We start from the raw sequence: 56,637 nt of genomic DNA, 5'->3' as shown, positions 1-56,637 counted from the left end.
GCCAGTCCCCACACCAGGCCCAGCATCACCCACCCCCATGCACCGCTTTCCCGCAGGACAACCAGGCACATGGGGGTGTAGGTGCCTGCGATCAGAAAATAGATGGAGGAGTGATCGTATTTCCGCAGGGCAATGCGGCCCTGGACCGAGGTGTTTATGCTGTGATATAGGGTGCTGGCGGTATAGAGGCAGATCATGCTCAACCCATATACGGTGAAAGACAGAATGTGCCATATGCCGCTGCCCAAGGCCACGGCGCGGGCCAGCAGCAACAGCATGCCCAAGGCGGAAAAAATGGCGCCTATGCCGTGGGTGTAGGCCGACCAGGGGCGCAGGCCGTCATATGGGTCACGCTCCTTTTTGGCGGATGTCTTCCGGCGGAGCGTATGGGGGTGGTAGTACAGCTGCCGGTCCATCCGGGGCAGAGCTTGTTCATGGTTCATAAAGCGGTCCTCCGTGCGCGGTGAAGCGCGGTCCAAGTGGTGGCTTGAAGCTAATCATAGTATATCACAAAACATTATATATAATCAATATAATATTAAAAAATAATTTTTAATATTATATTTGGAAAACAACGGGGAGAGAATGGGACAAGAAAAGGGCGCATAGAGATGGAACAGGCACAAAGAGAGGAGGCGGCGGATATGGAACAGGCCGGAATGAGCAGGGTGCCTGTAGCGGCGGCACAGCCCTATCCACCGGTACGCGCGCAGGGGCGCAATCCGCAGTATGCGCGGGCCATACTGAGCAATTTGGGCGGAAACAACTCGGAAATGTCAGCGGTGGGCCAGTATGTGTATGCGCAGCTGGTGACGGAAGGCGTGCCGGAGGTGGCTGAGGCGCTGCGTCAGATCAGCATGGAAGAAATGCATCACTTAAAGATATTTGGGACGCTGGCCCAGCAGCTGGGGGCGGATCCGCGCTTGTGGAGCGTGTGGAAGGGACGCCATGTATGGTGGACGCCGGAGTGGCTGACTTATCAGCGGAGGCTGGGACCGCTGCTCTATGGCGCCATACAGACGGAGCAGGCTTCGATCCGGAAGTATCGGAGCCAATGCCTGTGGATCCGTGACAGCAATGTCGTGGAAAACCTGCAGCGTATTCTCCAGGACGAGGAATCCCATATTGAGATTTTGACTTGTCTGCGGGAAAAATATGCGCATGCCGGTCGATAAAATAAAAAAAGCGGACGGCCAAAAGGCCGTCCGCTGAAACGCTTTATTTGGCAAAGCCGGCAATACAGAACGCATTGGAGCCTCCGTGGGTGGTGATGACTCCGCCGGTGTGAATCCAGTGAATCATCTGAAAGCCAAGCTCCTGTGCCAGGGCATTGGCCTTTTGCTTGAGCTCTTCGGTGAAACCCGGTGTGTGCCCCATCCAGAGCTCCTCCCTCTCCAACGCGTTCTCCGCGACGAAATCGGAGATCAATCGGCACAGGACCTTACCCATCCTCCCGCGATACTTTTTGGTGGCCCGCAGATAGCCGTCTACCAGTTCGATCTTTGGATGAATGCCCAGCAGGTTGCCGCAGATTGCCGTGGCGTTGCTGACCCGTCCGCCCGCCCGAAGGTAATCCAGATTACTGGGGATAAAGCACATCCGGACCGTGCCACAGATCTGCCGTGCCGCTTCTTCTGCCTGGGCCAGCGTCCATTCCGGATGCTGCTCCAGCTGTTGGGCCAGACGGATCACCGCCGAGCACTGGCCGACAGTCACATGCTTGGTATCGATGCAGGAAACGTAATCCCGTCCTTCCGCGGCAATCTTCCCGCTCTGGAAGGAGCAGGTGGTGACAGCGGAATAGGCCATGTAAAGAATGTGACTTTCCGGGTGCTGGGCGTGAATCTGGTCATAGATCTTGGTGAAATCCTCCGGATTGCAGCCCATAGTCTTGGGCACCCGGCCTGTGCGCTCATAGTATTCACACACCTCGGTGGTGGGAAAGGAGCCGTCGTCCTTCACCACGTCTCCAAAACCGACGTGCATGGGAACTATGTAAATTTCATACCGTTCCGCCAGATCCTTGGGGATATCAGCGCCGGTTTCCACAAGAAGAATAAATTTTTTCATAATTCCACCTGAGCGTCAGCTCTTCTGTACAAATGTCTCGGTGACAGCCCCATTTGCTTGCGCGGGCAGTGCCGGAATGGAATAGACCAACAGCCCCGGACAAGGTGTCTGGGGCTGCTAAAGAACCGTATTAGGCCAGCTGGGCCTTCGCCATGTCGGTCAGAGCGGTGAAAGCAGCCTTATCGTTGACCGCCAGCTCAGCAAGCATCTTGCGGTTAATGGATACGCCGGCCTTCTTCAGACCGTTCATAAAGGTGGAGTAGTTCATGCCGTTCATCTTGCAGCCGGCGTTGATGCGGGAGATCCACAGCTGACGGAAATCGCGCTTCTTAAGGCGGCGGCCGGTGTAGGCGTAGGACAGGGACTTCATCACCTGCTCGTTGGCCATCTTGAAGTGCTTGCTCTTGGCGCCCCAGTAGCCCTTGGCCAGCTTGAGGACCTTATTTCTTCTCTTGCGCGTCATCATCGCGCCCTTAACTCTAGCCATTGTAAAAGCCTCCTATGTTCAGGTAAAAGTGATTCTTATTTGTAGAGGATCATGCGCTTGATGGCGGCTTCGTTGGTCTTGTCGGCGTAGGTGGTGCCGCGCAGGGCGCGCTTGAGCTTGGTGGTCTTGCCGTGGCCGTTGAGCAGGTGACGCTTCTTGGTCATGGCGCGCTTGACCTTGCCGCTCTTGGTCAGGCTGAATCTCTTCTTCGCACCGCTGTGCGTCTTCAGTTTAGGCATAATCGGTTTCTCCTTTACGAATTAATACAAGGGACCGGACCGCAGGCGGTCCTTACTTTTTGACTTCCTTTGCGACTTTGGGAGACAGGAAGATGGACATATGCCGTCCGTCCAGCTTGGGGTCCTTGTCCATGACGGCGACCTCGCCGCACTGCTCCGCGAACTTCAACAGCAGGCCGCGTCCGATGTCCGTATGCGCCATTTCGCGGCCGCGAAAACGGACAGTGACCTTGACCCGGTTGCCCTCGGCCAAGAACTTCTGGGCGTTGCGCAGCTTGACGTTGAAGTCGTTCACGTCAATGCCGGGGGACATGCGCACTTCCTTGATTTCCACCACATGCTGGTTTTTCCGCGCTTCCTTTTCCCGCTTGGTCTGCTCAAACTTGAACTTGCCGTAGTCCATAAGCTTGCACACGGGAGGATTCGCGGTGGGCGAAATCTTGACCAGATCCAGATTCTGCTCAACCGCGCGCTCCAGCGCGTCGCGCGCGGACATGATGCCCAGCTGTTCACCGGTTTCAGAGACCAGACGAACCTCTTTATCGCGGATTTCTTCATTGATCTGATGACCCTGTTTGCTGATACGAAAGCACCTCCAATTCAAAAACGTACAAAAAAGCGGCTACCAGTCAGGTACCCGCATCCCATGAATTGACAGCCCCGGATAGCCGGCGCGCCAAAAAACGAATCTTGACCTCTTCGCAGTGCGCTGAAGGTGAGGACGGGGGTACCGTTCCTGCTTTATTGTGCTGTGATAGTATACCAGACAGGGAGCGCCTTGTCAACAGGAATTTTTCGTTCTTGGCCGGCCGGCGCGGCGAATCCGGTTGACGGAATGAGGGGGAAGCAGGTATAATGAATTGGAAAATCCTGCGCGAAATGGATGAAAGAAAACGGAGGACGCAGAAATGAAGCGGATCATTGCACGGTTGGGGGCGCTGCTGTCGGCGGCCCTGCTGTTGGTCGGGGCGCTGCCGCCTGCAGCGCGCGCAGATACCCCTATGATGACCCCGGATTCCCTGACCATCCTGTTTACCCACGACACCCACGACCATTTTCTGCCCTCGCCCGCGGAGGGCGGAGGGGAGTACGGCGGCTATACCCGCCTGGCAACCCTGCTGAAACAGGAGCGGGCGGCGGCAGCGGCAGATACGGCCTACGGGGCGAACGGCCGGGCGGTGGTCACCCTGGATGGGGGAGATTTCTCCATGGGCTCCCTATTTCAGACCGTCTACGCGACCGAAGCCCCGGAGCTGCGCGCACTGGGGGCCATGGGATACGATGTGACCACCCTGGGCAACCATGAGTTTGACTACCGCGCCTCCGGCTTGGCGGACATGCTCAATGCCGCCGCGGCCAGCGGGGAAGTGCTGCCCGCCCTGGTGCAGGCCAACTATCAGCCCCCGCAGACCGACCAGCGCAGCTGGGACGCCTGGGAGAATTATGGCGTGACCGACTATGTGGTGCTGGAACGGCCCGGCTTCCGGGGAAAGGAGCAGGACGTCCTGCGCGTGGCGGTATTCGGCGTACTGGGGGTGGACGCCGACGAGTGCGCCCCCATGTCCGGCATGGAGTTTACCCCCATTGCCGAGGCGGCTAGGCGTGTGGTGGCGGAGATTCAGGAGCAGGCGGCGGCCGATTATATCATCTGTCTCTCCCACTCCGGCACTACGGACGGCAAGGGGGAGGACCATGAGCTGGCCAAAGCGGTGGACGGCATCGACGTGATTGTCTCCGGCCACACCCACTCCACCACGGAGGAGCCCATCCGCGTCAACGACACCCTCATCGTCTCCTGCGGGGAGTACACCCAGAACCTGGGGGTGCTCACCATTGGCCGTAGCGGGTCGGACGGGGCCGTGACCTGTGAGGAGTACCGCCTTGTACCGGTGGACGAGACGGTGCCGGACGACCCGGAGATGGCCGCCATGGCGGCGCGGTTCAAGAAGGAAGTGGACACGTCCTATCTGGCCGGCTACGGTCTGAGCTTCGACCAGGTGCTGGCGCAGAGCCCATTCGATTTTACGCCCATCGGCCAGTTTGCGCAGACCCAGGAGGAGGACCCTCTGGGCAGCCTGATCGCCGACAGCTATATTTACGCGGTGCAGCAGGCCGAAGGGGAGGACTATGTGCCGGTGGATTTCGCCGTGGTGGCCTCAGGCGTGATCCGGGCGTCCTTTGCCAAAGGGGACATTTCCACCTCGGACGCCTTCAACGTCTCCTCACTGGGGTCCGGCGGGGACGGCACGCCGGGCTACCCCCTGGTGTCGGTCTGGCTGACCGGAAGGGAGCTGAAGGACGCCTTTGAGGTGGACGCCTCTGTCACCCCGCTGATGCCCGCCGCCCAACTGTACCCGGCGGGCATGACCTGGAGCTACAACCCCAACCGGATGATTTTCAATAAGGTGACCAGCTGCGCTCAGGTGCTCCCGGACGGTTCTGTGCTCCCGCTGGAGGACGACAGGCTCTATCGGGTGGTGACCGGCCTTTACTCCGGGCAGATGCTGGGCGCGGTGAACGCCAAATCCTTCGGCATCCTCTCCATCACGCCCAAGGATGCCCAGGGCCTCGAGATTGACGACTACGAGGCGCACATCATACACAATGCCAATGGCAGCGAAGTCAAGGAGTGGTATGCTCTGGCCTCTTATCTTCAGTCCATGGGCACTGTGGACAGCCGATATGCCGCGTCGGAAGGGCGGAAGGTGTCCGCACCCTCCTGGAATCCGGTGGAGCTGCTGAAGCATCCCAATTGGATTACGCTGCTGGTGCTGCTCGTGGCTCTGGCGGTCATTGTCCTGGTGGTGTTCCTGGCGTATCGGATTGCCACCCGGGGCCGGCGGACGAGATACTGCGGGAAGCGCAGGGGTTCAGGCTACCGCCCCTACCGGGGCTGAGGCGCCGGGTGCGCAGCCGCGGAATACAGACAAGGAAACGGGGGATGCCGCAGCATCCCCCGTTTCCTTGTCAACCCTTCCCCTTTGGCTTGAAGATCAGGGCGACCAGGTATCCAAAGAAGATGGCGGCAGTGATGCCACCAGCGGCGGCGGTGACCCCGCCGGTGAGCGCACCCAGAGCCCCCTGTTCCTCCACGGCCTTGGACACGCCCTTGGCCAGCAGATAGCCGAAGCCGGTCAGGGGGACCGTGGCCCCGGCGCCGCCCCATTCCACAATATATTTGTAGAGGCCCAGCCCACCCAGAATCACCCCGGAGACCACATAGATGACCAGAATTTTCGCCGGGGTAAGCGAGGTTTTATCAATCAGAACCTGTCCGATGAGGCACAGAATACCGCCGCACAGGAAGGCTCTGGCATATTCCCAGAAAACGTCCATATCCGCTCCTCCTTATTTGTTCACAGAAATGCTGACCGCGTGGCAGATGCAGGGGATGCTCTCCCCCTGCTGGGACGAGGTGGGGGAGAGCAGAGCGCCGGTGCCGCAGAAGAGAATGTTCTTCCAGCGGCCGGCGCGCATGCCGTTGAGCAGATACCCGGTGAGCACCACGGCGGAGCAGCCGCAGCCGGAGCCGCCGCAGTGCACGTCTTGGGCCTCCAGGTCGTAGATCAGCATGCCGCAGTCGGCAAAATGGTTCAGCTCTATGCCGTCCTTCCGGAACAGGTCGGAGACGATCTCGTAGCCCAGTTTTCCCAGGTCGCCGGTGACGATCAGTTCATAGTCGGAGGGCCTGCGGCCTGTGTCCTGAAAATGGGCCTTGATGGTCTCGTAGGCGGCCGGGGCCATGGCGGCACCCATGTTGTTGGCGTCCTTGATGCCCTTGTCCACAATTTTGCCCGTGGTCACATGGGTTATATAGGGGCCGTCCCCCTCCCGAGCCAGGATCACACAGCCGGAGCCGGTCACGGTCCACTGGGCGGTGGGGGTGCGCTGAGAGCCGTATTCCAGAGGGGTGCGGTACTGCCGCTCGGCGGAGCAGAAGTGGGAAGAGGTCATGGCGGCCGCCCACTCGCCGAAGCCGCCGTCCAGCATCATGGCGGCCAGGGAGAGGGATTCCGCCATGGTGGAGCACGCCCCGTACAGACCATAAAAGGGGATGTCCTGCCCGCGGACGGCAAAGCCCGTGCCGATGCACTGGTTTAAAAGGTCTCCGGCAAAGATATAGTCCATGGCGGAGGCGGGCTGCTTGGCCTTGTCCAGGGCGGAGGAGAGAGCCAGCTTCTGCATGGCGCTCTCCGCCTTCTCCCAGCTCTTTTCTCCAAAGGTATCATCCTGTTCGATCAGGTCAAAGCTGGAGGCGAGGGGACCGTCCCCCTCCTTTTTGCCAACCACGTTGGCATGGCCGGCGATAGAGGGCGGCGTAGCAAGGGCCACCGTCTGCCGCCCCAATTTTTTTGTGGTCATAGGGATTACCTCTCTTTGCGAAAAGAATCGGCCTTAGTATTCACCAAAAGAGAGGAAATATCCGCTTACATTTTGGAACGAATGTACTGGTCAAGCGGCCGAAAAAGAGGTATAATATCTCTTACTCATTTTTTGACGAGAGAGGGAGGATGAACCCCTTGAAAGAACCCATGCGTACCCTGGCCTATGTCTGTCCCGCCTGCCGCCAGCCCGTGATCGTGGAGCGCAGCGCCTTTCAGCTCGCCGCTTCGGCCAGCCGACTGCCCTGCCCCTGCGGGAAATCTGCTCTGCGGGTGGAGCCGGACGGGACCCACGCCCGGCTGTGCGTGCCCTGCCTGGCCTGCGGCCGGGATCACACTGTGGCCTGCTCGGCCCGCGCCCTGCTGGAGGAAAAGGTGCTGGCGTTTTCCTGCGCAGCCACGGGGCTGGACTGCTGCTACGTGGGCGAGGAGGGGCCTGTCTTTGCCGCCATGAAGCGGCTGGAGGGGGCGACGGATAAGCTGGGGCCGAAGGACGGCGAGCGGGGGGCCTTTCTGGACGAGCTGGTGATGCATGAGGTGCTCTCCGAGCTCAAGGAGATTGCCCAGCGGGACGGGATCTCCTGCACCTGCGGCTCTCACCGGTGGAAGCTGCAGGTAAATTACAGCTCCGTCGACCTGTTCTGCGCCGATTGCGGCGCGGCGATGCGCATTCCGGCGGCCACGGCGGACGATATTGACGACATCTGCTGCAAGACCAGGCTGCTCATCCGCGGCGGAGAGGGGCGCTGAGTATGGATGTGTTTTACGAGGCATCGTATCGGGTAAGCGCGGGGGCGGCGGGGCTCTACTACCAGTGCCGGCCCTCAGGCGTGCTGGAAATGCTGCAGGAGGCGGCCACACAGGCGGCCTGCGAGATCCATATTTCCGGCCCGGAGATAATGGAGCGCTGCCACGCCATCTGGATGGTGGCCCGCATGTGGTACCGTCTGGAGCGGCCGCTGATGTGGGACGAGCAGGTTACCGTGCGCACTTGGCACCGGGCGGACCGGGGCGCAGCCCTCTACCGGGATTTTGACCTGCTGGTGGACGGCGTTGCAGTGGGCGAGGCGGTGAGCACCTGGGTGCTGGCCGACGTGGAGAGCCGCCGCCTGCTGCGCATGTCCAGGCTGGCGGGGATAGAGGACACCTGGGGAGGAACCCTGTGTAAGGAAAAGACCCTCTCCAAGCTCCGGATGCCGGAGGAGATGGCGCTGGTGGAGCGCCGCCGCTTCCATTACAGCGACACGGACAGCAATGGGCATGTCAACAATGTGCGCTACGCCGACGCCATTGCCGACGCGGCCCGGCTGGAGGAGCGCCTGAAGGGACATTTTGTCTCGGAGCTCCAGGTGGGTTACCTGAAGGAGTGCCGCGCGGGGGAGGTGCTGGACCTATCCGCCGCCTGGCAGGGGGAGCGCTGCTTTGTCCATGGAGCGGACTGCGGCGGTGTAGGCCGCTTTGATGGAATGCTCGCTCTCTCTCCGCTAGAAAAGTGTTGATAATTGGGCGTATATCTTGTAGAATAAGGAAAACTCGAGGGGACTGTCCCCCAGAAAGACAAAAGGAGATATCGTATGGTCAATACCGACGTACGCCAGAAGTTCCTGAAACAGGGCCTGACCTTTGACGACGTGCTGCTGATCCCGGCGGAGAGCGACGTGCTTCCGGCGGACGTGGATCTGCACACCCGGCTGACAAAAAAGATCACCCTGAACATTCCGGTCATGAGCTCCGCCATGGATACGGTTACCGAGTCCCGCATGGCCATCGCCATTGCCCGTGAGGGCGGGATCGGCGTCATCCACAAGAACATGTCCATCGGCCAGCAGGCGGAGCAGGTGGACATGGTCAAGCGCAGTGAGAACGGCGTGATCACCAATCCCTTTTTCCTGGCCCCGGGCCATACCCTGGCCGAGGCGGACGAGCTGATGGCCAAGTACCGCATCTCCGGCGTGCCCATCTGTGACAACGGAAAGCTCATCGGCATCATTACCAACCGGGACATGAAGTTTGAAACCGATATGAGCAAGCTGATTGACAATGTGATGACCAAGGAGAATCTGGTCACCGCGCCGGAGGGGACCACACTGGAGCAGGCCAAGGAAATCCTGCGCTGCCATAAGGTGGAGAAGCTGCCCATTGTGGATGACCAGTTCCGCCTGAAGGGTCTGATCACCATCAAGGACATTGAAAAGGCCACCGTCTACCCCAACTCCGCCCGGGATGAGAAGGGCAGGCTGCTGGTGGGCGCTGCCATCGGGGCCACCTCAGATGTGCTGGACCGGGTCTCCGCGCTGGTGGAATCCGGGGTCGACGTGCTGGTGCTGGACTCCGCCCACGGCCACAGCCATAACGTGATCGACTGTGTCAAGCGTATCAAGGCGCTCTACCCCGACGTGCAGCTGATCGCCGGAAACGTGGCCACGGCCGAGGGCACTCGAGCGCTCATCGAGGCGGGGGCCGACTGTGTGAAAGTGGGCATCGGCCCCGGCTCCATCTGCACCACCCGAGTGGTGGCCGGCATTGGCGTGCCCCAGATTACCGCTGTATACGACGCAGCTCGGGTGGCAGCCGAATACGGCGTGCCGGTGATCTCCGACGGCGGCATCAAATTCTCCGGCGATATTCCCAAGGCCCTGGCCGCGGGGGCCAGCGTGGTCATGCTGGGCTCCCTGCTGGCCGGCTGTGAGGAGTCGCCCGGTGATACCGAGGTCTACCAGGGCCGCCAGTTCAAGGTCTACCGGGGCATGGGCTCCCTGGGCGCCATGTCCAAGGGCTCCCGGGACCGGTATTTTCAGGACAACAACAAAAAGCTGGTGCCCGAGGGCGTGGAGGGCCGTGTGCCCTACAAGGGGCCCACGGGAGACACGATCTATCAGCTGATGGGCGGCCTGCGCTCCGGCATGGGCTATACTGGCTGCCGCAGCATTGAGGAGTTGCATGCAAAGGCCCAGTTTATGCAGATTACCTCCGCCGGCCTGAAGGAGAGCCATCCCCACGACATCTATATCACCAAAGAAGCGCCCAACTATACCCTGAATCCGCAGTAAGCGAAAGCGGAATGCTGACCGCGCCGGAGAACCGGCGCGGTCTTTTCTTGCAGTGGAAAACATGCTATAATAAAACAAAACTGTTGGAAGGGGGGAGCGCAATGCTGAAGCTGCTGCTGGGCCGGGCCGGTACGGGGAAGACCACCGCGCTGCTGCGCGCTGTGGCGGAGAGCGGCGGGGCGCGGCCCCAGCTGCTCATCGTGCCGGAGCAGCACTCCCACGACGCGGAGCGCCGTCTGTGCCGTTTGGGGGGCGATTCAGTCTCCCTGTACGCCGAAGTGCTCTCCTTTACCCGGCTGGCCAGCCGGGTGTTCGCCGTCTCCGGGGGGCTGGCGGCCCCCACGCTTGATCCTGGGGGGCGCCTGCTGCTGCTGACCGCGGCGCGAAAGGCCGTGGCCCCTAAGCTGAAGGTCTACCAGCGGCCCTCCCGCAAGCCCGCCTTTCTCTCCGGCCTGGCGGCCACGGTGGACGAGCTGAAGAGCTGCGGCATCACCCCGGAGCACCTGTGGACCGCCGGGGAGGCGTCCGGAGGAGCGGAGGGGGACAAGCTGACGGACCTGTCCCTGATCTACGGTGCCTATGAGGCCCTGACCGCCCGCCAGGGGGCCGACCCCCGGGACAGGCTCACCCGCCTGGCCGCCGCCCTGGAAGAGACCCGCTGGGCCGCCGGGCAGGACATTTACATCGACGGCTTCACCGATTTCACTCCCCAGGAGCGGGAGGTCATCCGCCGCCTGCTCGCCCAGGCCCACAGCGTCACCGTGGCCCTCACCTGCGACCGGCTGGAGGAGGACGAGGGGGGCGCGGGCGTCTTTTCTCCCGCCCGCCGCACCGCGCGGCAGCTGATCCGCCTGGCCCGGGAGGAGGGGGTTCCCCAGGAAATTCAGGTGCGCACGCAGCAGGCTGCCCGTAAGGCGGAATCCCTTGCCTATCTGGAAGCCCACCTCTTTGACCAGCGCCCCGCCCCCTGGACTGGGGAGGCGCGGGAGCTGACCCTGTTTACCGCCCATACTCCCTATTCCGAGGTGGAGTGGGCGGCGGCGGAAATGGTCCGCCTGGCCCGGGAGGAGGGGGTGCGCTTCCGGGATATGGCCGTGTGCGCCCGGAGCATGGAGGACTACGGCGCCCTGATTGAGACCGTGTTCGCCCGCTACGGGGTGCCGGTCTTTCTCAGCCGCATGAGCGACATTCTCCAAAAGCCCGTGCTGGCCCTCATCACCGCCGCTCTGGAGACAGTGGCGGGCAATTACCAGTATGACGACCTGTTCCGCTGCCTCAAGACCGGCCTGACCGGGATCTCCCAGGAGGAGTGCGACCTGCTGGAGAATTACGCCCTGAAATGGGACCTGAAGGGGAGCCGCTGGACCCAGAAGGGACCGTGGACCATGCACCCCAGGGGGTACGGACTGCCTTTCACGGACGGCGACCGCGCTCTGCTGGAGCGGCTGGACGGCGTCCGCCGCCGGGCGGTGGCCCCCCTGGAGGCCCTGCGGAAAAATCGGGACCGCACCGGGCGCGGACAGGCGGTTGCCCTTTACAGTTTTTTGGAAACCATCGGCCTTGCCCAGCGCCTGAGCGAGCGCACCCAGGCCCTGTTGGAGCGGGGCCAGGCCGCCCTGGCGGAGGAATACGCCCAGCTCTGGGATATTCTCTGCAACGCTCTGGAGCAGTGCGCGGCCATTCTGGGGGACACGCCCATGGAGCTGGACGAGTTTGCCGGGCTCTTCTCCCTGGTGCTCTCCCAGTACGACGTGGGCTCCATTCCCGTCTCCCTGGACCGGGCCACCGCCGGGGAGATGCCCCGTCTGGCCCACAAAGGGTGTAAAGTGCTTTTCCTGCTGGGCGCGGATGACGGGGCCATCCCCCAGGCCGCCCCCTCGCCGGGACTTCTGAACGACGACGACCGCAGCCTGTTGGCCTCCTACGGGTTGGAGCCCGCCCCACGTTTGTCGGATAAGCTCTACCGGGAGATGACCATTGTTTACGAGACCTGCGCCCTGCCCCGGGCGCGTCTCTATGTCAGCTATGCCGCTGCCGGGGCGGAGGGGGAGGAGCGCCGCCCCTCCTTCCTCTGGCACAAGTTGCGCGCGCTGTTCCCCAGGGCGGGCCGGGTGCAGGAGGACGCGCTGGACGGCTCCTTCCGCCTGGCAGCCCCCCGGCCCGCGCTGGAGCTGGCAGGCCGTTTTCCCGGGGTGGGGGAGGCCCTCTCCGAACTGCCCGGGTACGCCCCCCTGGTGGAGCGGATGCGCCGGGCCGCCCGCATGGAGCGGGGCCGGCTCAGCCGTCCGGCGGTGGACGAGCTGTACGGCAGCCGTGTGCCTATGTCCGCCTCCCGTATGGATCGCTACAAGTCCTGCCACTTCTCCTATTTCATGCAGTACGGCCTGAGGGCAGAGCCCCGCAGGCCCGCCGGCTTCCAGGCCCCGGAGTACGGCACCTTTGTCCACTACGTGCTGGAGCATGTGCTGCGGGGCGCAAAGGAGCGGGGCGGAGTCAAAGCCCTGGAGGAGGGGGAGCTGCATGCCCTGGCGAAGCAGGCGGTGGACCGCTATGTGGCCGAGGAGCTGGGCGGTCTGGAGCACGAGACGCCCCGCTTCCAGTATCTCTTCCGCCGGCTTTTGAAGTCGGTCTACCTGGTGGTGGACAACGTGGCCGAGGAGCTGGCCGCCTCGGAGTTTCAGCCCATCTCCTTCGAGCTGGGCTTCGGCGCCAGAGGCGACCTGCCCCCGGTGGAGCTGAACGTGGACGGGGTGACCGTCAGCATTTCCGGCTTTGTGGACCGGGTGGACGGCTGGGAGAAGGACGGGCGGCTCTACCTCCGGGTGGTGGACTACAAGACCGGCCGCAAGAGCTTCGACCTGACTGACATCTGGAACGGCATGGGTCTGCAGATGCTCCTCTACCTCTTCACCCTGGAGGGGGAGGGGAAAGCCCTTTACGGAAGGGAGATCGTGCCCGCGGGGGTGCTCTACCTGCCCGCACGGGACGCAGTGGTGGCGGGCAGCCGCTCCATGACCGAGGCCGAGCGGCAGAAGAAGGTGGACGCCCAGCTCAGGCGCAAGGGCCTGGTACTGGATGATCCGGAGGTGCTGGAGGCCATGGAGCGCCCGGGGGAGGAGGGCGTGCGCTTCCTGCCCGTGCGGGTGAACCGCGCCGGGGCCGTCACCGGGGAAGCCCTGGTGTCCGCCGAGCGGCTGGGGAAGCTGCAAAGGCATATTTCCCGGGTGCTAAGGGACATCGCCGGGGAGCTGGCGGCGGGGAACATCGCCGCCGACCCCTTCTGGCGTGGGCCGGAGCACAACGCCTGCCAGTGGTGCGAGTACGCCGAGGCCTGCCACTTTGAGGAGGGCCGGGGCGGGGATCGGCGGCGCTACCTGCCCCCGGTCAAGGGCGAGGCGTTTTGGCAGGCGGTTGAAAAAGAAGCTGATGGGTGAACTGGGCCCCCAGCCGCAGGCCGGCGCAGAAGGCCCCATCATATTCCAGCATGGACAGCTTGTTCAGCTCGGACCAGAACGCCTCCAGATCGGAAAAGGAAAGAGCCGTCTCCAGGCGGCTCATGTGGGGCTCAAGCGACCGGAGGGAGATTGTCCGATGAGTGTTAGAGAGAAGTGAGAAAGCGAGGTGAGCGCGCATGCCGTTTCCATTGACCTGTGAGCAGCAGGCCGCGGTGGACAGCCGGGGCGGCGGGCTGCTGGTGTCCGCGGCTGCGGGCTCGGGCAAGACCCGGGTGCTGGTGGAGCGGCTTCTGGCCCGGGTGGAGGGCGAGGGGATCGACATTGACCGCTTCCTGGTCATCACCTACACCAAGGCCGCCGCCGCCGAGCTGCGGGGCCGCATTGTGGAGGAGCTCTCCGCCCGGCTGGCGGAGCACCCCGGGGACGGGCATCTGCGCCGCCAGACCACCCTGGTCTACAAGGCGCAGATCTCCACCATACACTCCTTCTGCGCCCAGCTGCTGCGGGAGTGCGGCCACCTGCTGGACGTGAACCCAGATTTCCGCCTGTGCGACGAGGGGGAGGCGGGGGTGCTCATGCTCCGCGCCCTCAACGACGTAATGGATGCCCGCTATGAGGGCCTGGCCCCGGAGAGCGACTTTGCCCAGCTGGTGGACGCCATGTCCGCCGGGCGGGACGATTCCCGGCTGATGCAGATCGTGCTGGACGTCCGGGGGAGGGTGCAGGCCCACCCGGACCCGGCGGCCTGGCTGGACGGGCAGGAGCGGGTCTTTGACCTGGAGGGCGTGGAGGACGCGGGGGAAACCCCCTGGGGCCGCCTGCTGCTGGAGGACGCCCGACGCCAGGGGGAGTACTGGCTGGGCCGCATGGCCCGCGCTCTGGAGCTGTGTGCCCTGGACGGGGCGGTGGACGCCAATTACGGCGGCACCATTTCCGCCACCATCGACGGCCTGCGGGCCTTTCTGGCCGGGACAAGAACCGGCTGGGACGAGGCGGCGGCCGCCCTGCCCATCCCCTTCCCCCGGGCGGGGAGCAAAAAGGGGACCCAGGCCCCGGAGCTGGCCGAGCAGGTGAAGGCCATCCGGGCCGCCTGCAAAAAGCGCATGGACAAGCTGGCCGAGTGGTTTACCGATTCCAGCGCCGACCTGCTGGCTGACCTGCGGGCGGTGCACCCGGCGGTGCGGGGGCTTTTTGCCCTGGTGAAGGACTTTGAGGCGGCCTATGCCGCGGAAAAGGAGCGCCGGGGCCTGCTGGACTTTGCCGACCTGGAGCATCTGGCGGTGAAGCTGTTGACGGGTCCGGACGGGGCTCCCACTCCCCTGGCCGACCAGTGGGGGGCGCGCTACGAGGAGATCATGGTGGACGAGTATCAGGACACCAACCAGGTGCAGAACGCCATCTTCTCCGCCCTCTCCCGGGGCGGACGCAACCTGTTCCTGGTGGGGGACGTGAAGCAGTCCATCTACCGCTTCCGCCTGGCCGACCCCACCATTTTCCTTACGAAATACCGCGCCTTCAAGCCCTCCGCCGAGGCGGCGGAGGGGGAGGAGCGGCGGGTGGTCCTCTCCCGGAACTTTCGCTCCCGGCCGGAGGTGCTGGCGGGGGTCAACTACCTGTTCTACAACATAATGTCAACGGAATTCGGCGAAATGGACTACACCCCGGAGGAGGCCCTCTACCCCGGCGCGCCCGTTCCGGAGGACGGGCGCTGCGCGGTGGAGCTGGATGCCCTGGACTGCTCCGCCGGGGAGGACGGGGAGAGCGAGGACGGCACGGGCAAGCCCGCCCGGGACCTTCTGGAGGCCCGCTTTGCCGCCCGCCGCATCCGGACCCTGTTGGACGATGGCTTCTCCGTCTCGGACGGGGCGGGGGGGCGGCGGCCCGCCCGGGCGGCCGACGTGGTGATCCTGCTGCGTTCCCCGGGCACGGTGCTCCACCACTACGCCCGCGCCCTGGGGGAGCTGGATCTTCCCTGGGAGGCGGACGGCGGCGGGGACTTCTTTGCCGCCACCGAGGTGAACGTGGCCCTCTCCTTGCTAGAGGTGGCGGACAACCCCCGGCAGGACGTGCCCCTCATCTCGGTGCTGCGCTCCCCGGTGTACGGCTTTTCCGCCGACCGGCTGGCCCAGATCCGCGCCGGTTCCCCGGGGACGGACTTCTACGACGCGCTGTGTGCCGACCCGGGGGAGGACAGCCGGGCCTTCCTGGCCGAGCTGGCCGAGCTGCGCTTTGAGGCGGGGGACCGGGGCAGCCATGAGCTGATCTGGCGCATCTACGACCGCACCAACCTGCTGGGGATCTTTGGTGCCATGGACGAGGGGGAGGCCCGCCAGTCCAACCTGCTGGCTCTGGCGGAGCTGGCACGCCGCTTTGAGGGGGCGGGGCACAAGGGGCTCTTCGGCTTTCTGTCCTACCTGACCCGCCTGCGGGCCAACGGGGCCAACCTGGCCCTGCCCGCCCCCGGCCGGGAGGGGGGCGGTGTGCGCATTATGAGCATCCACCGCTCCAAGGGCCTGGAATTTCCGGTGGTCCTGCTGTGCGGCCTGGCCCGCAGGCTCAACCGGGAGGATATGAACCGGCCCATCCTCTTCCACCCCCAGCTGGGGGTGGGGCCCAAGCGGCTGGACGCGGAGCGGGGGGTGGAATACCCCACCCTGGCCCGGCGGGCGGTGGCCCGCCAGCTGGAGCGGGAGATGATGGCAGAGGAGCTGCGGCTGTTGTATGTGGCCATGACCCGGGCCAAGGAGAAGCTGATTCTGTCCTGCGCCCTCACCCGGGGTGGGGAGGACCTGGCCAAGCTGGCCCCGGACGCGTCCTGCCCGGTGGACCCCCAGGTGCTGCTGGGCTGTCAGAGCGTGGGGCAGTGGGTGCTGCTGCCCGCTATTTGCCGCCCGGAGGCGCAGGCCCTCCGCTCCGCGGCCGGGGCGGAGGTGGAGCAGAACGGAACGGACCTAGGCCCGGCGTGGGACGTGCGATTTGTGGACGCGGCCCCCTTTGCACGGCCGCCGGAGCGGCGGGAGCGGACAATGGGAGAGACGGCCCGGCGGCCGGAGGAGACGGCCGGCCTAGCCGGGCGGCTGGGGTGGCGCTATCCTCACCAGGGGGACGTGGACCTGCCCTCCAAGCTCACCGCCACTCAGCTCAAGGGCCGCGCCTTGGACGGTGAGGTGGAGGAGGAGAGCGTCCGTCCGCCGCGGCCCATGACTTTCCGCCGGCCCCGCTTTGCCGCCGAGGAATTGGGCCTTACCCCCGCGGAGCGGGGCACGGCTCTGCACCTGGTGATGCAGTACATCGACTTTGCACGCACAGACAGCGTGGAGCAGATCTCTGGGGAGATCGCCCGCCTGGTGGAGGGGCAGTTCATTACCCCCCAGCAGGGGGCGGCGGTTCGCCCGGAGCGGATCGCCGCCTTCTTTGCATCGTCCTTGGGGCGGGAGTTGAAGGGAGCACCTACCCTGCGGCGGGAGTTCAAATTTTCCCTGCTGGTCCGCGCGGCGGACTATGACCCCCGGGCCGGAGAGGGGGAGCAGGTGCTGCTGCAGGGGGTGGTGGACTGCTATTTTGAGACTCCGGAGGGCCTTGCGGTGGTGGACTTCAAGACCGACCGGGTGACGGAGCGCACTGTTCAGGCCCGGGCGGAGGCCTACCGCCCCCAGCTGGAGGCGTACAGCCGCGCCCTGGAGGCCATGACCGGCCGGCCGGTCATACGCCGGGCGCTCTGGTTCTTTGCCCTGGATCGGGCGGTGGAGCAGTAGGAAAGAAAAAGAAAAAAAGACTTGCATTTTCCCCTGGGACGTGCTATCATATCATAGCGTTTATAAGGCGTGGAGGTTTGCTGCGCCGCCTTACCCAGAACGAGAAAGAGGTGAACACACATGAAGGAAGGCATCCATCCCAACTACGAACAGACGACCATCAAATGTGCCTGTGGTAACGTGATCGAAACCGGGTCTACCAAGAAGGACATTCGCGTCGAAGTCTGCTCCAAGTGTCACCCCTTCTTCACCGGGAAGCAGAAGATGGTGGATACTGGCGGACGTGTCAGCCGCTTCAACAAGAAGTTCGGCCTGGACCAGAAGTAAGTTGGTATTGAGAGAGCCTGTACCGGTTTTGGTACGGGCTCTTTTTCTCATTCGCGGCATATACTAGACGAAGAACAGAAAGGGAGGACGCTCTATGCTGACCAAAATCGACCCGAAAACCATCCAGGACAACGTTTTTTCCACCATCGGCAGCGACTGGCTGCTCATCACCGCGGGCACAAAGGAGCGCTGCAACACCATGACCGCCAGCTGGGGCGGGCTGGGCGTGCTGTGGGGTAGAAATGTGGCTACCGTCTATATCCGCCCCCAGCGCTATACCTATGAATTTGTGGAGCAGAGCGACTGCTTTACCATCAGCGTGTTTGACGAGTCCTGGCGGGACGCCCTCAACCTGTGCGGCACCAAGAGCGGCAGGGACGTGGACAAGATTAAGGAGTGCGGTTTTACTGTGGTTGAGGGCGAAGGCGGCGCGCCCTATTTTGAGCAGGCCCGCCTGGTGCTGGTGTGCCGCAAGCTCTACTGGCAGGATATGGACCCGGACCACTTCCTGGATCTGGAGATCGACAGCCGCTTTTACGCCCAGAAGGATTACCACCGCGTCTATGTGGGCGAGATTGTGGAGGCCTATAAGAGAGGATAGTCTATGACAGATACCCATACGAAAGAAAACATCAACCGGGCGGTGCTGGTGGGTCTGAACGCCCACAGCCTCCCCCGGGAGGACTGCGCTACGGACAGCTCCATGGAGGAGCTGGAGGCCCTGCTGGAGACCGCCGGCGGGGTATGCGTGGGCAGCGTGCTCCAGAACAAGGATACCCCGGACCCGCGTACCTTCATCGGCGAGGGCAAGACCGCTGAGGTCAAGGAGCTGGTTCAGAACGCTGGGGCGGATATGGTAATCTTCGACAATGCCCTCTCCCCCTCCCAGCAGCGGGCCCTGACCGAGGACCTGGGCGTGCCGGTCATCGACCGCTCCGCCCTGATCCTGGACATCTTTGCCCAGCGGGCTCAGACCAAGGAGGGCCGCCTCCAGGTGGAGCTGGCCCAATACCAGTACCTGCTGCCCCGGCTGATCGGCATGTGGAAGCACCTGGAGCGGCAGGAGGGCGCCATCGGCACCCGCGGCCCGGGCGAGACCCAGCTGGAGAGCGACCGGCGGCACATCCGCCGCAAGATCTCCAAGCTTCAGGAGGAGCTGGAGCAGGTACGCCGGGTGCGGGCCACCCAGCGCCTGCGCCGGGAGAAGAACGAGGTGCCAGTGGTGGCCATTGTGGGCTATACCAACGCGGGCAAATCCACCCTGCTCAACCGGCTCACGGGCGCGGACATCCCGGCAAACAACCGCCTGTTCGACACCCTGGACACCACCACCCGCACCCTGGAGATCTCTGACACCTGCACGGTACTCCTCTCCGATACGGTGGGCTTTATCCGCAAGCTGCCCCACCACTTGGTGGAGGCCTTCAAGGCCACCTTGGAGGAGCTGGAGTACGCCGATTTGCTGCTCCACGTCATTGACGCTTCCAACCTGGAGTGGCGGAGCCAGGTGGAAATTGTGGAGCAGCTCATTCAGGAGCTGGGGGCGGGGAAAACGCCCCGCATCGACGTGTTCAACAAGTGCGACCTGTACACCGGCGACATTGTGCCCCACGGGCCGGAGATCGTCTCCGTCTCTGCACGGACCGGCCAGGGAATGGACGCCCTGCTGTCCATGATCGGGGACCGGCTGGACGCCGGTGCCCACCGGGTGGTGCTGCGCCTGCCCTACGACCAGGGGGGGCTGCTGGATCTGCTCCACCGCCAGGCCAAGGTGGAGCAGGTGGAATATGGGGAGGCCATTGAGGTCACGGCGGTCTGTACCCCGGTCCAGCTGGGGCGGCTGAAGGAGTATATCGTCTCCGGCTGGACGCCCCCGAAGCACCCCTGGGAGGACTGAGATGGAGTTTGAACTCAGACCCTGGCGGGCGGAGGATGCCGAAGGCCTGGAGCAGTACGCAGACAATGAACACATCGCCCGGAACCTTCGGGATATTTTTCCCTCTCCCTATGGACGGAAGGACGCGCAGGCGTATGTGGAGAGCTGCCTCCGGGGAGACGAGCGCCGCCAGCTCTGCCGGGCGATTGTGGTGGACGGCCGCGCGGTGGGGAGCGTCGGAGTGTTCCGGGGCGGAGATGTATACCGCTGCAGCGGGGAGCTGGGCTACTGGCTGGCGGAGGAGCATTGGGGTCGGGGTATTATGACCGCCGCTGTGGGCCGGCTGTGCCGGGAGGCCTTTCAGCGCTGGGACATTGCGCGTATTTTTGCCGAGCCCTTCGCCTGGAACACCGGCTCCCGCCGGGTGCTGGAGAAGGCGGGCTTCACGCTGGAGGGCGTGATGCGTCAGGGCGCATACAAGAATGGAGCGCTCTGCGACTACTGCATGTACGCCCTGCTGCGGAAGGAGTGTGTGGGATGAGCGAATATTACGTTCCTACCGGCCCGGCCCAGGCCGAGCTGGTGGAGAAGCGCTCCCGTTTTATCGGCCAGGTGTTTGCGGCGGAGGACGAGGCCCAGGCGCGGGCCTGTATCGAGGCGGTGAAAAAGAAGCACTACGACGCCCGCCACAACTGCTGGTGCTATCGCCTGCACGGCGGTGCGGAGCGCTATTCTGACGATGGGGAGCCCCAGGGCACTGCGGGTCAACCCATGCTCAGCGTGTTCCAGCGGGAGGGAGTGGAGAACGTGTGCTGCGTGGTGACCCGTTACTTCGGCGGGGTGCTGCTGGGGGCCGGCGGCTTGGTTCGGGCCTACACCCAGGCCGCCAAGGACGCGCTGGACGCGGCGGGAATCTCCGTGGTGCGCCCCTGGCTCCAGACAGCGATCCCCTGCCCCTATTCGTTCTTTGAGCGGGTCCGGCTGGAGGTGGAGGCCTGCGGCGGCGTGCTGGGGGAGACGGAGTACGCCGACCAGGTCACCGTGCATGCACTTCTTCCAACTGACAGGGTGGAACACTTTACAGTAAAAATCACAGAATTGACCGCCGGAGGCGTGGTCCCCCTTGTGGAAGAAGAGGTATTCCGGGCGGCCCCCCTGAAATAAATATGAACAAACCGTTAATCTTCGGAAAAGAAGAAGGGTTTTCGTCAAAAAAGGTGTATATAGTAAATAAGAAGCAAATGGGAGGTGGAACTCCTTGTCAGAGACGATTCGGGAGGAACAGGAGATGCTGGAGCTGCGGAACCTGTCCCCCTTTGCCTGCCCGGCGGCGCGCTCCCAAGGGCGCAGGGTACCGCTGGAGGATTGCCCCACCCGTACGTGCTTCCAGCGGGATATTGACCGGATTGTCCACTCCAAGGCCTTCCGGCGGCTCAAGCACAAGACCCAGGTCTTTCTGGAGCCGGAGGGGGACCACTACCGCACCCGCATGACCCATACCATCGAGGTGGCCCGGATTGCCCGCACTATCGCCCGGAGCCTCCGGCTCAATGAGGATCTGACCGAGGCCGCAGCCTATGGCCACGATTTGGGCCACACTCCCTTCGGCCACGCTGGGGAGCGGGTGCTGGACGAGATCATGCCCGGCGGCTTCCGCCACAATGAGCAGTCTCTTCGGGTGGTGGACTGCCTGGAACAGGACGGCGAGGGGCTCAATCTGACCTATGAGGTGCGCCGGGGCATCCTCTGCCACACCGGACCGGATCAGGCGGAGACGCTGGAGGGACGTATTCTTCGCCTGGCGGATAAGATTGCCTACATCAACCATGACATTGACGACGCCATCCGGGGCAAAATCATTTACCCTATGGACATTCCCCTGAGCGTGTCCCAGGTGTTGGGCTTTACCCATTCCGAGCGAATCAACACCTTGACGGTAGATATCATCCGCTCCAGCGCCGGGAAAAACGAGATCCTTCAGTCCCCCGCGTGTGCCCGGGCCATGCATGAGCTGCGGGAGTTCATGTTTGAATTTGTCTACCGCAACCCGGTGGCCAAGGGGGAGGAGGGCAAGGCACAGGATATGCTCCGGCGGCTGTTTGAGTATTATGCGGCCGACCCGGACAAGCTTCCTCCGGAATTTCAGACCATCCGGATCCGGGAGGGTGTGGAGCGCGCCGTCTGCGACTACATCTCCGGCATGACGGACAAATATGCGGTGGAGCAGTTCGGCGAAGCCTTCATCCCCAAGGCGTGGGGCGTAAAATAGCCGTATAGTTCCGTAAAATTACGGCAAGGATAAGAAAAAAGCGGGAAAGGGGGACAATTATGGCCATTCCGGAACTATTCATTGACGAATTGGTGGCCCGCAGTGAGATTTCCGACGTGGTGTCCTCCTATGTGTCCCTCAAGCGGAAGGGGGGCAATTTGTGGGGACTCTGCCCGTTCCACAACGAAAAGACCCCTTCCTTTTCCGTCTCGCCGGAGAGGCAGATTTACCACTGCTTCGGCTGCGGCAAGGGGGGCGGGGTGATCTCCTTTATTATGGAGATGGAAAACCTCTCTTTCCCGGACGCGGTGCGGCTGCTGGCCAAGCGGGCCGGAATGGAGGTCCCAGAGGGGGACACGGACGATCAGGCGCGGAAAAAGAAGGCCCGGGCCCTGGCGGCCAACCGGGACGCCGCCCGTTTCTACCATGAATACCTGAAGAGTCCCGGCGGCGCGCGGGTGCGGGAATACATCGCCCAGCGGCAGCTGACTCCCCGCACGGCCACCCGGTTCGGCCTGGGGGCCGCCCCGGACCAGTGGGATGGCCTGACCAAGGCACTCACCGCCAAGGGGTACAGTAAAATGGAGCTCATCGACGCCGGACTTACCGTAGCGGGGAAGAATGGGGGCGTGTACGATAAATTCCGCGCCCGGCTCATGCTTCCGGTGATTGATGTGCGGGGGGACGTGGTGGGCTTTACCAGCCGCATCCTCCCCGGCGAGGAGGGGGCCAAGTACCTCAACACGCCGGAGACCGCGCTCTTTAAAAAGGGGCGGCTCATCTACGCCCTCAATTTTGCCAAGAACACCAAGCGCCCCAATTTGGTGCTGGTGGAGGGCAATATTGATGTGATCACCCTGCACCAGGCCGGGTTTGATAATGTGGTGGCCACCATGGGCACCGCGCTTACGGAGGAGCACGCCCGCATCCTGGCCCGCTACACCAAGGAGCTGGTGCTCTGCTATGACAATGACCCGGCGGGAAAAAAATCCACCGACCGGGTGCTCAATATTCTGAAAAACGCCGACCTGAACGTGCGGGTGCTCCAGCTGCCCAACGCCTATGACGGCGAGGGGAAGCCCGTCAAGCAGGATCCGGACGATTTTGTCAAAAAATTCGGCCCTGCCGTCTTTGAGAAATGCCTCAACAGCAGCGCGGGCAAGAACGACTACCGGCTGGAGGTCCTGATCGGGAATCACAACCTGGACGAGGAGGAGGGTCGCATGGCCTTCCTAAAAGAGGCAGTGGAAGCGGTGGCCGCCCTGCCAAGCCCAATCGAGCGGGAGATCTATGGCAACAAGGCCGCGGCGGCGGCCGGGATCTCCGGCGCGGCCTTCGCGCAGGAAGTGGAGCGCTGGCGGAAAAACCGGACCTGGCAGGCGAAAAAGAAACAGCAGCGCCGGGATCTGACGCCGGCGGTGCAGCTTCAGCCAAAGGAACGGGAGCTGCGCTACACCAATATCCGCTCCGCCCGGGCGGAGGAAGGGGTGCTCCGCCTGCTGCTTTTGGAGCCCGCGCTGTTTCCGGAGACGGAGCGGCTGGATGAGGGGCAGTTCTCCTCGCCGGTGCTGGGAAAGATTTTTTCCCTGCTGCGGCAGCGGCACAGGGAGGGGCGCAGCACGCAGCTGGCCGCTCTGGCCGGCGTGCTGACCGGCGCGGAGATGAGCCATCTTGCCTCTGTGCTGGACCAGCCGGAGGACTTGTCCAACGGCCGGAAGGCCATGAAGGACTACATAGAGACCATTGAGACCGAGGCCCTCAAGCGGGTGGGACCTGAAGGAACGGACCCGCTGCTGGCGGCGCGTGAGAAATACAGAGAGAAGAAAAGCTATGGAGGATGACCACACATGAGTGAAAAGATGACCGCCGAGAAGAGGGAGTTTATCCTGACTCTGGAGGATCAGAAAAAAAACCAGATCACCAATGAAGAGAAGATGGAACAGGGCAAGATCGAGATCATGAAGGTGGTCGAAGGCGTCCAGGGTGCGGAAAAACTGTCCGAGCTGATCGAGCGGGGCAAGAAAAAAGGCAAGTTATCCTCCAGTGAGCTGATGGACGTACTGGAGAACCTGGACTTGGAAAGCGAGCAGATGGACAAAATCTACGATACCCTGGAGAACCTGGGGATTGATACCGTGGGAGAGGACTATCTGCCCGAGCTGCCCGACGACGCGGTCCCGCCTGTGGAGGAGATCGAGGAGATCCCGGAAGAGGAGATTGTGGACCCCAACACCCTGGTGGACTCCTTCGGTATCGACGACCCGGTGCGCATGTATCTGAAGGAGATCGGCAAGGTCAACCTGCTCACCCCGGAGGAGGAGATCGAGCTGGCCCAGGACATGGGCGCGGGAGACGCCGCCAAGGAGCAGCTGGAAGAGGCCGAACGCGCCCGAAAGGCGGGGGAGCCTGCCGTTCTCTCCGCCGAGGACGAGAAGGAGCTCAAGCGCCTGGTGGCCAAGGGAGAAGCGGCCAAGCAGCGCCTGGCCGAGGCCAACCTGCGCCTGGTGGTGTCTATTGCCAAGCGGTATGTGGGCCGCGGGATGCTGTTCCTGGACCTGATCCAGGAGGGCAACCTGGGGCTGATCAAGGCCGTGGAAAAATTCGACTACACCAAGGGCTATAAATTTTCCACCTACGCCACCTGGTGGATCCGCCAGGCCATCACCCGGGCCATCGCCGACCAGGCCCGCACCATCCGCATCCCGGTGCATATGGTGGAGACGATCAACAAGGTCATCCGGGTCTCCCGTCAGCTGCTCCAGGAGCTGGGCCATGACCCCTCGCCTGAGGAGATCGCGGAGGAGATGTCCATGCCCGTGGACAAGGTGCGGGAGATTTTGAAAATCGCCCAGGAGCCGGTCAGCTTGGAGACCCCCATCGGCGAGGAGGAGGACTCCCACCTGGGGGATTTCATCCCGGACGAGGACGCCTCCGAGCCCTCCGAGGCCGCCAGCTTTGCCCTTTTGAAGGAACAGCTGGTGGATGTGCTGGGCACCCTCACCCCCCGGGAGGAGAAGGTGCTCAAGCTGCGCTTCGGCATTGAGGACGGCCGCACCCGCACACTGGAAGAGGTGGGCAAGGAGTTCAACGTCACCCGTGAGCGCATCCGCCAGATCGAGGCCAAGGCCCTGCGGAAACTAAGGCATCCCTCCAGGAGCAAAAAACTCAAAGACTTCCTGAACTAAAGCAGCGGCAGCCGGCTGCCGCTCATAGGGGCGCAGTTTCCAGGGGGTGCCCTCTTGCGCCCCAAAGCGCAAAACGTTTTATTAAAAAAACAAAACAGGCAAGGCGCTGCTTTTGGCAGCGCCTTGTCTGTTTTCATGGTGACTCAGGGGCTGACCACCCAGTCGTCCGGCGCGTGGACCGGTTGCCCCGCCTCGGGGTAGTACATGCGGCAGTCCAGGCCGAGCAGCTGGAGGCATTCCCGGATCAGAAGCAGGTTCTCCCCCTCCTGAAGCGGCGGAATCGACAGGGTAATGGGCTCGTCGTCCAGCCGCGCGGCGGTCTCATTGGGGGTGAGACACAGGGTATGATCCAGGTAGCGGATCACAAAGCGCTCATCCTCCTGTTCCAGTGAAGCGCCCAGTCGGCGGAAGGCGTCCTGAGCGGAGAAATAGAAATGTTCGCCGCGCTCCACAAAGGGGGTCAGGAAGGGCCGCAGAGTCTCCGAAATTTCAGCGGGGACGGCGCGGTCCGGCTCCAGGAAGGAGTACTCCATGCCGTTGAGCAGCACGCCTGCCACCTCCTGTGGGTCCAACAGGGTGCGGAAGGTCGCCCAATAGCGGTAGCGGATGGAGCCGTCCTCGGTTGGAATATGGGAGCTGTTCAGCCAGAGGGGAGCGCCGTTCCACTGGGAGAGGGTTTTCAGGGAGCCGTCCACCATCCGGAAGCAGAACTCCACGATGCGGTCGCCACGGACAGGCGCGGCAAATTCCACCTCCAGCTCGATCCCGGTGGGGTTGAGGGTGCAGGAGCGGATGACATGTTCCCGGCCGTCGTCCAAGGGGACGGCCGACTGCACGGAGCGGCCCACCAGGGCGGTCTCCAGAGGCAGGGTGAGACCACTGCCCTCCGGCGCGCCCACCAGGGACAGCCGGAGGGTGTTGGGCGCGCCCACGCCCTCTAGGCGCAGACTGAAGCGGCGCACGGACGCCTCGGCCTGTTCGCTGGTAAAGGAGAAGGAGATGGTGGAGGAGTCGGTCTGCTCCGCCTCCAGGTGAAGAATGGAAAGGGGCATAAAGCGCGTTTCCATCAGGGCCGCTTGGGCCTCCTCGTTCAGCGCCTCAATGGACAGGCCCAGGACGGTGCTGTGGGAATCGGAGAGCACACTGTCCACATGGACGCGGTAGGAGTCGTTCTCCAGCGTTTCATCCACAGCCTGGACCGCAGACTCCAGGGGCGCGGTGTCTCCGTCAAAATACTCCAACGCGGTGTGATAGTGGTAGACCACCGCCAGGGCGGTCCCGGCCAGGGCGGCCAATACGGCGGCCAGCACCAGGGCCATGCGGAATTTTTTCCTCATAGGGGTTCTCCTTTCTGAGGGGACGGCCTCCAGGGCGGCATGGACCCGCTGACGGATGTGGTCCGGGTCCACCGCCGGGCAGGGGCCGGCGGTGGGGTAGATCTCCGCCCAGAGTTGTTCCAGATGCTGTTTCATGCTTCTTCCCCTCCTTCGGTCAACTGCTGTTTCAAGCGCTTGCGGCCCCGGTGGAGCCTGGTCTTAGCCGTGGCTTGGTTTAGCCCCAGCGCCCGGGCCACATCCTTGAGCCGTTCCCCCTCATAGTAGTGTCGGAGAAAGAGGGTGCGGTCGGGTTCCTCCAGGGATTCCACTGCGGCGAGCAGCCGGGCGGCCCGCTCCCGTTGTAGGGACTGCTCCTCGGGGCCGGGGCGGGTGTCTACGTCGGCTTCGCACAGGGGGAGGGTGGGGGAGCACGCCCGCAGGCGGTCAATGGCCCGGTTTTTGGCCACCGCTCCCAGCCAGGTGCGCACCCGGGACGGTTCGACCTCCGCCGCGTGCCGCCACAGGGCCAGAAACACGTCGGCTACCACCTCCTCCAAATCCTCCCGGGTGGCGGGGGAGGCGGCCAGTACCCGCCAGGCCACGGCGCTGACATAGGGGGTAAAGCGTGTCACGGCCTGGTCCAGGGCCGCCCGGCTCCCCTTTGCCAGCCGCCGGGCCAGCGCCTCGTCCGTCATACCTGCCGCCTCCTTTCAGAACTAGTTCTTTCTGGTAATACGGAAGCTGGGAAAAAAGGTTTCAGCGGAAAAAGAAAAAGCCGTCCGCCCCCTTGGGCGGACGGTCTCTTACAGCAAACCGACCAGATCACGCAGGAAGCCCTGCACCTCCTGTTCACTGGTGGCGAAGCTAGCGACGAACCGGATGACATGCTCGTCCGCCCCCTCGCCGGGGCACCAGTCCTCGAACTGGACCAGCCCGCGCAGCCGTTCCCGCAGCGCGCCGGAGACCACCGGGAAAATCTGGTTGGTAGAGGACTCCACATACAGAGGAATCCCCAGTGCTCGCAGGCCGTCCTGGAGCCGGGCGGCCATCTCATTGGCGTGGCTGGCCATGTCGAAGTACAGCCCGTCCCGGAACAGCTCCTCAAACTGCACCCCCAGCAGCCAGCCCTTGGCCAGCACACCGCCCCGTTGCTTTTTCAGGGTGAAGAAGTGGGGCTGAAGCGCGGGATTGCACAGCACCAGCGCCTCGCCCATCAGCGCGCCGTTCTTGGTGCCGCCGATGTAAAATGCGTCGGTGAGCCGGGCCAGGTCAGGCAGGGTCACGTCGTTGGCCGGGGAGGCCAAGGCGCATCCCAACCGCGCGCCATCCAGAAAGAGGAGCAGCCCCAGCTCCCTGCAGCAGGCGGAGATGGCCTCCAGCTCAGCCAGAGTGTAGAGGGTGCCGTTTTCCGTGGCGTCGGTGATGTATACCAGCCCGGGGTTGACCACGTGGGGGTTGTCCAGGGCCTGCACCGCCTGCCGGATGCCTGCCGGGGTCAGCTTGCCCTCCAGCCCGCCGGGGACTGTGATGAGCTTGTGCCCGGTGGCCTCCACCGCGCCGGATTCATGGCCGTTGATGTGCCCGGTGTCCGCACAGATGACCCCTTCCCAGGGGCGGAGGAAGGCGCAGATGGCAATGAAATTGGTCTGGGTCCCGCCGATGAGGAACTGCACGTCAGCCTGGGGGGCCTGGCACAGGTCCCGGATTAGCTGAGCGGCCCGGGCGCAGTGGGGGTCCTCGCCGTAGCCGATGTTGCCCTCCAGATTGGTGGCCGCCAGGGCCTCCAGCACCCTGGGATGGGCCCCCTGGGAGTAGTCGTTGCGGAAGTTGTACATCATAACCTCTCCTTTTCGAAAAGACGGGGCGGGCAGAGCCCGCCCCGTCTGGGAATCACTTTACTTTAAAGCTGTCCTTCAGGCCAACGGAGCGGTTGAACACCAGATGCTCCGGGCCGGAGTCCTTATTGTCCACGCAGAAATAGCCCTGCCGCAGGAACTGGAAGGAGGCGGGGGCCTCCGCACCGGCCAGGCCGGCCTCCACCTTGGCGTGGGGGAGCACCTCCAGGGAGCTGGGGTTGAGGCAGTCCAGGAAGTTCTTGTCCCCGGCGTCCGGCTCTGCGTCGGTAAACAGGTTGTCATACAGCCGCACCTCCGCGTCCACGGCGGTGTCGGCGTCCACCCAGTGGATGGTGGCCCCCTTTACCTTGCGGCCGTCGGCAGGGTCGCCCCCCCGGCTCTCCGGGTCATAGGTGGCGAAGATCTCGGTCACATTGCCGTTTTCGTCCTTCTCACAGCCGGTACAGGTGATGAGATAGGCCCCCTTCAAGCGGCACTCAGGGCCGCCGGGATAGAGCCGCTTGTACTTGGGTACGGGGATCTCCAGGAAGTCCTCCGCCTCCACCCACAGGTGGCGGGAGAAGGAGACCTGCCGGGTGCCGTCCTCGGGCCGGTTGGGGTTGTTCTCCACGGTGACGGTCTCGCTCTGCCCCTCGGGGTAGTTAGTGATGGTCAGTCGCACCGGGCGGAGCACCGCCATGACCCGCTGGGCGGTCTCGTTCAGGTCCTCCCGCAGGCAGTGCTCCAGGAAGGCGAACTCCACAGTGGAGGCCGCCTTGCTCACGCCGTTGCGCTCGGAGAAATTGCGGATGGCCCGGGGGGTATAGCCCCGCCGGCGCAGGCCGCAGAGGGTGGGCATGCGGGGGTCGTCCCAGCCGGACACCCGGCCCTCCTCCACCAGCTGGCGCAGCTTGCGCTTGCTCATGACGGTGTAGTTGATACCCAGACGGGCGAACTCGATCTGCCGGGGCCTGGCGGGGACGGGGCAGTTGGCGATGACCCAGTCGTAGAGGGGGCGGTGATCTTCAAACTCCAGGGAGCAGAGGGAGTGGGTAATCCCCTCCAGCGCGTCCTCCAGGGGGTGGGCGAAGTCGTACATGGGGTAGATGCACCACTTGTCCCCCTGGCGGTGGTGGTGCATGTGGTTGATGCGGTAAATCACCGGGTCGCGCATATTGAAGTTGCCGCTGGCCAGGTCGATTTTGGCCCGCAGGGTGTACTTGCCGTTGGGAAATTCGCCGGCCCGCATCCGGGAGAAGAGGTCCAGGGATTCCTCCACCGGGCGGTCCCGCCACGGGGAGCGAGCGGGGGTGTTTACGTCGCCCCGGTATTCCTTAAACTCCTCAGGGGTCAGCTCGCATACGTAGGCCAGCCCCTTGCGGATCAGCTCCACCGCATACTCGTACATCTTTTCAAAGTAGTCGGAGGCGAAGAAAAAGCGGTCCCCCCAGTCGTAGCCCAGCCAGTGGATGTCCTCCTGGATGGCCTCCACGTACTCCACGTCCTCCTTGGTGGGGTTGGTGTCGTCCATGCGCAGGTTACAGAGCCCGCCGTACTTCTCGGCGGTGCCGAAGTCCACGAAGATCGCCTTGGCGTGGCCGATGTGCAGGTAGCCGTTGGGCTCGGGCGGGAAGCGGGTGTGGACGGTCATGCCTTGGAACTGACCACCCTGGGCGATGTCCTCGTCGATGAAATCATGGATGAAGTTTTGCGTCATAGTGGGGTTCAGCTCTTCTGACATGCTGTTTCACTCCTTCGTATTGATACAATTTGCTATTTTACCCTGAACGCGTTGAAAAAGCAAGAGGGAGCGGAAATTTGAGGAAAAAACAACGGGAAGCCGGGGGGATAGCCCCTCGGGGGGCAGAGGGCTTTGCGCTCCTGCGTAGGGATCGGCTCCCGCTGAGGCGGCCGTGACGGTTCCTTTGGCAGCCCAGCATCCTTCCATGGCAGTGAATCGGCCTAGAAAACCCCATTGGAGCATGCCCCGCATGATGGCCCCCTGCGGGAGTGCCTCCGAAAAAAATAAAAAAGTCCTTGACAAATTCTAATATTATAATATAATAATATTAGAAAAAACAAATGTGGGTGAAGGCATGAACGACACAAACGTCTCCTATGAGGAGAAGGCGGCTCTGCTCAAGGCGCTGGCCCATCCCCTTCGGCTGCGGATTGTGCGGGGACTGCTGAAATGCGGATGCCGGAACGTGGGCTGTATGGAGGCCAACACCGGACAGTCGCAGTCCAGTATCTCCCAGCATCTGATGCGTCTGAAGGCGGCTGGCATTGTCAAATGCGCCCGCTCGGGCAATGAGGTCTATTATGAGATCGCAGACCCGGAGATCGCCGCCGTGGTGGCTGCGCTCTTCGGGGACGGGGAGGGGGAGTACCAGTGTACGACATCGCGGTAATCGGCGGCGGCCCGGCGGGGCTGTCGGCGGCGGTGCAGGTTCGGGCCAGAAACAGGAGCGTGCTGGTGGTCAGCGGGGACGACCGGGACAATCCGGTCTACCGCTCTCAACATATTGCCAACTACCTGGGGCTGCCCGATCAGAGGGGGCCGGAGCTGCTGGCCCGCTTCCAGGCCCACGCGGACGCCATGGGGGTCCGGCGGCGGCCGGGCCAGGTACTGAGCGTCATGCCCATGGGCGGCTGGTTTTATCTGAGTATCGGCAGCGATGTGGAACAGGCCCGGGCGTTGGTGCTGGCTACCGGCGTGGTGCGGGCCAACAAACTCCCCGGGGAGGCGGAGCACCTGGGCGCGGGGGTGAGCTATTGCGCCACCTGCGACGGGATGCTCTACCGGGGCAAGCCGGTGGTTGTGGTGGGCAAGACCCATGAGGCCCCAGGTGAGGCCAACTGGTTGAAGGAGATCGGTTGTCAGGTTACCTACGTGAGTGAGAAGGAGCCCCAGGGCCTGAACCAGGCCATCCCGTTTGTAAAATCGGCCCGGCCGGAGATCCTGGGGGAGCAGGGGGTGACCGCTCTGCGGGCGGGAGATCGGGAGATCCCCTGTCAGGGGGTGTTCATCCTGCGGCCCTCTCTGGCGCCGGCGGACCTGCTTCCCGGCCTGAAGCTGGAGGGGGGTTATCTGGCGGTGGACCGAAGTATGGCCACCAGCGTACCCGGCGTATTCGCCGCAGGGGACTGTACCGGGTTGCCCCTTCAGATTTCCAAAGCGGTAGGCGAGGGCCAGGTGGCCGGCCACCGGGCGGCGGAATATGTGGATAAATTAGAGAAAGCGAACTAAACTAAAGAAAACAGAAAGGAAGTATTTTTATGGCAACCATTCATCTGACCAAGGACGGATTTGACAAGGCGGTCTCTCAGGGACTGGCTATGGTGGACTTCTGGGCTTCCTGGTGTGGCCCGTGCAAGATGCTCGCCCCGGTGATTGAGGACCTGGCCGGCCGCTACGAGGGCAAGGCCCTGGTGGGCAAGGTCAATGTGGACGACGAGCCAGAGCTGGCCGCCCGCTTCGGCGTTATGAGCATCCCCACGGTGGTGTTCCTCAAGGACGGCGTGGAGATCGACCGCAAGGTGGGCGTTATGCCCGCAGACAGCTTTACCGCTGTGCTGGACGCAAATCTGTAAGGGAAAAACAGAGAGCCGGACCTCAATCAGAGGCCCGGCTCTCATTTTACCCGGAGGCTCAGAAAATACCCAGCAGCCGGCTGATCTGCGCCGCCGTTTTGCGCTCCAGAGGGGTGTAGGCCACACCGCCGTATTCATAGAACTGCCCGCCGGCGGCAGTGTATTTCAGGGAGGTGATGGATTCGCCATTGGCCAGCTCCAGGGTGAGATAACGCCCCAGCCGCACCGCCTCCAGAAGGCCGCCGCCGTCCGGATTGTCGCCCTCGCCCCGGTCGATCTGCGCCCAGCGGTCCCCGCCCAGGCAGGTCATGGAGCAAAGCGTCTCATACAGCAGGGCCATGCCCTCCGGGTCGGTCAGAACGCGGGTGCCGATTTCCGCCTGGAGCGCCTTACCCGCGTCGGTGTTGTCCATGTCGGCGGGGGAAATGGTGATGGAACAAATATCGGCGGCAGAGGTGACCCCGTATACCTGCTCCAGCACCAGGGAGTAAGGGTAGGGAGAGAAGTCCAGGGTATCCGGGTCAAACCAACCCAGGGTTCCCCAGAGGGACGTGCCGGAAGAAATGTCCGCTCTGACGGCGGCCGCCTCCTCCGCTTCCCATACCAGGAAGGAGGCGAATTCCCATAGAGTGTAGCCCTCCGCCTCCTCCCGGATCAGATATTGCAGGTTCTCCGTACCGGCCGGACGGTACCATCCCTCCAGACCCTCATAGGGGTCGCCCAGGGAAAGGATCCGGTCCGGGCGGGGCACCTGGTGGTACTCGGCCACGCGGCCCCCCAGGGGGAGCATGGCAAAGCGCAGCGCCTGCTCCTGATAAGTGTCCGAGCCCAGCGGGGGCGCGGGGGTGATGACCACGGCGGGCAGGAGCCCGACGGAGCCCGTCTCTACCGGGGCGGAGCCTATCGCGGTTTGGGCGGGGGAAACTCCGCTCCCTTCCGGCAGTTGCCCCGCGCCGAGGCCCAGCCCGACGGCCAGCCCCAGACAGGCGGCCAGGGCGGCCAACCTCCGCCAATGTCTCCTGGACGGTGCGGCAGGGGGCTCCAGGGCCTCTGCCAGCATTTTCTCCGGCAGCTGGTCCAGCAGTCGAAGCAGTTTTTCTTCCTTTGTCATAGGATGCCCTCCTGTTCCAAGTAGTGCCTGAGTCTGGTACGCAGGCGATTGAGGGTGGTGGACACGGTGGAGGCCTTCATGCTGAAAGCCTCCGCCAGGGTGGACACCGGCTCGGCGTAGAAATACCGCCGCAGGAAAAGGGTGCGGCTCCGGCGGTCCAGCCTGGCCAAAAAGGCCTCGATGGCCCGGGCCACGCTGTCGTCGGCCAGCTCCTCCGTGTCCCAGCGGGCGGGGAGACACTCGCTCAGCTCGCAGAGCAAGAAAGCCGACTCTCCGCCCCGCTTCTGCCGCCGGCAGCCGGCCAGACGGTCCAGGGCCAGATTGCGGGTGATCCGGCAGAGGTAGGCGGGCAAACGCTCCGGCCGGGCCGGGGGAATGGCGTTCCATACCCGCAGCCACACGTCGTTGACGCACTCCTCCGCGTCCCGCCGGTCGCCCAGGATGCGCAGGGCCAGCCCGCCGCAGAGGGACCCGTAGGACCTGGCCAGCCCGGTCAGCGCCTGCTGGTCCCGCTGGAACAGCAGGCGGATGATCTCGCTGTCTTCCATCCGCTTCACCTCCGTCTCTGATTTGAGCGCTCACCTGTATAGACGGTGTTTTCCGGCCTGAGAGCACAGCAGGACAGAAATTTTCATAAAAAAGCCCGCCTTCCGGAGGGAAGACGGGCTGAAAGCCGTTGTATATGTTACTTTGTGCCGAAGATCCGGTCGCCCGCATCGCCCAGGCCGGGGACGATGTAGCCGTGGTCATTAAGCTTCTCATCCAGGGCGGCACAGTAGATATCCACGTCGGGGTGGTCGTGCTGCACCCGCTGGATGCCCTCGGGGGCGGCGATGATGTTCATCAGCTTGACATGCTTGACCTCATAGTTCTTGATGAACTGGATGGCCGCGGAGGCGGAGCCGCCGGTGGCCAGCATGGGATCCAGGATAATCACATCCCGCTCGGCGATGTCGGTGGGCATCTTGCAGTAGTATTCCACCGGCTCCAGGGTGTCCGGGTCGCGGTAGAGGCCGATATGCCCCACCTTGGCAGAGGGGATCAGGGTGAGAATGCCGTCCACCATGCCCAGACCAGCCCGCAGCACGGGGACAATGGCCAGCTTCTTGCCGGCAATGGTCTTAAATTTGGCGGTGGTGATTGGGGTCTTGATCTCCACCTCCTGCAGGGGCAGGTCCCGGGTGGCCTCATAGCACATCAGGGTGGCGATTTCAGAGACCACCTCGCGGAATTCCTTGACGCCGGTGCGCTCGTCCCGGAGGATGGACAGCTTGTGCTGGAGCAGCGGGTGGTCCAAAATGTGTACCTTTTCCATATTCATGGCTTCATTCCCCTTTGTTTATTCTTTGGTGTTGGCGTTCAGCTTGGCAAGACGCTCTCGTTCCGCCTGGGAGAGACGGTGGTAGACCGGGGCCAGTTTCGCCGCGCTGGTCAGCTCGCCCCTCCGGGCCAGCTCCAGCGCGCACCGGGCAACGCCCCACGCACTCTGAAACAGCAGGTGGGGCGGCGCGAGACAGACGTCCAGTCCCTGTGCTCTGAAGGTAGTATAGCACAAATGCGCGCCGTCTCCAACCAAAATTTGCGGCTTTCCGCTCTTTTTTAACTCCTCCCCCAACTCCTCCAGGCCCACCGCCCGGTCGGGGCACAGCCGCTCCAGCCCCGCGCCTGTCCCGCGGAAGAGGGCGTTATACACTTGGCTGCGCCGGGCGTCCATAACGGCGCACAGCGCCCCGCCGGTGTGGGCCAGGCCCCAGGCCATGGACTCCAGGGTGGAGCAGGCGGCACAGGGCTTGTCTCCCGGCCAGGCCAGGCCCTTGGCGGTGGACACCCCGATGCGCAGACCGGTAAAGGAGCCTGGCCCAGCGGCCACGGCGATCAGGTCCACATTGGTCAGCGCTTCGCCGCAGTTGGCCAGCAGGGCCTCCACCATGGGCATCAGGGTGCGGGAGTGGGTGAGCCCGTTGTTCTGAAAGGATTGGGCCACCAGCCGCTCGTCCTCGCACAGGGCCGCCGAGCAGGCGGCGGCGGAGGATTCCAGAGCCAGAATCTTCATTCAAACCCCTCCCCGGCAATGGAAATGCGCCGCTGATTGTCTGCCTCACCCCGGCGGATGTCCACCCGGATACAGCCGGCGTCCAGCGCGCTTTCGATATTTTCGCTCCACTCCACAGCGCACACACCCCCCCGGGCGAGATAGTCCTCCCAGCCGATATCGAACAGCTCGTCGGCCGAGCCCAGTCGGTACATGTCGAAGTGGAACAGGGGCAGGCGCCCCCCCTCGTATTCATTGACAATGGTGAACGTGGGGCTGGTTACCCGCTCCCGGATGCCCAAGCCCCGGGCCAGACCCCGGACAAAAGCGGTTTTGCCTGCCCCCAGGTCCCCGGTGAAGGCCACCACGGTGCCCGGTTCCAGCCGCTCCGCCAGCGCCGCGCCCGTGTCCTCTGTCTCCCGGGGGGAATTGGTCACATATTCCATGAGACACCTCAAATGTGAAAATTACCATAAGATTATAGCACAACCGTTTACCAAAGGCAAAAAAGATGGTAAACTAAATTGGATTTTCCATGTAAAAGACGAAAGGGGGGTGGGGACGCTGTCCTGGCTTTCTGATTCCATTCGCGAATTTTTCCATAAAGGGGATCTGCTGCTGCTCTCCCTATGCCTCATTGCCAGCGGGTACGGCCTGGTGCTCATATATAGCGCCACCCGCTACCTGGAGACCAACCGCTATGTGCTCATCCAGGCGGCCGCCATCTGCCTGGGTGTGCTCATCTATATTCTTCTCTCCTCGGTGGATATTGAGCTGTTTACCGAAAAATCGTGGAAACTGCTGCTGCTGTTCAACATCGGGTTCAACCTGTTAGTGCGGACTCCATTGGGTGTGGAGCGGGGTGGAAACCGCAGCTGGGTGCATTTTCCGGGATTTCCGGTCAATCTCCAGCCCGCGGAGATCGCGAAGCTTTCCTTTGTACTGCTGCTGGCCTGGCAGATGAACCGGCTCCAGGAAAAGGGGTTGAGCAGACCAACATCCGTCATCCAGATTGCAGGTCACACGCTATTCATGTTCGGGCTGATCTCCGTGGCGTCTGGTGACTTTGGCATGGGCCTGACCTATCTGCTCATCTTTGTCATCATGGCCTGGGCGGGAGGGGTGAAGAAGCGATGGTTTCTCTTGGCCGCCGTGGTGTGCGCGGTGGGGGTGTTCTTGATCTGGCCCCGCATCAGCGATCAGTATTTCGCCCGGAGAATCAGTGTGGTCATCGACCACATCCTGGGCAATCAAGAGACGATCTATGAACAGACCCAGGTGATTGGCTGGCAGCAGAGCCGCAGCATCATGGCCATCGGCAGCGGCGGCCTCACCGGGCTGGGCTACCTCAAGGGAATTCAGACACAGAGTAAATCGGAATCGGCCCTCAATGCCCGTCATACGGATGAGATTTTCGCTGTGTGTGGGGAGGAGTTGGGACTGGTGGGCTGCCTGCTGCTGCTGTTGATCCTGGCGTGCATCATCCTGCGCTGCGTTTGGGTGGCCCACCGGGCCTGTTCCGCCCAGTCCGCGCTGATTGCCCTGGGCTACGCAGGCATGCTGCTGGTACAAGTGGGCATCAATGTGGGCATGTGCCTGTATGTCTTCCCACTGGTGGGCCTGACCCTGCCCTTTTTCAGCTATGGCGGGTCGTCCATTGTCACCATGTTTGCCGCCATGGGGATTGTCTCCGGTATCAAAATGCGCTCGCTCCCCAGCTGGCTGCGGGACCGGAGCAAGCTATAGCGCGGCAGCACAGAGAAAGACGGGCCGGGTCTGAACAGACCCGGCCCGACGCTGCAGCGCAGAAGGACTGAAAAAGTCCTGGAAAAGAACTGCCTTTCCCTGCATATTCCTCCTGCCTTGGTAAAGAATAAGGGCGAACCATTCTTTGATTTAGGTTAGGAGGTCATTCTCTTGAAACACTGTTCCTTCCTGCGCCGTGCCCTCCCCGTGGCGGTTTTGGCCGCTGTGCTCTGTACTGCGGGGATGCCCGCGTCCGCGCTGCTGTCCGGCGGACAAAACGCTGCCCCGGCCGTATCCGCCTTTTCCAAAAACGGTCCCATCACCCAGGAGATCGCCTTTACACGGGCGGATTTCCGGGTGGAGGGGGACGCCGCCCTGGAGTCTGTGATTGTGGACCGGCTGCCGGACGCCGGGGCCGGCGTGCTCACTCTGGGCGGACAATTGCTGGGGGAGGGCGATGTGGTAAGCATGGCTGCCGTGGACGGACTGCGCTTTGCGCCTGCCGCCGTTCCCACCAGCTCCACCACGGACTTTGTATTTACCCCTGTATTTTCAGACGGAGCGACCGGGGAGCCGGTGACCGTGGGGCTCTATCTCCTGGCTGGCGAGAACTCCACACCTGTGGCGGAAAATCTGAATATGAGCACGTATAAAAATGTGGCGATTACCGGGCAATTTGCCGCAGTGGACCCGGAGGGCGACCTGCTCACCTTCCAGCTGGTGGAGAAGCCTGCCCGCGGCTCCATTACTATGCCGGAGGACGGCGGAAATACCTTTGTTTACACCCCCTATGAGAACAAGACCGGCAAGGATTCCTTCACCTATGTGGCGGTGGATACGGCGGGCAATGCCTCGGATCCCGCCACCGTAAAGATCAAAATTGAAAAGGCCAAAACTACTATTTCTTATGTGGATATGACCGGCGACCCGGCCCAAAAGGCGGCCATCCGCATGGCGGAGGAGGGAATCCTGGTGGGGGAGTGCATGGGCGGCTCCTATTTCTTCCGCCCGGAGGAACCGGTCAGCCGTGGTGAATTTGTGGCCATGGCTATGCAGGCGGTGGGGATGAGCACCCTGGAGGGGGTAGAGCGCACCGGCTTTGCCGATGACCTGGAGATTCCCACCTGGGCCAAGCCCTACGCCTCTTCCGCTCTGAAGGCCGGACTGGTTCAGGGAGCTGTGACCTCCGACGGCCAGGTGGTTTTCCGCAGTACGGACGCAATTACCCGTGCGGAAGCGGCCGTTCTGATGGATCGCGCCCTTCAGGTAACGGACGCGGTGACGACCGCGCAGTTTGCGGACAGCGCCGCCGCCCCCGCCTGGGCCCTGCAGTCGGCGGCGAATCTGAACAGCTGCGGCGTCCTGCCCGCGGACAGCACCGGTGCACTGGGTCTGGAAAATACCCTTACTCGCGCCGATGCGGCCGAGCTGCTCTGCGGAGCCCTGGATCTGCTGGAGACCCGCGAGGACAGCGGATGGTTCCGCTGGTAAGAGAAGTGAAAAACAGGCCGGAAGCAATTTGCTTCCGGCCTGTTTTTGTCAGTGGAGCAGATCGATTTTCGTTTGGTAAACCTGCCGCAGCATGACAGCCGTAAGAAGGGCAGTGGCGCCTTCGGCAATGAGAAAGGTGAGCCAGACCAGGGTGTCCGCCGCTGCGGTGCGGGCGAATAACCAGGCTACGGGTAGGACAAAGATCAGCTGCCGGCACAGGGAGAGCACCAGTGAGCGCAGCCCGCAGCCAAGGGCCTGGAGAACGCCCTGGGCGGCGATGTTGATTCCGGCGAAGAGAAAGCTCAGAGAGGCCAGTCGGGTGGCCAGAGTGCACAGCTGCATGGTGTACCCGGACAGGGCAAACGCGGAAGAGAGGGGAGAGGCCAGCAGCTCCAGACCGATCAATCCGGCCAGCATAATGACCAGGGTATATCGCATCCCGTATCGGATGCCCGCGCGGATCCGGTCCCGGCTTCCCATGCCGTAGGCGAAGGAGACGATAGGGGTGATGGCGTCCCGCAGCCCAAAGGCGGCAAAGAGAATGAACTGCTGGATTTTGTAATAGAGTCCGTAGGCCGTTACCGCATTGGGGGACATGCCCATCAGAATCAGATTCAGCCCGTAGGTCATCACGGACATCAGGGCCTGGGCGATGATCGCCGGCACGCCGATTTGATAGATTCCGGAGATGAGGCGGCCGTCTGGCTTGAGGTCGGCCGGCCGTATCGTCACCTCAAGGTTATATCGGAGATGGAAGAAAAAGGCCAGAAGGGCGGAGACAATCTGCCCCAGCACAGTGGCCCAGGCGGCGCCCCGGATGCCCATTTCTGGCACGCCCAGCCAGCCGTAGATGAGGATGGGATCAAAAATGATATTTACCAGTGCCCCGGAAATCTGGGCAATGGTGGACAGCTGGGAGCGCCCGGTAGCCTGCAGCAATTTCTCAAACACCGCAAAGGACACCATGCCCATAGAGGCAACGCAGCAGATCTGCAGATATTCCAGCCCCATCTGCAGCACCACGGGGTCCTCTGTCTGCGTGGCAATATACCCGCGTACGCCGAAAAGCCCGAAGAGAGGAAAAGCCGCATAGAGAATGCCACCTAAAAAGAAGGTGTTTCCGGCAATTCTGCCTGCCTTCTCCCGGTCGCCCTGCCCAAGGCTGCGGGCCAGCAGAGCATTGGTGCCCACGCCGGTTCCAATGCCCACGGCAACTATCAGCATCTGAACCGGAAAGGCCAGCGTCAGGGCGGTTAGGGCTTTTTCACCCAGACCTGTGACCTGGGCGGTGTCGGCAATGCCGCTGACAAAATAGCTGTCCACAATATTGTACAGCGCCTGCATTACCATGGATAAGATCATCGGTATGCCCATCTTCAGCATCAGCCGGTTGACCGGCAGGACTGCCATGGGATTGTTCGCTTTTTCGTCCATAACTGCCTCCTGAAACATAAAAAATGCGTAAATCCATTCCTGGATTTACGCATTTCTGCTACTCGGTGCCTTTATTCTATCGGATCTCCAGCCCTGACGTCAAGCTGCGGATTGCACAATTTTGCCAGCCGAAGGAGGCGCGGGTTTCCGTCGCTTTTATAACAGCGCAGGGGATTTCTCACCATCCTCTGGCTCTGCCGGCCGGGGAAGGGCGGTCATGGTGCCCACACAGCGGTTGATGGGGATCCCCATGGCGTGGAACTTCTCCTCATAATCGGTCATTACGCCGCAGACGCCGCCAGCGTGGAGATCCCGCGTAACCTGGGAGAGGGTAAACCCGGCTTTGGGGAATTGGAACAGGGACCACTCAAACAGGTTGCGGTTGTCCGTTTTAAAGTGAATTTCGCCCGCCGGCCGCAATACCTGCCGATAGCGCAGTAAAAAGTCCGGGTGCGTCAGTCTCCGCTTGGCGTGACGATTGGAGGGCCAGGGATCGCTGAAGTTGAGATAAATGAAATCCACCTCACCAGGAGCAAAATAGTCGGGCAGGCGCGCCGCGTCTGCATCAATGAAAAACACGTTGTTCAGCCCCATGTCACGGGCACGTTCCATGGCGATAATCATGGCGTCGGGTACCCGTTCTATGGCGATAAAGAGCGCCTGGGGGTTCTGTGCCGCAGTCTCCGCCGTAAAACGGCCTTTGCCGCAGCCAATCTCCAGCCGCAGCTCCTCCGCATGAGGCATTAACATCCGCCAGCTTCCGCGCTGTGCCTCCGGATTAGATACCAGAAACTGAGCGCACCGGTCCATCCGCGGGATTAGATTGGGCTTCTTTCTCATTCTCATGATATGGTTCACCTCGTAAAAAGTATCATATCATAAAGAATCAAACACTTGCAATCCCAACACAGATATATTATAATAAAAAACCAGACCGAAATTTTACCTCTTGGATTGGTATAGTTGGCAATGTGCCTTTTTTGGGAGCGTGAGGCCGGAGTTCGAGCCGCACTTTCCTAAAATCCCGGAAAGCTCTGGGACGCTAAGGCTGACGGAGTTTTGCCCCTCGCCGGAAACTGGTCAAAAACCGGCGCTGACCCCATATTTGACCACAGTTGGAAAATTTCATAACCGGGTGTAGCGCAGTTGGTAGCGCGCCTGCTTTGGGAGCAGGATGCCGCAGGTTCGAATCCTGTCACTCGGACCAAATTTCTTGGGAAAACCGCCGTTTTCGGCGGTTTTTCTGCATTAAAAGTTCAAGTTTCACTTTTGCGTTGACCACATAAATTTCTGAAAAACGTGGGGCAAAGAGCGAAAATAGCAGCACGGCGGCAATCTAATTTTGCCGCTGTTTTCTCATTTGACCCACAACCTGACCCACACAGGCAAAACTGAAGGCAACCAGATGGAAATTTCGGGGCAAAAAACACCTCTTTGAGCAGAAAATAAGTTTGACCACTTGTGTGCGTATCACGAGGCTACAGGTTCGGATTGAAATAGGCGTCGAAATCAGATATAATTTGTCTGCAGGCTCTATGTCTGCAAAGAGCGTGTGGCAAGATTTTGTACTTGTGTTTCGCAAGTGTTGACTAAACTGGGTGGCGCTTTAGCGTATTGCCCTTCCCTGCCATGATGTTACTCGTGTTAGCTCATGTCGACTTGTCCTTTCGCACAATGAGTTGCCACACGCTCTCCCTCTGGAGAGGTGCCTATGAAAAAATTCTGTGATATTCAATCGAGAAATGAGTTAGCGGACTATTTGAGCGTTCCTCGCAACAAGCTAACTCACATTCTTTATGTAAAAAAGCCGGATAGTTATTACACCACTTTTGAGATTCCGAAGCGCAATGGTGAAACTCGAACCATCTGCGCTCCTTCCGGTGATCTGAAGACTCTGCAGGAAAAACTCTCAAACATGTTGTGGCTCTACCAGAAAAGCATCTGGGAAGAGAAGGGCATCAAACCCAACATTTCTCATGCATTTGAGAAAGGGAAAAGCATTATTACCAATGCAAAAATTCATCGCAACAAGCGTTTCGTCCTAAACTTGGACTTGGAAAACTTTTTTGATCGTTTCCACTTTGGACGCGTTCAAGGCTATTTTGAAAAGAATAACAACTTTAAACTACCACATGATGTCGCTGTTGTTCTCGCACAATTGACCTGCTATCAAGGCCGTTTACCACAGGGTGCTCCCAGCTCTCCAATCATCACAAATCTGATCTGCCAGCCTCTTGACACCTATCTTTTAAAGATAGCCAAGAAATATAAGTTGGATTACACCAGATATGCTGACGATTTGACTTTCTCTACCAACGATAGGCATTTTGTTGAAAATCAGGAGAACTTCTTGGCAGAAGCCAATGCTGCAATAAAAAGGGCGAGTTTCTCTATCAATGAGAAAAAAACCAGACTTCAGTTTAAGGACTCACGCCAAGAGGTCACGGGTCTGATTGTAAACAAAAAGCTAAATGTTAATCACGCCTATGTGCGTAAAACAAGGGCGATGGCTCACCAACTCTACTCTACGGGTGAATACCTTATTGATGGTGAGCCAGGAACGATTAAGCAACTCGAAGGGCGTTTTTCTTTTATTGATCAGCTGGATCGTTATAACAATGTTCTTGATCCACAGGAAATTAAGCACGACGCTTTTCATCTCAATGGTCGTGAAAGACAGTATCAGGCATTTATTTTTTATAAATACCTTTTTGCCCACAACGCACCCGTCATTGTAACAGAAGGCAAAACTGATATTCGGTATATAAAGGCTGCTTTGAAGAGCCTTTACGCCAAATATCCTCGGCTTATACAGAAAGATGCTGAAGGCAATTTCATCTATAAGTTCTCGTTCTTCAGGCGAACAAAAAGGTGGAAGTATCTCTTCGGAATCAGTCTGGATGGCGCCGATGCTATGAAAATCCTATATCGTTATCATGTTGGCAACGGCAAAAAAATCCCCGCCTATCTTGGCTATTTCCGCCAGTTGAGTGGCGGCGAACAGCATAAACCTGTCATACTTCTGTATGACAACGAGCCCAACAGCGACAGACCACTAAAAAAGTTTTTGGGCGAGGATGTGCATCCCACCGCAGATCAGAAAGCCGCACTCAAAGAGAATCTGCATATGAGGCTGATTCCAGACAGCAAGTTGTTTGTGGTCACGCCCCCTCTTGTTGGGGATAAAGAAGAGTGCGAAATTGAAGATTTGTTTGCTGACGAATTGCTAAAGCTCAGTTTAGAAGGAAAAACTTTCTGTCGCAAAGATAAATTCGACAACAGTAAATACTTTGAAAAAGAAATCTTCTCCCAGTATGTTTATGAAAACTATCAGAAGATTGACTTCTCGGGGTTTATTCCACTACTTGATGTCATTGATTCGATAATTGCACAAACAGAATCCGCTGAGTAAGAAAATGCGCCGGCAGAGTTTTCCCTCTGCCGGCGTATTCTTATCCTACCATCTCAAACGGGATGACCTTACACCCGCTCTCAGGCGGTTCAGGCGGCGTAGGTGCTGTTTCAGGCAGTGCCGTGTCCATGAAGCTGCCCATCTTGTCTGCGGCCTGGAGCTGCATATGGTTTGTGACATGGGTGTACGTATCCAGCGTGAAACCGGCGCTATAGTGACCCAGCATACTGGACACCGTTTTCACATCAGCACCGGTCTGCAGAGCCAGGGTCGCGAACGTATGTCGCAAGTCATGGAAACGTACCCTTTCGTCGATGCCGGCCGCTCTCAAGATTTTCTTGTGCAGGCGTCCCACCGCATCGGGACTCCACATTTCTCCCGTGTGCGGTGACGGGAACAGGTACTTGCTGTCGGGATGATTCTTCCTGTCCTCCACCAGAAGGTCAACCGCCTGCTGCGGGATGACCACGGTGCGGATGGAGTTCTGCGTCTTGGGCGGAGCAACGATAATCTCACCCTTCACACGCCCCACTGATTTGCTCACGCTGATGGTACGCTGCTCCACATCCAAGTCTGTCCACAGCAGAGCCAGAAGTTCTCCTCTGCGCAAGCCGCTTGTCAGCTCCAGATAGAACATCGGCAGGACACCAAAGTCCTGGGCGCAGCGGAGATAGTCTCCGATCTGGTCGGGCGGAATGATGGTCATCTCCTTTTTGTCCTTCTTGGGGATGCGGACATTATCGCAGGGGTTATGATTGATGATCCGCTCTGCCACCGCCTGCTGAAGTGCCTGCCGCAGGAGCATGTGGATGCCTCTCACCGTTCTGTTAGCCAGACTCAGGTCGGTTTCCGTTGCCGTCTTCGGAATGCGTCCCCGCTCCTTGGAGCGGTTATAGAACTGCTGGATCTGGATGGACGTGAGCTGTTTCAGCTTCACTTTACCAATGCCGGGTTCGATATGATTGCGGATGTAGCTTTCATAGTTGCTTGCTGTCGCAGGCCGGAGATGGGGTTTGGAGTAGGTTTCATACCACAGCCACATCCATTCTCCCATCGTGTAATCGCCCTTGAAGTTGATGACCGGTCCTCGGTTTTCATGGATGGCCTCCTGCAGTCGTTTTCTCGCCTCGGCCTGGGTTTTGCCGAACACACTTTTCACGATGCGTTTGCCTGTGTCCGGATCATAGCCTGCCGTGTATCGGCCTTCCCACCGGCCGTCAGATTCACGGTGGCGAATACTGCCTTCGCCGTTTGCTCGTCGTTTTGCCATTGTTCGATACCTCCTTTTGTAACACGAACATATACCACACTTCCTGTGAAATAGCTATGACTAAAAGCCCGCCTTTTCAGCGCACATTTTGTCCAGCCACGCCAGGAATTTGTCCTTGGGAATGATGATTCTGCTTCCCACCTTGAAGGCAGGAAAATCTTTACTGCGCACCAGTGTATAGGCGCCGTCGAGAGCAATGCCCATAATTTGAGCCACGTCTGGCACAGACAGCATAACGGGCAGTTCATCGTAGTTTGTATAGACTGTTTTCTTCATAGTTTTGTCCTTTCTCCTTCCCGCGGGAAGGGTTTTAATTTGTTGTCATTCGTATTGGTGATACATTTCCTCACCATCTGCTGATGCGGGGTGCTCCGGCAGTTACCAGCCCATAGTCATGGTCGGGCCGTTGTCGAGATGGTCATCCTCTTTATGACCCATGGCGATGCGCTTGCTCTGCAGCTTGCGGCGGAGCTTCTTATCAGTCTGCATTCCCGCCGGTGATTTCTTCGGCAGAGAGTTGTCCTGGAAGATGCGGCTCATGTGATGGAACAGTCTTGTGGAGGACAGCAGTACCGACGGCGGTTTCATCTCCTCCATCCTGTCCAGCAGGACTTGAGCATAGTCGTGTCCCTGTTCAGCCGCCTGCGTGAACCAGTAGGCGGCGTTTTCTCTGTCGTGCTCGATACCTTTTCCCTCGAGACAGAGCTTGCCCAGCAGATACTGTGCGTGGGACACATCCGCCTCTGCAGCCTTCATGAGATAGTCCAGAGCGAGAGGAATGTTTTCCTTTACGATAGTCCCTTTCAAACATTCCTTGCCCAGACGGTATGCGGCATAGCCGTTGCCGTTGTCTGCGGCCGTGACCAGCCAGTGGATGCCCTGTGCCGGATCACGCACCTCGATATCATCTGAGAGGTACAGCTTGCCCAGCGCATACTGGGCGATGTCGAGTCCCTGCTTTGCCGCAGCACGAAACCAGTACTCAGCCGCTTGGCTGTTCGGCAGGACAGGATCACCGTCACGGTAGAGCTTGCCCATAAAATACTGGGCATGGACATCACCACTCTCAGCCAGCTTCTGCATCTCTGAGACGGCAGCATCCTTCTCCGAGAGTTCCGTATGTCGGTCACGGATGATCTCCTTGAGATCCCAATACGCCAAGGTCACATCTTCCTCGGGATCGGGTTCGTCATATTTCCGGATATCACCGTCCTCGAATGTGAGCGCCCCCAACTTCAGCGCCTCGTTGATGACGGCGTTCTTGATCTGACGGAACTCCTTTTGTTGGGATAGCTTGAACCGTTTGATTTCCTCCTCGGTGTAGTAGCTCTGCACCTTGCCCTGCAGTTCCAGCCACCGCTCATAGCACTCCCGCACGATGGGCAGGCGTTCCATCTCGTCGATCACATTGTCCACCAGCTTCTTCACAGATTTGGGCAGGTAACCGTAGGACTTCTTTCCCTGCACCGTTTCCAGCTTCATGGACAGTTCCCATACGAGTTGCTCTGCTCGCGGATTACTGCAGAGACCTTCCCGCATCTTTTGCACCAGCTCCAGCATCGCCGTGCGCGCTTCCTGCACCAACTCATCACGCGCCACCGTCTTTTGCTCATAGAGGTGCAGCATCTCCTCACGGAAGATGTCGTTGGTGAGCTTGGACTTGATCATCTCGATACCGTCCCTGGACAGATAGGCCTGACCCGCTTTTGCGGACCAGGCCATCATGTGAATGTGCGGATGATGTCCTTCGTCATGGAAGGCAGCGTACCAGCGAAAATCGCTGACGGGAATTTTCATCGCCGCTGCGATCTCGTTTCTGTGTGTGCGGATGAGATTCTTCCACGCTGCGGCGTTGTTGTAGCCGAGGCGCTCAGCATCCTCACGACGCAGAGAGATGATGTACGTCCACACATTTCCGCGGTAGCTTTCCAGCTCCGACATAGCCTTTGCCATATCCACGTTGTCTTCATCACCGAAGAGACCGTGAGAGCCGAAGCGCTCTGCACGAGGACGGGTAGCGATGTACTTCATGTAGACCTCGGAGCTTTGTATGGCATCCCAATTGGATTCCAGCGCCATGGTGATGAGCGCGGATGCATTCACCTTTGTAGGCGCGGCGTGGTAGTCACTGTACTCATAGGAGTTTTCGCAGTCGGGAAAGTCCTGCAGCAGTTTGTTGATGAGCTGCGTCTGTCGTTTCGTAGGCGGACGCGCATCGGGAACCAACTCTACATTTTCACGGGTGCCGATGTACTTGAGATAGCCACCGGCGTTGCCCGTGTTTTTGATGTAGGGACTTTTCAGAATCAGCTTTACCACTGATCGTCCTCCTCGTCACTGTAGGACGGCATGCTCATGCGCGCACGCTTTTCCAGAGAGATGAAGCCGTTGGTTTTCTTCACGGTGTTGATGCTGTCCCGTCTGCGGCAGCGCAGCTCATCCTCCGTGAACTCGAAGTTGTCTGCGATGATACCGGTGAGTTCATCCAGCCCAACCAGACAGTCAAAGCTGATTGCGCTGAGTCTGCTCTCCAACTGACTGAGCCGACCATCCAGATAGGACTGCAATGCCTGCGGCAGCAGATCGTTGTTGTCGTTCATCTCAATGTAGTCAGCATAGAAATTGATGGCCCGCTCCATGAACTCATTCTGGCTGCGGCAGTTGGCAGCTTTGTACCACTGCTCGACTCTTTGAGCCGTTCTCGGATCAACACGCAGGGTAGGACGAATTTTGCTTTCTTTGGTTGTATTATTCATTTTTCCTCCATTTCTGCGGTGTGGCACCGCTCAAACGCTTGATTTTGCGGGCTTTTCCGTGAATGAGACGTCAGAATGCTCATTCATTGCCGAAACAGACACCAGGTTTCGGTTGTCGGAAAACCCTTGAAACTGCCCGCACTGCGGGCAGATGTGATTGCATCGACGGCGGTTAAGACGTCGGTGCTTTATCCCGCTTTTCCTTTCGTGCCGCAATTTGCCTCAAAATAGGCCAAAATCTCCCTTGCAAAATCGCCAGAAGAACCGTACATACGGCCTGCCTCTTCCACTCCGTGTTTCATCACAAGCCGGAGCAGATCGGTGTTGAATTTGCGCTTGTACTTCTCAATGAGGAGCTTTGCACAGCACGCTTCCATCTCAGTCAGCTCACCAGGGTTGTTTGCGATATACAGGTACTTGATAGCTTCCCGGTCGAGAGGTGCACCGAGTTCGTACTCACTTTCAGCTTCGACCATGTCCATGACGTAGAGCGTTCGCTCTGCGGTGATCATTCCGTCCATGCTGATTGCGTACTCAATCAGTTCACGCATCATGCTGTCACCTCCTCTCCGTTTGCATCCACATACACAGGCGCTTCTTCCTTCGGCTTGGGCAGCGGAGGCAGATTCAGAATGAAATAGGTGTTGTTGGTCTGGCGGTTTTGTCCGTACCGTCTTTCGTAGGTAGGAACATAGTTGATAAAGCCGCGACGCTTTAACTCCTGTACCGCAGCACGAGCCGTGGTGGGAGAGCAGCTACAGTTTGCAGCGATGGTCTGCATGCTGGGCCAGCATCTACCTCGACTTCCGGCACAACTCACCAGATAACTGTAGACCACGAACTGTACCGGTGTGAGTCCGTAGATGAACATTGCGTTGCTCAATTTGAAAAATCTTTCGCCTAAAATTTGCATTTGTGTTTCCTCACTTTCATTTTGTTTGTGAAATAAAAATGACTCCCGAGGAAATTTCGGGAGCAGTGTCTATATTGCAAATTTTAGGTTTTGTGATATGATGAGCGTGTGGAGGTGATATTGTGAGACAACAGAAATACGTGATCTATGAGCTTTCTGCGAAAGCTGTCATCAGCTACGCAGTACAGAGAGACGGAAAATATATTTTCGAGTTGGATCACTTCTCTACGATGAAATGCAAAAATCCCGGAGCCACTCATGAGCAGAGCAGCAACGCTCTGTTTCACCAGATCCTCTGTGAGATCGATGGCAGAGGCGAAAACAGTTCCGCTTCAAAATATGCATCCACGAAACTGGACGATGCAATTTTCTATATGGATTTCTCCGGTATCTTTGATGTGCGCGGCAACAGCGGCAGACAGATTTTACGGAAAGCGAAAGCCAGAGATATGTTCCGTCCGGAAGGTATCACTCTGACCATCGGCAGCACGCCGTACCGGTATGTTGCTTTTGAGCGCTCCGGCAATATGAGCCGCAACGGACGGCTATCCTTCATTCGCGCAGATCTGTATGAGCGTGTGCGCCGCCGCATTATGCTGGGGATGCACATCGGTCAGTGTCAGCTCAGTAAGCTCTACGCCTACAACGGACTGATGATGTCCACCGGTGTTCGTGTGGAGGATGTCGGCATTGATGTGCCGAGCCGTGTGATCGTCATCGACAATCCGGTGCGCACCGTACCTAACGTTAATGTCATTACCGTCGAGGATGACGGCACCCAAAACAGCACCCGCAAATATGAGCGAGTGGAAAAACGCGCGGATATCAACATCACCTGCTTTGACGGTGAGGGCTTGATCTCCACGCAATATGCTGAGGCCATTGACGAACGGCTCTGTGGAGAGCATGTCCACACCTCTTTTCAGATTAGACTGCCTTTTGTGAAGGGCATGCTGCATCAGGTGGACTTCAAGGACTTTCTGAAAAACTGCGGCACGAAAACCATCACCGATATCTGGGGCAACGTTCACGCTGTTGATGATGTGGAGGTCATTCTGACCAAGAGCATGTTCAAAGGCTACGGTTGGCTGAAAGAGAACGGTATGTTCTGGGAGGACTATTGGATCGCTTTCCGGAAGTACGACCATGCGCTGTATATCACGCAGGTGAGCCGCGAAGAACCGGAATCCACCACAGAACTGAACTATCAGTTTCTGACTACCATTTCCATTCAGGCAGAGGAATTCCGTCCTTCTGATCTTCCCGCCGGCTGGACGCACAGTCCTGCCGATGACCCGCGACACTGGCTCACCAAACAGACAGAGCTGGCTTACTATAATTTCCGTGCTAATTCCGAGTTCCGCATCAACTATTTCCTCAAGCATTTGAAGCAGGTTTTCTTCCGCATGGGAGAAAAGACCACGGTGGAACACATGGCATCGGCGCTGAAGAAAAACGTGCTTCTGATCAATGAGCCTGCTTTTACAAAAATCCTTGATGACAAGGCTGAGCAGATTTATGAGCAGTACGGAGAAGGCCGTCTGATCGTGGACGGTGACATTCGCTATCTCTCCGGAGACCTGCTGGACTTCCTTGTTCTGCTGATTGACCCGAAGGCGAAACGCAGCAAGAGAAATGATCTCTATTTCAACGCCGCCATGACCAACCATTTTCCTGAGCGAGCCTTCTATGCACCGAAGGCTGATTATCAACACGATGGGAGCTGCACGCTTTTGCGTAACCCTCACATCGCCCGCAACGAAGAACTTCTCCTCTCTTTCTACGACGATAAAAACAACATGCGCAGCCACTACTTTGGTCATCTGAGCGATGTGGTCATGGTTGACTCAAACATGCTGGCGGCAGAGCGTTTGGGCGGCGCGGACTATGATGGTGACATGATCCGTACCATCACCGATCCCATTCTGAACGACTGCGTGCGCCGCAATTATGACAGCTACGGCGACTTCAAAAAATACGAGTCCTACACCAATCAGGACAACCTACCGCTTTTGATGATTCCTGCGGCAGAGCCGCTGATTTGTGATGCCGATGATTGGGAGGCCCGTTTTGATGCTGTCAGCAGCACCTTCTCCTCCCGCGTCGGACAGATCTGCAACGCAGCTCTCGACCGCAGTATCATTGCCTACAACGAGAACTCCACCGCCGAGGAGCGTGACCGATGCCGCCAGGAGGTTGAGCATCTGGCCATCGTCACTGGTCTGGAAATCGATTCAGCAAAGAGCGGTATCAAACCCGATCTGGATGAGTATCTCAATCGCCGTACTGTGAAGCGCAACCTATTCCTTCAGTATCGGTCGCTGGCGGAGGATGCCAAATCAAGCCGTCGGTCCTGGTATGAGAAAAAACATACCGACAAAATCAAGGACTTTCTGAAAAATACCGACTGGAGCAAGGTGGACTCCAACGTGGAGCGCCTGCCGTATCTGGCCTGGCAGATGAAAAAGAACACACCCAGTGCCAAGACGAAACAAGCCAAGGACTCCGAACTGTTCAGTTTTGCAGTAAAGCCGGACTGGAAGGACACCCTTGATCCTGCCATTAGAGAAAAAATTGCCTCTTTGATGGAGGATTACAACACCTGTCTGAAACGCATCCGTTACCTGCGCAGTACGAATAAGGCTCCAAAACGCAAGGGTGATGTAGAGCGCATCCTGTTTGCCCGAGGTCAGGAGGATGCATATGATACCGATGAGCTGTATGCGCAGTTCCGTTCTCTGCCTCCCCAGCGCGTTACAGAACTATTTGGCACGGTCACCGCAGAGAAATGGCACTTAATGGACGAGGACAGCCGGGAGCGCTTCCTTGTAAGCGAGCTGCCGGAGTTTGCAGACTTCCATGATCTTCTGAGCGACTTCCGTCATGACGGATTCCGTCTGCTGGGTGATATCCTCTCCGACATTGCTGATGAAAACACCAGCGAACAGATGAAAAAACTGACCCACGGAAACGAGTCAGAGGAGTACATTCAGATGCTCTTTGCCTATGCGGAGCGTCCGGAGGGACGAAACTATCTGCAGGCTGTGTCTGAAAAATGCCGGGAGTATCTGGTGCGTATTGTGCCAGCCCGAGAAGCTGTGAAATATCTGGTCGCCCTTGGCTATCGGGACAAGCTGTGGGATCTCGTTCCTGACGCTGTGGAAAAGAACTTGCTGGAGGTGCGCCATGGTAAATGAGTGGAAAGAATACCTGGACTACACCGGCACTGTGAACTACACCTCCACCGGCAAACCTGACTCCACATGGCGAGGTCGATTCAGCTTTGAGGCTTTTGAGGATCTGCATGGTTTTAACCGCATCCTCGCCATAATCGCACGTCGCTATCTGTTTCATGATCTCGATGGCAGTCTGCTCCTGGGGGACCCCCGAAGCCGACTGGAGCTGGCCTATCATGCTATGTGCGCCTGGTGCAGCATTCCGGATGACGAAGAAATGGACCGGCAGTCATGGAGTCATCGTACCGATTTCCGCGAGTTGCACGCGGTGTTCCCTGATCTGGTGGATGCGGAAGGCCGCGGATGGTTTTATCGGCATTACTGCGCCGTCATGGACTTCGCCGCAAATAACGAGAACCTTGTCAGAAAGACCTATGCCAAAAAAGCACCCGCTTTGATGGTAGAGTTTCCAGACCGCTGGCGCAATAAAATCGTGGCTGCTCAATATCCCATTTTGTCTAAGAATACAGATGCCTCCTGGCCTCTGCGTTTCGAGGACACACTTGCCCGTGCGCTGGAACTTGGCCCGCTATGTAATGCAGATATCGAGTTGTCGCAGGCTCTAAAGGAGAAAGTAAACAAAGATCTCCCTGAGTCCATTCCCGCAAAAGACTTTTACATGGTCTACAAGTTGATCGCTTATTATGTTGCAAATAAACCGGAGGACAGCGACTGGGTCGTACTGCCGGTCACGAACTTTGACTATTACTTTGGGGACAGCAATTTCAGCCACACCTATCTCTCGAGGATTCCGGAAGAGATTCTTGTCCGCAGCCATAAGTACGACATCAGCCGCTACCGCGTTATGCCGGAGTATTTGCCCTAATTGTTTTTCTCTGTCTTAATGAAAGAACAGGCATCCTCACCGATGAAATCCGCCGGTTCAGGATGCCTGTTTTCTTTGTAGATATTCAGTTCGTGGCTCAGCCGCCATGCCAGGCAGAAGCCGCTGATAAAGCTGTCGATAGATCTATCCTCTGCGATTTGGTCTTTGCAATCGATAATCTGCAGCACCAGCCTGCGCTCCGGCTTTTCCAGCCTCTCGATCAGTTCCTGGTGGCAGGCTTCGATTTCTGCCTTCAACTTCGTCGCCGGCAGTGGTTCATAGAAGCCGTCGTACAGTGCCTTGAGTAGTTCGTTCATAGTTTTCGCCTCCTCTGTAGCACAAAGATATACCACAGAAGTCGGCGGAAAGCTACTGAAAGATTGGCTTCGGGAAGGGTTTTAATTTGTTGTCTTTCGTCTTGTTGATATATTCCTCGCCATGTCACGAGGCCCCCCTGATTTCCCTGCAAAGTGCATAGAGGCGCTCATCGCGCACAGCTTTTTTGAGTTCGCATTCCCAAACAACAATCACGTTCCATCCCTGACTACGGAGCTGTCCTACGTTCTTCTTATCTCTTTCCACGTTACCAAGTATTTTAGGCCGCCAATAGTCTTGATTTGAAGATGGCCAAACAAAACGCGGGCAGTCATGTTTGTGCCAAAAACAACCATTCACAAAAATAACTGTTCTATACTTAGGGAGTACGATATCCGGTTTTCCCGGCAATTTCTTATCATTTTTTCGATAACGAAAGCCTTGCGAAAAGAGAAATTTTCTGACTATCTCTTCTGGTTTGTTATCTGTACTCCGAATGCGAGACATATTTCTGCTTCGAACTTCTTTAGAATGATTATCAGCCATAAACAGAATCACCCAAAAATAAAGTGGTTTCCTTCTAATTTCAATCCATCGCCATCATACAATTCAAGCGGTATAGTTGCGGTAAGAACAAGTCCCTTTCGTCTTAGATACCCTGAAAAAGCGTCTTTGTCTATGGATGTAATTCCATCTGCCTTCATTTGGGCTATCACAAAATCTTCATAGCTTTGGCAGGGATTGTCTATGGATACGATAATACCCTTTTTATATCTTCGATCCTTCACCTTTGGCTCAAGCAATCTAAATCCCATATCATAGTTCTCGATTATCGACTGAAGCAGGTACTCATTCCACTCATAGTCAATTTCAGGGAAGCCTTCATAATTAAAGATTGCAAAAATACCATAGTATCCGCTATCTCGCACCAAGCTCTGTAATTGAAGTTTGGTTGCCTCGATTGCATCGGGAGCGACAGCAAATAAGGACCTGTGAATATAACGATTAAGGTCAACTTTTATATAATCCTCCTCAATCGCATTCAAAATGATTGTAAAAGTTCCGTTGGACCATCCAGCTCTTTGAGAAATTTGGACAAACTCCTGATAATATAGCTCAGGCCTATCAGCAACGAAGAAGCGAGCAACATTGATGTTTGTAAGTTCCATGTCCGGGAATGCTTGCGATGCAATGTGAGGTCTGGAAAAACGATAGTCTTTGCTGAACAGACAAGCAGCGATATAGAACAGATTGAGACTGGATTCAATCCTGTTCTTTTCTAAAAATTCTGGATACTTCTTTTTCGTAACATCATAAAAATTGTTTTCACTGCTGTATCCGCCTTGAGCGCCCAACAGCTCATCAAGAATCATACGGAGCTGTTCTACATCCGAATCCGTATAATGGACATTGTCAATATGGTTAAACTCGTTATAGTCCCACTGTATCAATTTCGGGTCTGCAACAATTGCATTCACAATTCGGATATCTGTTACTCCTGGGAATTGTCTAAGCAGTTCCTTTTTCGTTATGGGACCACCATTATTTTTTATAGAATCAGCGAGTCTTTCGCCAAAAGTAACACGCGACATACCGTGTTTTACAAGCAAATCACGTTCATACTCAAAGTCATCCGGGTATAAGTACTTCAATGCACCATGGAGATAATTCGCATTATCAACACTGGTTTCCGCAAGCAATCTGCCAGAAAAAGCCGCAAATATCTCAGAATAATACAAAGATGTCTCTTCACTGTCATTGATATATTCAACAATCTGCGCAAACAGGGTTTCATCCAAAATCGTGTTTTCCGGAGCACAGTATCGTCCTCTGCCACACAGGATTAAATCCGGCGAAACGCGTGCAGTAATTGCACGATTGTTATCTGGCAATGTGTATCCGGCATATTCTTTGAAAATAATCTCCTTCATGCGAAGCATGTCTTGGTTTTCATCATCACTGTCCAGTTTAATGCCGGACTTAAAGTAACGCATGATTACATCATAGCATATACGCTTGTACGCCCCTCTCCGCTTCATTATATAGTCACCCATGGCAATATAGCGTCTTTCGAAGAGGTATCCCATAAAGTCGCTGGCATCCAAAAAGCCCATTTCATGCTTGGCTAACTCGACTTCCACTTCCTCGAGGATGTCATAGTAGTTTACAGCATCTCCTACGAGCTCTTGCATCATGGTATGAAGCAGTATCTCACAGTTATCGGGGATAAGCTCAGGATCTACAAATTTATCCGCAAATTCGAAATAGTGAACCGTTTCAGTGTTTTCAAGAACATACACAAAGCAATCCAGATGCTCAGGGACATAAAATAGTTTTTTAATGTCACTTTTATAAAAATATCTCCGTCCCTGCATCAGCTTTTCAAGAATTGGTCCACTGCCAGAATTCAACTTTCTTACTGTTTTTGCAATAATTTGGCGGACTCGTTCGCGGGTAACTCCAATACTCTCACCAATTTCTTGCAGGGTCTGACCTTGAGCCTTTAACAGCAGACAGCTCCGTGCACTATCTTTAAGTGCGTCATATGTTTCCACGAATTGTTTGATCGGATCAACTTCTTCCTCGGGCTCTCCTGGTGCTGGATTTATAGTGTATTTAACCGCCAACTTGTAAGCATTCTTGCACGCTTCTGCCGTGTCAGGTCCCAAACCCTTGATCTTCTTATATGAGAAGTCAAAATCTCTCAGATCCCACAAGGTAGCGAGTCCATTCTCGTTGCAATAGCGAATCATAGCGCTTCCGCGCTTAACTTCAGCAAATACAGTTTCTATATTTACTGCCCTGAGCAAGTTTTCTTCCTCTGCTGAATATGCAGCAGGCTCTGCCCCTTCAGTAGGCTCCCCTTGAAAATGTTCCTCCATGCTGTCACAGAGACAAATCAAAACAGATTTATCAATGCCTTCTGGGGTTTCCATGTCTGAAACAAAGGCTCTAAGACCCGCAATTTGATCTGAACTGCTAACCCCTTGAAAAATTGAGCGCAGAGAATCTGCACACCGTAAAAACAAATTCTGCAGCTCGACTTCTTGGCTAAAATCTACGAATGAAGATATAGCTTCATTCGGTTCTACCACCGGAGCGGAGGTGTCTTCTTCATTTGCCGCCTCACAGCCAGGCTCTTGTTCCTGAACGTTTTGGCTGTCAAGGTAGAGTCGTTTTGCTTCTTCAATGACATCCTCAGAGACGCCTGGGACAAAGAGCAGCTCATCAAAATCGAAGGCCTCGAGGTCCTCTAAAAAAGAGAAGCCGCATTCACTCAAGAAATACACGACATTGTTAAATCTATCATCGTAATATAGCTCTTGAATGGTCATACGGCTTCCCTCCATGTTAGATTTCTATTGCTTTTTTATATATCTTATCATAGATGACCGAAGACGGCAAACAATCCAGGATATAAGTTCCTCCCAAAAGGTTCAAATACTTTGAAAGCTCTCCTATGTCATTGGTATCTATCTGTTTCCCGGTATTTTTGGCATCGATGATAGCAGAAATAAATGCTTTCACAATGTCAGGATTATTGGATGTGTTGCGCTCAAGAATATGCATAATATTGTCGGCGTTTTCGCAGACAAATTTAGTCAGCTCATATTCACGCTCATTGTCATATGTAAGCCGTCCAATCCACCAAAGCCTGGACAACGCATTACGAGTAAGCGATCTGCGTGCACCATATCCAAAGAAGAAATGCTGTTCTATTGTTGCAGCAGAGCTGGTTTCGTCAATCTTCCACCTATATTTAACATAATCATAAAACGGTCCCATGCATAACCCTGCCCAAACACGTTCGTCTGACGCTTGGGAGTCTGGCAAAAACTTCAAGCGTGTATATACTCTTCGGACATTTTCATATTCGGTTAAAAATGGGTCCTTTTGTGACATATCAAGCTGGAAATCCTCGATCTCGTACTTTGTATCCTTAAAAGGAGATTTTCCATCGAAGAAGTCGGAAATCCACTCATTCCCGCCCCCAAACTTGGTGCGCAACTCGTTTAGATTAGCTTTGATTGCAGTAATGCTGTCACCGCTTAAGAACTGAAGCTTCATTCGTCATCATCTCCTTCGTCTGAGGTTGGGCAGCCCAACGCTAAGTATTCCAACGCTGCAGACAACGGACTCTTTATCAGCCGCTGAGCATACAGGACAACTTCATTGGGCAAAAGATCGTCGGTTTCGATATCTTTTTGAAAGCGTTTTTTCATAGCCTTCTTAATAGACTTATACCAACTATAAG

53 protein-coding genes and 1 tRNA gene (2 of these 54 only partly in view) are annotated in these 56,637 nt (G+C 58.7%); 24 read left to right on the top strand and 30 right to left on the bottom strand.

Going from position 1 to position 56,637, the window contains the following annotated elements:
* A protein-coding gene (gene trhA / locus H9Q75_RS04125; RefSeq protein WP_341480897.1) for a PAQR family membrane homeostasis protein TrhA crosses the window boundary here: on the bottom strand, positions 1–443 show its 5' portion. 310 nt of this gene lie to the left of the window's left edge; the window shows 443 of its 753 coding nt (coding positions 1–443); the start codon lies at positions 441–443; its stop codon lies beyond the left edge, outside the window.
* 201 nt (positions 444–644) lie between these two features.
* Between trhA and H9Q75_RS04120 the strand changes: the two genes are divergently transcribed.
* Complete coding sequence (locus H9Q75_RS04120) at positions 645–1,175, top strand: ferritin-like domain-containing protein (protein ID WP_243200661.1); 531 nt, start codon at positions 645–647, stop codon at positions 1,173–1,175.
* A 43-nt stretch (positions 1,176–1,218) separates the two neighbouring features.
* Here the strand turns inward: H9Q75_RS04120 and H9Q75_RS04115 are convergent, their stop codons facing one another.
* The 4 genes from H9Q75_RS04115 to infC all read right to left on the bottom strand — a co-directional run bounded on the left by H9Q75_RS04115 (position 1,219) and on the right by infC (position 3,400).
* Positions 1,219–2,070 (bottom strand): DegV family protein, encoded by an 852-nt coding sequence (locus H9Q75_RS04115; RefSeq protein WP_186564851.1) that lies wholly within the window; start codon positions 2,068–2,070, stop codon positions 1,219–1,221.
* Between the two features lie 130 nt (positions 2,071–2,200).
* On the bottom strand, positions 2,201–2,557 hold the full coding sequence (gene rplT / locus H9Q75_RS04110; RefSeq protein WP_186564850.1) for a 50S ribosomal protein L20: 357 nt from the start codon (positions 2,555–2,557) through the stop codon (positions 2,201–2,203).
* 35 nt (positions 2,558–2,592) lie between these two features.
* On the bottom strand, positions 2,593–2,796 hold the full coding sequence (gene rpmI, locus H9Q75_RS04105) for a 50S ribosomal protein L35 (RefSeq protein WP_186564849.1): 204 nt from the start codon (positions 2,794–2,796) through the stop codon (positions 2,593–2,595).
* 52 nt (positions 2,797–2,848) lie between these two features.
* Positions 2,849–3,400 (bottom strand): translation initiation factor IF-3, encoded by a 552-nt coding sequence (gene infC, locus H9Q75_RS04100; protein WP_186564848.1) that lies wholly within the window; start codon positions 3,398–3,400, stop codon positions 2,849–2,851.
* A gap of 304 nt (positions 3,401–3,704) precedes the next feature.
* Here infC and H9Q75_RS04095 point away from each other — a divergent pair, with 304 nt between their 5' ends.
* Positions 3,705–5,693, top strand: a complete 1,989-nt coding sequence (locus H9Q75_RS04095) for a bifunctional metallophosphatase/5'-nucleotidase (RefSeq protein WP_186564847.1) — start codon at positions 3,705–3,707, stop codon at positions 5,691–5,693.
* A 70-nt stretch (positions 5,694–5,763) separates the two neighbouring features.
* Here the strand turns inward: H9Q75_RS04095 and spoVAE are convergent, their stop codons facing one another.
* Complete coding sequence (spoVAE, locus tag H9Q75_RS04090; RefSeq protein ID WP_186564846.1) at positions 5,764–6,132, bottom strand: stage V sporulation protein AE; 369 nt, start codon at positions 6,130–6,132, stop codon at positions 5,764–5,766.
* A gap of 12 nt (positions 6,133–6,144) precedes the next feature.
* Positions 6,145–7,158 carry a stage V sporulation protein AD gene (gene spoVAD, locus H9Q75_RS04085; RefSeq protein WP_186564845.1) on the bottom strand — a complete coding sequence of 338 codons (1,014 nt, stop codon included), beginning with the start codon at positions 7,156–7,158 and terminating at the stop codon, positions 6,145–6,147.
* Between the two features lie 149 nt (positions 7,159–7,307).
* Here spoVAD and H9Q75_RS04080 point away from each other — a divergent pair, with 149 nt between their 5' ends.
* The 4 genes from H9Q75_RS04080 to H9Q75_RS04065 all read left to right on the top strand — a co-directional run bounded on the left by H9Q75_RS04080 (position 7,308) and on the right by H9Q75_RS04065 (position 13,662).
* Positions 7,308–7,928: a hypothetical protein gene (locus H9Q75_RS04080; protein ID WP_186564844.1), complete on the top strand. Its 621-nt coding sequence runs from the start codon at positions 7,308–7,310 to the stop codon at positions 7,926–7,928.
* Between the two features lie 2 nt (positions 7,929–7,930).
* A complete protein-coding gene (locus H9Q75_RS04075; RefSeq protein WP_186564843.1) occupies positions 7,931–8,677 on the top strand; it encodes an acyl-[acyl-carrier-protein] thioesterase in 747 nt (248 codons plus the stop codon).
* Between the two features lie 75 nt (positions 8,678–8,752).
* Positions 8,753–10,228, top strand: a complete 1,476-nt coding sequence (gene guaB / locus H9Q75_RS04070) for an IMP dehydrogenase (protein ID WP_186564842.1) — start codon at positions 8,753–8,755, stop codon at positions 10,226–10,228.
* Between the two features lie 101 nt (positions 10,229–10,329).
* The gene (locus H9Q75_RS04065; protein ID WP_186564841.1) at positions 10,330–13,662 is read left to right on the top strand and encodes a PD-(D/E)XK nuclease family protein; all 3,333 of its coding nucleotides are present in this window, start codon (positions 10,330–10,332) and stop codon (positions 13,660–13,662) included.
* On the opposite strand, the gene H9Q75_RS04060 is transcribed toward H9Q75_RS04065, so the two are convergent.
* Entirely contained in the window at positions 13,613–13,786 is a 174-nt protein-coding gene (locus tag H9Q75_RS04060) for a hypothetical protein (protein ID WP_186564840.1), read from the bottom strand. The two genes, H9Q75_RS04065 and H9Q75_RS04060, sit on opposite strands and share 50 nt — an antisense overlap.
* Positions 13,787–13,859: 73 nt before the next feature.
* Here H9Q75_RS04060 and addA point away from each other — a divergent pair, with 73 nt between their 5' ends.
* The 9 genes from addA to rpoD all read left to right on the top strand — a co-directional run bounded on the left by addA (position 13,860) and on the right by rpoD (position 25,095).
* On the top strand, positions 13,860–17,438 hold the full coding sequence (addA, locus tag H9Q75_RS04055; protein WP_186564839.1) for a helicase-exonuclease AddAB subunit AddA: 3,579 nt from the start codon (positions 13,860–13,862) through the stop codon (positions 17,436–17,438).
* Between the two features lie 120 nt (positions 17,439–17,558).
* Positions 17,559–17,765, top strand: coding sequence for a 50S ribosomal protein L31 (gene rpmE, locus H9Q75_RS04050; protein WP_186564838.1), 207 nt, complete (start codon positions 17,559–17,561; stop codon positions 17,763–17,765).
* A 94-nt stretch (positions 17,766–17,859) separates the two neighbouring features.
* Positions 17,860–18,366 (top strand): flavin reductase family protein, encoded by a 507-nt coding sequence (locus H9Q75_RS04045; RefSeq protein ID WP_186564837.1) that lies wholly within the window; start codon positions 17,860–17,862, stop codon positions 18,364–18,366.
* Between the two features lie 3 nt (positions 18,367–18,369).
* Entirely contained in the window at positions 18,370–19,662 is a 1,293-nt protein-coding gene (gene hflX / locus H9Q75_RS04040; protein WP_186564836.1) for a GTPase HflX, read from the top strand.
* A 1-nt stretch (position 19,663) separates the two neighbouring features.
* Complete coding sequence (locus H9Q75_RS04035) at positions 19,664–20,182, top strand: GNAT family N-acetyltransferase (RefSeq protein WP_186564835.1); 519 nt, start codon at positions 19,664–19,666, stop codon at positions 20,180–20,182.
* Entirely contained in the window at positions 20,179–20,805 is a 627-nt protein-coding gene (locus H9Q75_RS04030; protein WP_186564834.1) for an IMPACT family protein, read from the top strand. Before H9Q75_RS04035 ends, H9Q75_RS04030 begins: the two co-directional genes overlap by 4 nt.
* 94 nt (positions 20,806–20,899) lie before the next feature.
* Positions 20,900–21,910 (top strand): deoxyguanosinetriphosphate triphosphohydrolase, encoded by a 1,011-nt coding sequence (locus H9Q75_RS04025; RefSeq protein ID WP_279287628.1) that lies wholly within the window; start codon positions 20,900–20,902, stop codon positions 21,908–21,910.
* Between the two features lie 59 nt (positions 21,911–21,969).
* On the top strand, positions 21,970–23,751 hold the full coding sequence (gene dnaG, locus H9Q75_RS04020; protein WP_186564833.1) for a DNA primase: 1,782 nt from the start codon (positions 21,970–21,972) through the stop codon (positions 23,749–23,751).
* Positions 23,752–23,757: 6 nt separating this feature from the next.
* Positions 23,758–25,095 carry an RNA polymerase sigma factor RpoD gene (gene rpoD / locus H9Q75_RS04015; RefSeq protein ID WP_423788626.1) on the top strand — a complete coding sequence of 446 codons (1,338 nt, stop codon included), beginning with the start codon at positions 23,758–23,760 and terminating at the stop codon, positions 25,093–25,095.
* A gap of 143 nt (positions 25,096–25,238) precedes the next feature.
* On the opposite strand, the gene H9Q75_RS04010 is transcribed toward rpoD, so the two are convergent.
* The 4 genes from H9Q75_RS04010 to H9Q75_RS03995 form a co-directional block, all read right to left on the bottom strand.
* A complete protein-coding gene (locus H9Q75_RS04010; RefSeq protein WP_186564832.1) occupies positions 25,239–26,567 on the bottom strand; it encodes a hypothetical protein in 1,329 nt (442 codons plus the stop codon).
* Positions 26,564–27,106, bottom strand: coding sequence for an RNA polymerase sigma factor (locus H9Q75_RS04005; protein ID WP_186564831.1), 543 nt, complete (start codon positions 27,104–27,106; stop codon positions 26,564–26,566). Before H9Q75_RS04005 ends, H9Q75_RS04010 begins: the two co-directional genes overlap by 4 nt.
* 108 nt (positions 27,107–27,214) lie before the next feature.
* Positions 27,215–28,246 (bottom strand): threonine aldolase family protein, encoded by a 1,032-nt coding sequence (locus tag H9Q75_RS04000; RefSeq protein ID WP_186565028.1) that lies wholly within the window; start codon positions 28,244–28,246, stop codon positions 27,215–27,217.
* Positions 28,247–28,301: 55 nt separating this feature from the next.
* Entirely contained in the window at positions 28,302–29,987 is a 1,686-nt protein-coding gene (locus H9Q75_RS03995; RefSeq protein ID WP_186564830.1) for a glutamine--tRNA ligase/YqeY domain fusion protein, read from the bottom strand.
* A gap of 355 nt (positions 29,988–30,342) precedes the next feature.
* Between H9Q75_RS03995 and H9Q75_RS03990 the strand changes: the two genes are divergently transcribed.
* From H9Q75_RS03990 to trxA, 3 genes are read left to right on the top strand one after another with little or no spacing between them, the layout of a single operon-like run.
* Entirely contained in the window at positions 30,343–30,657 is a 315-nt protein-coding gene (locus H9Q75_RS03990) for an ArsR/SmtB family transcription factor (RefSeq protein WP_186564829.1), read from the top strand.
* Positions 30,639–31,496, top strand: a complete 858-nt coding sequence (locus tag H9Q75_RS03985) for an FAD-dependent oxidoreductase (protein ID WP_186564828.1) — start codon at positions 30,639–30,641, stop codon at positions 31,494–31,496. Before H9Q75_RS03990 ends, H9Q75_RS03985 begins: the two co-directional genes overlap by 19 nt.
* Before the next feature lie 29 nt (positions 31,497–31,525).
* Positions 31,526–31,840 carry a thioredoxin gene (gene trxA / locus H9Q75_RS03980; protein WP_186564827.1) on the top strand — a complete coding sequence of 105 codons (315 nt, stop codon included), beginning with the start codon at positions 31,526–31,528 and terminating at the stop codon, positions 31,838–31,840.
* A 58-nt stretch (positions 31,841–31,898) separates the two neighbouring features.
* Here the strand turns inward: trxA and H9Q75_RS03975 are convergent, their stop codons facing one another.
* The 5 genes from H9Q75_RS03975 to tsaE form a co-directional block, all read right to left on the bottom strand.
* Positions 31,899–32,951, bottom strand: a complete 1,053-nt coding sequence (locus H9Q75_RS03975) for a hypothetical protein (RefSeq protein ID WP_186564826.1) — start codon at positions 32,949–32,951, stop codon at positions 31,899–31,901.
* Positions 32,948–33,499: an RNA polymerase sigma factor gene (locus H9Q75_RS03970; RefSeq protein ID WP_186564825.1), complete on the bottom strand. Its 552-nt coding sequence runs from the start codon at positions 33,497–33,499 to the stop codon at positions 32,948–32,950. Before H9Q75_RS03970 ends, H9Q75_RS03975 begins: the two co-directional genes overlap by 4 nt.
* Positions 33,500–33,636: 137 nt before the next feature.
* Positions 33,637–34,266 (bottom strand): uracil phosphoribosyltransferase, encoded by a 630-nt coding sequence (upp, locus tag H9Q75_RS03965; RefSeq protein ID WP_186565027.1) that lies wholly within the window; start codon positions 34,264–34,266, stop codon positions 33,637–33,639.
* A 24-nt stretch (positions 34,267–34,290) separates the two neighbouring features.
* Positions 34,291–35,004, bottom strand: coding sequence for a tRNA (adenosine(37)-N6)-threonylcarbamoyltransferase complex dimerization subunit type 1 TsaB (gene tsaB / locus H9Q75_RS03960; protein ID WP_186564824.1), 714 nt, complete (start codon positions 35,002–35,004; stop codon positions 34,291–34,293).
* Entirely contained in the window at positions 35,001–35,429 is a 429-nt protein-coding gene (gene tsaE, locus H9Q75_RS03955; protein ID WP_186564823.1) for a tRNA (adenosine(37)-N6)-threonylcarbamoyltransferase complex ATPase subunit type 1 TsaE, read from the bottom strand. Before tsaE ends, tsaB begins: the two co-directional genes overlap by 4 nt.
* 109 nt (positions 35,430–35,538) lie before the next feature.
* On the opposite strand from tsaE, the gene H9Q75_RS03950 reads away from it, so the two are divergent.
* Positions 35,539–36,729, top strand: a complete 1,191-nt coding sequence (locus tag H9Q75_RS03950; protein ID WP_341480896.1) for an FtsW/RodA/SpoVE family cell cycle protein — start codon at positions 35,539–35,541, stop codon at positions 36,727–36,729.
* A 171-nt stretch (positions 36,730–36,900) separates the two neighbouring features.
* A complete protein-coding gene (locus H9Q75_RS03945) occupies positions 36,901–38,220 on the top strand; it encodes an Ig-like domain-containing protein (RefSeq protein ID WP_186564822.1) in 1,320 nt (439 codons plus the stop codon).
* 48 nt (positions 38,221–38,268) lie between these two features.
* Here the strand turns inward: H9Q75_RS03945 and H9Q75_RS03940 are convergent, their stop codons facing one another.
* Together H9Q75_RS03940 and trmB are read right to left on the bottom strand one after the other, a co-directional pair.
* Positions 38,269–39,654 (bottom strand): MATE family efflux transporter, encoded by a 1,386-nt coding sequence (locus H9Q75_RS03940; RefSeq protein ID WP_186564821.1) that lies wholly within the window; start codon positions 39,652–39,654, stop codon positions 38,269–38,271.
* A gap of 156 nt (positions 39,655–39,810) precedes the next feature.
* A complete protein-coding gene (gene trmB / locus H9Q75_RS03935) occupies positions 39,811–40,500 on the bottom strand; it encodes a tRNA (guanosine(46)-N7)-methyltransferase TrmB (RefSeq protein WP_186564820.1) in 690 nt (229 codons plus the stop codon).
* A 285-nt stretch (positions 40,501–40,785) separates the two neighbouring features.
* Here trmB and H9Q75_RS03930 point away from each other — a divergent pair.
* Positions 40,786–40,861, top strand: a tRNA-Pro gene (locus tag H9Q75_RS03930).
* A 504-nt stretch (positions 40,862–41,365) separates the two neighbouring features.
* Positions 41,366–43,066 (top strand): retron Ec67 family RNA-directed DNA polymerase/endonuclease, encoded by a 1,701-nt coding sequence (locus H9Q75_RS03925; protein WP_186564819.1) that lies wholly within the window; start codon positions 41,366–41,368, stop codon positions 43,064–43,066.
* A 40-nt stretch (positions 43,067–43,106) separates the two neighbouring features.
* Here H9Q75_RS03925 and H9Q75_RS03920 read toward each other — a convergent pair whose 3' ends face one another.
* From H9Q75_RS03920 to H9Q75_RS03895, 6 genes are all read right to left on the bottom strand, one after another.
* Entirely contained in the window at positions 43,107–44,336 is a 1,230-nt protein-coding gene (locus tag H9Q75_RS03920; protein ID WP_186564818.1) for a tyrosine-type recombinase/integrase, read from the bottom strand.
* A 60-nt stretch (positions 44,337–44,396) separates the two neighbouring features.
* Complete coding sequence (locus H9Q75_RS03915; RefSeq protein ID WP_186564817.1) at positions 44,397–44,612, bottom strand: helix-turn-helix domain-containing protein; 216 nt, start codon at positions 44,610–44,612, stop codon at positions 44,397–44,399.
* Positions 44,613–44,714: 102 nt separating this feature from the next.
* Positions 44,715–46,655, bottom strand: a complete 1,941-nt coding sequence (gene mobP3 / locus H9Q75_RS03910) for a MobP3 family relaxase (RefSeq protein ID WP_186564816.1) — start codon at positions 46,653–46,655, stop codon at positions 44,715–44,717.
* Positions 46,649–47,092, bottom strand: coding sequence for a hypothetical protein (locus H9Q75_RS03905; protein ID WP_186564815.1), 444 nt, complete (start codon positions 47,090–47,092; stop codon positions 46,649–46,651). Before H9Q75_RS03905 ends, mobP3 begins: the two co-directional genes overlap by 7 nt.
* Before the next feature lie 188 nt (positions 47,093–47,280).
* Entirely contained in the window at positions 47,281–47,646 is a 366-nt protein-coding gene (locus tag H9Q75_RS03900; protein WP_186564814.1) for a hypothetical protein, read from the bottom strand.
* Entirely contained in the window at positions 47,643–48,005 is a 363-nt protein-coding gene (locus tag H9Q75_RS03895; RefSeq protein WP_186564813.1) for a helix-turn-helix domain-containing protein, read from the bottom strand. The genes H9Q75_RS03900 and H9Q75_RS03895 overlap by 4 nt, the downstream gene beginning before the upstream one ends.
* 122 nt (positions 48,006–48,127) lie before the next feature.
* Here H9Q75_RS03895 and H9Q75_RS03890 point away from each other — a divergent pair, with 122 nt between their 5' ends.
* Together H9Q75_RS03890 and H9Q75_RS03885 are read left to right on the top strand one after the other, a co-directional pair.
* Entirely contained in the window at positions 48,128–51,202 is a 3,075-nt protein-coding gene (locus H9Q75_RS03890) for an RNA dependent RNA polymerase (protein ID WP_341480895.1), read from the top strand.
* Positions 51,192–52,067, top strand: a complete 876-nt coding sequence (locus H9Q75_RS03885; RefSeq protein WP_186564812.1) for a hypothetical protein — start codon at positions 51,192–51,194, stop codon at positions 52,065–52,067. The genes H9Q75_RS03890 and H9Q75_RS03885 overlap by 11 nt, the downstream gene beginning before the upstream one ends.
* Here H9Q75_RS03885 and H9Q75_RS03880 read toward each other — a convergent pair.
* The 5 genes from H9Q75_RS03880 to H9Q75_RS03860 form a co-directional block, all read right to left on the bottom strand.
* The gene (locus H9Q75_RS03880) at positions 52,064–52,384 is read right to left on the bottom strand and encodes a DUF6809 family protein (protein ID WP_186564811.1); all 321 of its coding nucleotides are present in this window, start codon (positions 52,382–52,384) and stop codon (positions 52,064–52,066) included. The two genes, H9Q75_RS03885 and H9Q75_RS03880, sit on opposite strands and share 4 nt — an antisense overlap.
* Before the next feature lie 124 nt (positions 52,385–52,508).
* On the bottom strand, positions 52,509–52,928 hold the full coding sequence (locus H9Q75_RS03875) for a very short patch repair endonuclease (RefSeq protein WP_186564810.1): 420 nt from the start codon (positions 52,926–52,928) through the stop codon (positions 52,509–52,511).
* 8 nt (positions 52,929–52,936) lie between these two features.
* Positions 52,937–55,717 carry a sigma factor-like helix-turn-helix DNA-binding protein gene (locus H9Q75_RS03870; RefSeq protein ID WP_186564809.1) on the bottom strand — a complete coding sequence of 927 codons (2,781 nt, stop codon included), beginning with the start codon at positions 55,715–55,717 and terminating at the stop codon, positions 52,937–52,939.
* 16 nt (positions 55,718–55,733) lie between these two features.
* On the bottom strand, positions 55,734–56,450 hold the full coding sequence (locus H9Q75_RS03865) for a DUF6339 family protein (RefSeq protein ID WP_186564808.1): 717 nt from the start codon (positions 56,448–56,450) through the stop codon (positions 55,734–55,736).
* Positions 56,447–56,637, bottom strand: the 3' end of a protein-coding gene (locus H9Q75_RS03860) for a hypothetical protein (RefSeq protein WP_186564807.1). The gene runs 703 nt beyond the window's last position; only the last 191 of its 894 coding nucleotides appear in the window; the start codon falls outside the window, past its right edge; its stop codon occupies positions 56,447–56,449. Before H9Q75_RS03860 ends, H9Q75_RS03865 begins: the two co-directional genes overlap by 4 nt.

It is taken from the genome of Lawsonibacter celer (assembly GCF_014281125.1).
Taxonomy (GTDB): Bacteria; Bacillota; Clostridia; order Oscillospirales; family Oscillospiraceae; genus Lawsonibacter_B; species Lawsonibacter_B celer.
Note: the sequence above shows the minus strand (reverse complement) of the source record. Positions and strands in the feature narration are given on the sequence as shown.

Excerpts from the sequence above, each read along its gene's own strand:
- H9Q75_RS04120 (WP_243200661.1), top strand. The coding sequence starts at position 645 with ATGGAACAGGCCGGAATGAGCAGGGTGCCTGTAGCGGCGGCACAGCCC.
- H9Q75_RS04115 (WP_186564851.1), bottom strand. The coding sequence starts at position 2,070 with ATGAAAAAATTTATTCTTCTTGTGGAAACCGGCGCTGATATCCCCAAG.
- rplT (WP_186564850.1), bottom strand. The coding sequence starts at position 2,557 with ATGGCTAGAGTTAAGGGCGCGATGATGACGCGCAAGAGAAGAAATAAG.
- rpmI (WP_186564849.1), bottom strand. The coding sequence starts at position 2,796 with ATGCCTAAACTGAAGACGCACAGCGGTGCGAAGAAGAGATTCAGCCTG.
- H9Q75_RS04095 (WP_186564847.1), top strand. The coding sequence starts at position 3,705 with ATGAAGCGGATCATTGCACGGTTGGGGGCGCTGCTGTCGGCGGCCCTG.
- spoVAE (WP_186564846.1), bottom strand. The coding sequence starts at position 6,132 with ATGGACGTTTTCTGGGAATATGCCAGAGCCTTCCTGTGCGGCGGTATT.
- spoVAD (WP_186564845.1), bottom strand. The coding sequence starts at position 7,158 with ATGACCACAAAAAAATTGGGGCGGCAGACGGTGGCCCTTGCTACGCCG.
- H9Q75_RS04080 (WP_186564844.1), top strand. The coding sequence starts at position 7,308 with ATGAACCCCTTGAAAGAACCCATGCGTACCCTGGCCTATGTCTGTCCC.
- H9Q75_RS04075 (WP_186564843.1), top strand. The coding sequence starts at position 7,931 with ATGGATGTGTTTTACGAGGCATCGTATCGGGTAAGCGCGGGGGCGGCG.
- guaB (WP_186564842.1), top strand. The coding sequence starts at position 8,753 with ATGGTCAATACCGACGTACGCCAGAAGTTCCTGAAACAGGGCCTGACC.
- H9Q75_RS04065 (WP_186564841.1), top strand. The coding sequence starts at position 10,330 with ATGCTGAAGCTGCTGCTGGGCCGGGCCGGTACGGGGAAGACCACCGCG.
- H9Q75_RS04060 (WP_186564840.1), bottom strand. The coding sequence starts at position 13,786 with ATGAGCCGCCTGGAGACGGCTCTTTCCTTTTCCGATCTGGAGGCGTTC.
- addA (WP_186564839.1), top strand. The coding sequence starts at position 13,860 with ATGCCGTTTCCATTGACCTGTGAGCAGCAGGCCGCGGTGGACAGCCGG.
- rpmE (WP_186564838.1), top strand. The coding sequence starts at position 17,559 with ATGAAGGAAGGCATCCATCCCAACTACGAACAGACGACCATCAAATGT.
- H9Q75_RS04045 (WP_186564837.1), top strand. The coding sequence starts at position 17,860 with ATGCTGACCAAAATCGACCCGAAAACCATCCAGGACAACGTTTTTTCC.
- hflX (WP_186564836.1), top strand. The coding sequence starts at position 18,370 with ATGACAGATACCCATACGAAAGAAAACATCAACCGGGCGGTGCTGGTG.
- H9Q75_RS04035 (WP_186564835.1), top strand. The coding sequence starts at position 19,664 with ATGGAGTTTGAACTCAGACCCTGGCGGGCGGAGGATGCCGAAGGCCTG.
- H9Q75_RS04030 (WP_186564834.1), top strand. The coding sequence starts at position 20,179 with ATGAGCGAATATTACGTTCCTACCGGCCCGGCCCAGGCCGAGCTGGTG.
- dnaG (WP_186564833.1), top strand. The coding sequence starts at position 21,970 with ATGGCCATTCCGGAACTATTCATTGACGAATTGGTGGCCCGCAGTGAG.
- rpoD (WP_423788626.1), top strand. The coding sequence starts at position 23,758 with ATGAGTGAAAAGATGACCGCCGAGAAGAGGGAGTTTATCCTGACTCTG.
- H9Q75_RS04010 (WP_186564832.1), bottom strand. The coding sequence starts at position 26,567 with ATGAAACAGCATCTGGAACAACTCTGGGCGGAGATCTACCCCACCGCC.
- H9Q75_RS04005 (WP_186564831.1), bottom strand. The coding sequence starts at position 27,106 with ATGACGGACGAGGCGCTGGCCCGGCGGCTGGCAAAGGGGAGCCGGGCG.
- H9Q75_RS04000 (WP_186565028.1), bottom strand. The coding sequence starts at position 28,246 with ATGTACAACTTCCGCAACGACTACTCCCAGGGGGCCCATCCCAGGGTG.
- H9Q75_RS03995 (WP_186564830.1), bottom strand. The coding sequence starts at position 29,987 with ATGTCAGAAGAGCTGAACCCCACTATGACGCAAAACTTCATCCATGAT.
- H9Q75_RS03990 (WP_186564829.1), top strand. The coding sequence starts at position 30,343 with ATGAACGACACAAACGTCTCCTATGAGGAGAAGGCGGCTCTGCTCAAG.
- trxA (WP_186564827.1), top strand. The coding sequence starts at position 31,526 with ATGGCAACCATTCATCTGACCAAGGACGGATTTGACAAGGCGGTCTCT.
- H9Q75_RS03975 (WP_186564826.1), bottom strand. The coding sequence starts at position 32,951 with ATGACAAAGGAAGAAAAACTGCTTCGACTGCTGGACCAGCTGCCGGAG.
- H9Q75_RS03970 (WP_186564825.1), bottom strand. The coding sequence starts at position 33,499 with ATGGAAGACAGCGAGATCATCCGCCTGCTGTTCCAGCGGGACCAGCAG.
- upp (WP_186565027.1), bottom strand. The coding sequence starts at position 34,266 with ATGGAAAAGGTACACATTTTGGACCACCCGCTGCTCCAGCACAAGCTG.
- tsaB (WP_186564824.1), bottom strand. The coding sequence starts at position 35,004 with ATGAAGATTCTGGCTCTGGAATCCTCCGCCGCCGCCTGCTCGGCGGCC.
- tsaE (WP_186564823.1), bottom strand. The coding sequence starts at position 35,429 with ATGGAATATGTGACCAATTCCCCCCGGGAGACAGAGGACACGGGCGCG.
- H9Q75_RS03940 (WP_186564821.1), bottom strand. The coding sequence starts at position 39,654 with ATGGACGAAAAAGCGAACAATCCCATGGCAGTCCTGCCGGTCAACCGG.
- trmB (WP_186564820.1), bottom strand. The coding sequence starts at position 40,500 with ATGAGAATGAGAAAGAAGCCCAATCTAATCCCGCGGATGGACCGGTGC.
- H9Q75_RS03925 (WP_186564819.1), top strand. The coding sequence starts at position 41,366 with ATGAAAAAATTCTGTGATATTCAATCGAGAAATGAGTTAGCGGACTAT.
- H9Q75_RS03920 (WP_186564818.1), bottom strand. The coding sequence starts at position 44,336 with ATGGCAAAACGACGAGCAAACGGCGAAGGCAGTATTCGCCACCGTGAA.
- H9Q75_RS03915 (WP_186564817.1), bottom strand. The coding sequence starts at position 44,612 with ATGAAGAAAACAGTCTATACAAACTACGATGAACTGCCCGTTATGCTG.
- H9Q75_RS03905 (WP_186564815.1), bottom strand. The coding sequence starts at position 47,092 with ATGAATAATACAACCAAAGAAAGCAAAATTCGTCCTACCCTGCGTGTT.
- H9Q75_RS03900 (WP_186564814.1), bottom strand. The coding sequence starts at position 47,646 with ATGATGCGTGAACTGATTGAGTACGCAATCAGCATGGACGGAATGATC.
- H9Q75_RS03895 (WP_186564813.1), bottom strand. The coding sequence starts at position 48,005 with ATGCAAATTTTAGGCGAAAGATTTTTCAAATTGAGCAACGCAATGTTC.
- H9Q75_RS03885 (WP_186564812.1), top strand. The coding sequence starts at position 51,192 with ATGGTAAATGAGTGGAAAGAATACCTGGACTACACCGGCACTGTGAAC.
- H9Q75_RS03880 (WP_186564811.1), bottom strand. The coding sequence starts at position 52,384 with ATGAACGAACTACTCAAGGCACTGTACGACGGCTTCTATGAACCACTG.
- H9Q75_RS03875 (WP_186564810.1), bottom strand. The coding sequence starts at position 52,928 with ATGGCTGATAATCATTCTAAAGAAGTTCGAAGCAGAAATATGTCTCGC.
- H9Q75_RS03870 (WP_186564809.1), bottom strand. The coding sequence starts at position 55,717 with ATGACCATTCAAGAGCTATATTACGATGATAGATTTAACAATGTCGTG.
- H9Q75_RS03865 (WP_186564808.1), bottom strand. The coding sequence starts at position 56,450 with ATGAAGCTTCAGTTCTTAAGCGGTGACAGCATTACTGCAATCAAAGCT.